Raw genomic sequence first — 54,094 nt, forward strand, 5'->3', positions numbered from 1 at the left:
ACCAGCAGGGAGTAGGCGATGGGAATGCCCAGGGCCATGGCGCCGAGCAGGGAGCCGAGGAAGATGAAGACGGTCATGGAATCGGTACCCGGAGACAGGGGAGGGCGAGATCAGTGGCGGGCCGCAGCGGCGTCCTTGTGGGCGGCCTCGAGCTGGGCGAGGTCCTCGGACTCCTGGACCAGGACAAGCTCGTCGTCGGAGAGGCGCCCGGAGAGGGTGCGCAGCAGCTGGCCGACGAGAATGAGGCCGGAGAGGACGGCGAAGACGACGCCGGAGAGGTAGAACCAGCCCACGGAGAGGCCGCTGACCGGGGCCTCGACCTCGCGGTTGATCTGGACCTGGGCCCAGGCGCCCGACAGCAGCAGCCAGGTGACGAAGAGCATGGCGAGCTGGGCGATGACCAGGCAGACGATCTTGCCGGAGCGCCCGAGCTGGCCCACGAGCATGTCGGTGCCGAGGTGGCCGTTGTCCTTGAGGGCGACCACGGCGCCCAGGAAGGTCATCCAGACGAAGAGCCAGCGCGAGAGCTCCTCGCTGATGGTGATGCCGGAGTTGAAGACATAGCGCAGCACCACGTTGCCGAACACCAGCACCACCATCGCCGCCAGCAGCAGCCCCATCACGGCTTCCAGCAGCCGGCAGAAATCGTCCAGAACCTTGGCCATCACCTGTCTCCTCGTGGGTCGTCTTCAGTTCATGCCGGAGCCGCTCATTGGCCGGCGCGCACCTTCTCGACAGACGCGTACACCTCCTTGACCAGCGGCTCGCCCAGCTCGCGGGTGAACTTGTCCAGCACCGGCTTGGAGCGCTCGCGCAGCTTGGCGATCTCGGCGGCGGGCAGCTCGTGCACGTTCATGCCGCGCTTCTTCAGCTCGGCCAGCACCTTGGCGGCCTCGTCGCGCGCGACCTTGCGCTGGTAGAGCGCCGTCTCCTGGGCCGCCTCGCGCAGGATCTTCTGCTCCACCGGCGAGAGCTTGTCCCAGAACTTCTTGCTGACGATGACCGCCTGCGGCGTGTACATGTGGTTGGTCAGCGTCAGGTGCTTGGACACCTCGTTGTACTTGCCGTCGAGGATGTTGAGCAGCGGGTTGGTCATGCCGTCGATGGCGCCCTGCTCCAGCGCCGAGTAGGTCTCGGTGAAGGGCATCGGCACCGGCGAGGCGCCCATGGCCTTCATGAACTCGGTGTAGATCGGCGTGGGGATCACGCGCATCTTCATGCCGTTGAAGTCGTCGGCCTTGGTGATCGGCTTCTTGACGGTGTGGATGTGGCGAAAGCCCAGGTCCCAGTAGGCCAGGCCGACCAGACCGCGCTCCTGCAGCTTGTCGAGCAGGCGGCGGCCGATCGGGCCGTCGGCCAGCGCGTCGGCCTCCTTCGTGTTGGCGAACAGGAAGGGGAAGTCGAAGATCGCCATCTCCTTGACGTTGCCCGCCAGCAGGCTGGCGTTCATCACCGTCATCTCGACGGTGCCGCCCTGCATGGCCGAGACGGTCTGCAGGTCCGGGCCGAGCGCGCCGCCGGGGAAGGGCCTGACGGTGATCTTGCCGCCGGTCTTGGCCGCGACGATCTCGGCGAACTTCTCGACGCCCATCACCTGCGGATGGCCCTTGTTGCTGGCCGACGGGAACTTGATGGTGCGGGTCTCGATGTCGTTGGCATGACCAAGGTTGCAGGCCAGCAGCGCAGCCGAGGCCAGCAGCGACAGCGAAAGACGGCGAAGGATGTTCATGGTTGTCTCCTGGGTGAATGGAACAGCGGGAAATGGAACGAGGGTGTGACGTGTGCGATCAGGCGGTGATCACCTGGCGCACGCCAGAGAGGTCCGCACGCATCGCGCGGGCCACTTCGGGCAGGCCGAAGAATTCGAGATAGGCCGGCACCTGCTGCACCAGCATCTCGAAGCCAGCATGGGCCTCGATGCCGCGCGCGGCGCAGGCGCGCATCAGCGGCGTCGTGGCCGACTTCATCAGGATGTCGAAGACCTGCGTGCCGGGCTCGATGCGCTCGACATCGAGCGGCAGCGGATCTGCGGGGTTCATGCCCAGCGGCGTGGCCTGGATGATCAGGTCGTGGCCGGCCGGATCGGCGCTGGCGGCGTGCAGGCGCGGGCCCGAGCCCTCGGACTGCAGGCGCTCGACCAGGCGCCGGGCACGGTCGCCCAGGTCGTGGATCGAGAGCTGGGCGATGGGCGTGTCCAGCAGCGCGGCGGCGATGGCCGCGCCGGCGCCGCCCGCGCCCAGCAGCAGCACGCGCCGGCCCGCCAGCGCGATGCCGTGGTGGGCCAGCGCGCCCACCAGGCCCAGGCCGTCGAACAGCGCGCCTTCGAGCGTGCCGTCAGCCGCACGCCGCACCGCATTGACCGAGCCGGCGCGCCGGCCGTGCACGTCGATGCCCGACAGCGCCGGCAGCAGCGCCGGCTTGTGTGGCACCGTCGCCCACAGCCCGGCGATGCTGCCCGAGCCGAGCACCTCGCGGGCGAAGCTGGCGGCGCGGCCCGCCGGCACATGGGCGGGCACCAGCACCGCATCGATGTCGTGCTGTTGGAAGATGCGGTTGAACAGGACCGGCGCGCGGACCTGGGCAACCGGGTCGCCGATCACCATGAAGACGCGGGTCTGGCCGGAAATGTGCATGAAGGAAACGGAGGCGGGTCGTGAAACAAGGGCGGGGCGTGGAGGCGCACTCTAGGGTGATGAACCGCGCCGGACCAGATGATGCACCCGCGTCATGACCGATAATCGGATCACTTTGTCCGTTGATCGGTCATTTTTATGGAAAACCCTGAACCGCTGCCGCCGTCCGAACCCCGCCGCCAGGCCATCGATCCGGCCGACCTGATCGTCGGCCTGGGCCGCGGGCTGGCGGTGATCGAGTCCTTCGACGACGAGCATGCGCGCATGACCTGCGCCGAGGTGGCCGAGCGCACCGGGCTGCCGCGCACCTCGGCGCGGCGCCACCTGCTGAGCCTGTGCCACTACGGCTACGCCGACACCGACGGCAAGCGCTTCTGGCTGTCGCCGCGGGTGCTGCGGCTGGGCCAGAGCTACCTGGAGAGCGCGCGGCTGCCGCGCCTGGTCCAGCCCTTCATCCAGCGCCTGTCGATGCAGTGCGGCGAGACCGCCAACGTCAGCGTGCTCGACGGCCACGAGATCGTCTACGTGGCACGCAGCAACAGCCCGCGGGTGGTGTCGATCGGCTTTCTGGCCGGCGCGCGGGTGCCCGCGCATGTGGTCGCCCCCGGCCCGGTGCTGCTGGCCGAATTGAGCGAGGAGGCGCAGACCGCCTGGCTGGACCGGCACGAGTTCGCCGCCTTCACCGCCAGCACGCCGGTCGACCGGGCGGGCTTCGCCGAGCAGGTGCAGCTGGCGCGCCGGCGCGGCTGCGGCATCTCGGTGGGCCAGCTCGACGGTGGCCTGAGCGGCGTGGCCGTGCCGCTCAAGGATCGCCGTGGCGAATGCCGCGCCGCGCTGGGCATGACGCTGCAGACCGCCGCCTGGAGCGAGGCCCGCATCGTCGAGACGCTGCTGCCGCCGCTGCTGGAGACGGCCGCGACGCTTCGCGTGCTGCTGTAGCCGTGCGGCCGGGCGTGCGGCGGCGGCGCGGCTCACGCCCGTGGCGGCAGCCCGGCCAGCAGCCGGCGCGTGGCCTCGACCGCCTGGCACGCCCAGGCGACGTGGCCCAGTTCGCGCGCGCGCGACTCGCTCGGGATCTCGATGCTGATCGGCAGATCGTCGGGCAGCGCGCCGAGCAGGCCGGCCAGGTCGATGCCGCCCTCGCCGGGCAGCAGCCGCTCGCAGCGGGCATCGAAGATCATCGCCTCGACCGTGTCCGGCCCCGGCACGCGGCCGTCGCAGACCTGCACATAGTTCAGGCGCGCGTGCGGCAGCGCCGCCACATCGGCCAGCGTGCTGGCCGAGCGGGCGAAGTGCAGCGCGTCCACCAGCACGCCGCCGTTGGGCTGATCGGCCGCGGCCACCACCCGCGCGGCGGTGCGCACGTCGGCCACCGCCGTCCAGGGCATGCACTCCAGGTCGGCGGTCAGCCCGTGCGCGGCGGCGGCCTCGCACAGCCGCGCGAACGCGTCGGTCAGGCGGGCCTCGTCGGGGTCGTCGCCGGCGACCAGCACATGGCGCCCGCCGAGCTGCTCTCCGATCTCGAGGAAGCGCCGCCAGGCCTCGAGCGAGAAGTCCGCCCCGAGGCGCACCACCTCCAGGTCGAGCACCCGCACGCCGGTGTCGCGCACCGCCGCGAGCGTCTCGCGCAGCAGCTCGGGCCGCTCGGCCAGCGCGTGGTGCACGCCCCCCGGCGCCGAGGGCAGCAGGCGCAGGCCCACGCCCTGGCAGCCGACTTCGGCGGCGATCTGCAGGAAGCGCGGCGGCTCGACGGGCAGCGCCACCAGCTGCGCCAGCGACAGCAGTCGTTGCGTCATGACGGCTCCTTCGGGCTCACTTCAGCGGCGACACCGCGGTCGGCAGGTAGATGCCGGACTTCATCTGCGGCATCAGCCAGGCCGGGCCGCCCACCGGCGGCCACACGCCCTGGCTGACCGCATCGGCGCGCGCCTTCGAGCGCTCGTTCAGCGAGGCCGCAGGCCAGATGTGGGTGATGCGCGGCGTGCCCTCCAGCGCGTACATCGCGATCGTGCACGGCGAGATGCGGGTGCGCTCGGGCAGCGCCTTCTCCCAGGCCGCCAGCGTGGGCTGCAGGCCGCCGGTCTTGAGCTCGTAGCTGCGGATCTCGTAGATCGGGCCGAAGCTGCCCGGCTCGACCGGCGCCATCCACGGGAAGGGCGCGTAGCCGGCCAGGTCCATGCGGGTGAGGAAGTCGGCGCAGCCGAAGGGGTTGGCGGCCATCAGCGTACGGCGGCGCTCGCGCGACATCTCGGCTTCGCTGGCGAAGCCGCGCAGCACCACCAGCTCGTTGAGCGCGCCGATGTCGGAGAACCAGCAGCCCAGCAGCGTGCCGGCGGCCTCCGGATCGCGGCTCCAGGCCTCGACCGCGGTGGCGGCCGTGGGCGTGGTGCCCAGGCGCAGGGTCAGCGTGGCGAGTTCATAGACGGCGTGGCTCATCGGGTCAGGTCCTTGGATCGTTCGGAAAGGGAAAGGGAGGCGGAGATCGGGCGGGGCGGGGTGCCCACGGGCAGGCCGGCGGCGTCATGGGCGGCGAGGAAGCCGAAGGTCATGCCGGGCCCGAGCGTGATGCCGCCGCTGGGGTAGCAGCCGCCCATCACGCTGGCCTGGTCGTTGCCGACCGCCCACAGGCCGGCAATCGGCGTGCGGTCGGCGCTCAGCACCCGCGCGCGGGCGTCGGTGCGCAGACCGGCGAAGGTGCCCAGGCTGCCGGGCAGGATCTCGACGGCGTAGAAGGGCGCCTGCTCGATCGGCGCGACGCAGGGGTTGGGGCCGGGATGGCTCGCATCGCCCTGCATGCGGTTGTAGGGCGTGCCGCCGCGGTCGAAGGCGGGGTCGAGGCCGTCGCGGGCGGCCGCGTTGTATTCGGCCAGCGTGCGCTCGAAGGCGGTCGGCTCGATGCCGCAGGCCGCCGCCAGCGCCGCCGGCGTGCGGCCCCGGCGCAGGTAGCCCGAGCGCAGCGCCGGCCCCAGCGGCAGCGGCGCCGGGCGCACATGACCCAGGCCGTAGCGGCGGATGAAGCGGTGGTCGCAGACCAGCCAGGCGCGCATCGGCTCGTCCGGGGGCGTGGCGGCCTGCAGCGCGCTCATCAGGTCGTGGTAGGAATCGGCCTCGTTGGCGAAGCGCCGGCCGTGGCGGGTGACCGCGATCAGGCCGGGCTTGCCGCGCTCGATCAGGTGCGGGAAATGCCCCACCGAGCCATCGGCGCGCACCACCCGCGACACCGGCGCCCAGGCCACCGGCGAGGCGCCGCAGGCGACCTGGCCGCCCGCCGCCTCGCCCAGACGCAGGCCATCGCCGGTGTTCTCGGGCGGCGCGGCCGACCAGTGGTGGTTGCCGTCCTGGCGCGCGATCAGCGCCGCCAGCCGCGCGGGGTCGTGCGGGAAGCCGCCGCAGGCCAGCACCACGCCGGCCAGCGCCTCGACCGTCCGCTCGGCGCCGGCGCTCGTGCCCAGCACCGCGCCGGTGACGCGGCCCTGCGCGTCCTGCAGCAGCCGGCGCACCGGCGCCGAGGTGCGGATCTCCACGCCGCGCTCCAGCGCCGAGGCCGCCAGCCGCGCCACCAGCGCATTGCCGTTGACCAGATGCCGGCCTCGGCCGTGCACCAGGCGCTGGGCCAGGTGGCGGCTCACCCGGCGCGCGGCGTGCGTCAGGCTCGCCGCGGAGCGGGTGACGTTCATGAAATGCTTCAGGTCCGCGCCGCTGGCGATGCCCATGCCCAGGAAGGAGATCAGGTCCAGCGGCGGGCGCATCCGGTGCAGATGGGCCCCGAGCCGGCGGCCGTCGAAGGGCGCGGCGCAGACCGAGCGCCCGCCGGTGCGCGCGCCGGGGCTGCGGCCGTGGAAGTCGGGGATGGCGTTGCCGTCGATGAAGTCCACCGCGGTGTGCTCGCGCAGGAAGGAGATCATGCGGTGGCCGTTCTCCAGGAAGGCCTGGATGCGCGCCTCGTCCATCTGCGCGCCCAGCTCGTGGCGCAGGTAGGTGAGCGGCTCCTCGGGCGGCTCGGCCAGGCCGGCCTCGCGCGCGAGCGGGTTGTGCGGGATCCACAGCCAGCCGCCCGACCAGGCGCTGGTGCCGCCGAACTGCGCGGCCTTCTCGGCCACCAGCACCTTCATGCCGAGCGCGGCGGCGGTCACCGCGGTGGCCAGCCCGGCCGCGCCGGAGCCGATCACCAGCAGATCGACCGTCTCGGCGTCACGTGGGTCGCGGGCCACCACGGCGGCGCCTCAACGGGGCTGGCGCGGCTGCGCCGCCAGCGCGCCGTCTTCCAGCAGGAAGTCGACCATGCGCTCGCACACCGCGGCGAACATGCCAGCGCCCACCTGCGTGCGGCAGCCCAGCGAGCGCGCCACCTCCAGCAGCGGCGTGACCGCCGGCGCGGTGATGACATCGCCCACGAACATCTCGCCCGTCAGGCGCGAGACATCGACCGGCAGCGCGTCGTCCGGGCGCATGCCCGCCGGCGTGGCGTTGAAGACCACGTCGAAGCCGCTCGGGTCGGTCGAGCCGGCGCGCACCCGCTCGCCGTGGCGCTCGCGCAGGCGCCGGATCAGGCCGTCGCGTTTCGCGCCGTCGCCGTCATGGATGGCCAGCTCGGCCGCGCCGGCGTCGAGCACCGCCTGCGCGATCGCGGTGCCGGCGCCGCCGGCGCCCACCAGCAGCACGCGCCGGCCCTCGATCACGCAGCCCTCGGCGCGCTGCGCCTCGACGAAGCCCAGGCCGTCGGCGTGGTCGCCGTGCCAGCGGCCGTCGGCGTTGCGGCGCATCACGTTGACGCCTTCGAGGAAATGCGCCCGCTCGGTGGCGGTGGCGCACAGCCGGTAGGTCTCCAGCTTGTGCGGCACGGTCAGGATCAGGCCGTCGACATTGCGTGCCAGGCTCAGGCCCGCGATGAAGCCGGCCAGATCGGCCGGGGCGACATGGATCGGGATGACCACCGCGTTGACGCCGCGGTCGATCAGCCGCTGCGTGACGCCCGAGGGCGACTTCACCTGGGCGATCGGGTCCCCGAGGATGGCAATGACGCGGGTGGCCCCGCTGAGGGTGTCGGCGATGTTCATGTGATTTCAGCGCTTGGCGCGCACCTTCTGGACCTCGGCGACCATCTCCTGCACCAGCGGCTCGCCGATCTGGCGGGCGTACTTGTCGAAGACAGGCCGGGCCTTCTCGCGCATCCGGGCGATCTCGGCCGGCGCGACCTCGTTGACCTGCAGCTCCTTGCGCAGCGTCTCCAGCGCCTCGGCGTTCTTCTGGCGCGAGACCTTGCGCTGGTAGTCGCGCGCCTCGGCGGCGGCCTCGAGCACCAGCTTCTTCTCGTCCTCGCTGAAGGTGTCCCAGACCTTGCGGCTGATCAGCAGCGCCTGCGGGTTGTACATGTGGCGCGTCACCGAGTAGTACTTCTGCACCTCGTGGAACTTCTGCACCTGCATGGTGATGGGCGGATTGGTCGCGCCATCGACCGCGCGCTGCTCCAGCGCGCTGTAGAGCTCGGGGAAGGGCAGCGGCACCGCGTTGGCGCTCAGCGTGTTGAGCAGGTCCAGGTAGATCGGCGTCTGGATCACGCGCATCTTCAGGCCAGCCAGATCCTCGAGCTTCGTGATCGGGCGCCGGCTGTTGTGCATGTTGCGAAAGCCCAGCTCCCAGTAGGCCAGGCCGACCAGGCCCTTGGCCGGCAGCAGGTCGAGCAGCTTGCGCCCGATCAGGCCATCGACCACCGCATCGGCCTCGCGCTCGCTCTCGAACAGGAAGGGCATGTCGAAGATCGCCATCTCCTTGACGTTGCCTTGCAGCAGGCTGGCGTTGAGCAGCGTGAAGTCGATCGTGCCGCCCTGCAGCGACGACAGCACCGGCAGGTCGCCGCCCAGCGTGCCGCCGCCGAAGATCTTCAGCTTCATGCGCCCGGCGCTGCGGGTGCGCAGCAGCTCGGCGAAGCGCTCGACGCCGTCGTACTGCGCGGTGCCGCGGTCCACCACCAGCGAGAGCTTCAGGTTGCGGTCCTTGAAGTCGGCGGCCTGCGCGGCCAGGCTGGCAGCGGCCAGCACGGTGGCGGCCAGCACGGTGTTCAGCGTCTTCTTCAGTATGTCGGTCTCCTCGTGGCTCAGATCACGGGAGCAGATGTTAATTCACCAATTGGTGAATAACAAGATGATTGATACGCCTTAAATTCTTCATTGAATGCGTGTTTTCCCGGAATGGTGAACTGCCGCACCGATCAAGCCCGTTTGTGCAGGGGCCATAATTCACCACAAAGAGAAACCGAGATGCCCCGCCCCGCCCCGTCCCCCGAGAACCGCACCCGCGACGCCGAGCGCTCGCGCCAGGCCATCCTGTCCGCCGCGCTGGCGGCCTTCGCCGAGCACGGGCTGGGGGGCACGCGCATCGACGACGTGGCCGCCCGCGCGGGCGTGGACAAGCGGCTGATCTACTACTACTTCCGCACCAAGGACGGCCTGTTCAGCGCCGTGCTGGAGGAGGTCTATGCCGGCATCCGCAACGCCGAGGCCGAGCTGCACCTGGCCGAGCTGCCGCCGGTGGAGGCGATCACCCGCCTGGTGGACTTCACCTGGGCCTATCACCTCGATCACCCGGAGTTCATCACGCTGATCAACAGCGAGAACCTGCACCGCGCAGCCCACATCGCGCAGTCCGAGCGCATCCGCACGCTGCACTCGCCGCTGATCGGCACGCTGGGCACGGTGCTCGAACGCGGCCGCGAGGAGGGCGTGTTCCGCGGCGGGGTCGATCCGCAGCAGCTCTACATCTCGATCGCCGGGCTGTGCTACTTTTATTTCTCGAACCGCCACACGCTGGGCGTGATCTTCGGCCGCCCGGTCGACAGCCCGAAGGCGCTGCACGAGCGCCTCTCGCATGTGCGCGAGATGGTGCTGGGCTATCTGCTGCGCTGAGGCCGCGCCTCAGCGCCGCGTCGCATCGTCCAGATGCAGCACCGCCATTGCGTTGGTGGCGGTGGTGGCCAGCGTGTCGATGGTGCCGGTGCGCAGCGCGCCCAGGATCGCGGTGGTCTTGCTCGACTCGCCGGCGATGGCGATGACGTTGGGAATGCGCGTCAGGTCCTGCGTGCTCAGGCCGACGACCCGGCCCTGGATCGGGCCCATCGCCGAGCGGCCGTGGATGTCGATGAAGTCGTAGCCCATGACATCGCCGACGATGCCCTGGCGCTTGGCCTCGGTGATCTCCTGCGCGCTGAACCAGCCCATGCGCACCATGTTGCTGTCCTCGCTCATGTCGCCGATGCCCACCAGCGCCACATCGGCGCGGCGCGCCTTGTCCAGCGTCTGGCGCACGGTGTCGTTCTCCAGCAGCGTGGCCCGCAGCGTGATGTCGTCGACCATCGCCGGCGCGTAGAGCGTCTCGCTCTCGCCGCCGAAGCGCGCGGCCAGCCGGCGGCAGATGTGGTCGGGGTTCATGGTCTCGCCGCCGCGGTAGCTGCCGCCGATGGCGCAGACGAAGGTCGCCGCGCGCCGGCTGGCCGGCATCGCGTGCTCGCTGACGGCGCTGACGTTGCGGCCCATGCCGACGGCCACGATGGCGCCGTCGCTCAGGTTGCGGTCCAGCCAGGTGGCCACCAGCGCGGCCAGCAGCGCGCGCTGCTTGTCGGCGTCGACGTGATCGACCGACAGCAGCGCCCGGCTGATGCCGAAGCGGCGCACCAGCTCGCGCTCCAGGTCCACCGTCAGCGAGGGATGGTGCTGCACCCGGATCTCGACGATGCCCAGGTCCTGCGCCTTCCTGAGCATGCGCCCGACGGTGGCGCGGCTGATGCCGAAGCGGCGCGAGAGCTCCTCCTGCGTCTGGCCGTCGACGTAGTAGAGCGTGGCGATGCGGGTCAGCTCCTCGGTGCTCATCGAGGTCGAGGAGGAGGAAGAAGGGCCGGGGGCCGGGGACGAACTGGGGGCGCGGGTGCTCATGGCCGTCATTGTGCGGCCGCGTCACCCTGCGTCTTGCTCACGACATGATCTTTTGATCATCAATAAAATTTTTGATCAATTCATGGAATGAACTTTATGGCAATTTTTATGCATATTTACGGAATTTTGTGTGGATATGGCGGATGTAAAAGCCTGAGTCGCAGGTCATCCAGGGTGATTTGGTGTTCATGATTTGATCTTTTGATCATTACGAATTACATTCGCTCAGACCTGTTCAAGTTCACACCTTCTGCCGGATTCCCGACGATGACCTCTCCCTCCCGCCGAACCCTGGCCGACGCGCTGCGCGCGCTGGCGATGGACGCCGTTCAGCAGGCCAGCTCCGGCCACCCCGGCATGCCGATGGGCATGGCCGACATCGCCGAGGCGCTCTGGCGCCATCACCTCAGGCACGACCCGGTCGCGCCCGACTGGGCCGACCGTGATCGCTTCGTGCTCTCCAACGGCCACGGCTCGATGCTGCTCTACGGTCTGCTGCACCTGAGCGGCTACGACCTGTCGATCGACGACCTGAAGGCCTTCCGCCAGCTGCACAGCCGCACGCCCGGCCACCCGGAGCTTGGCTATGCGCCCGGCGTCGAGACCACCACCGGCCCGCTGGGCCAGGGCATCGCCAACGCGGTCGGCATGGCGCTGGCGGAAAAGCTGCTGGCGGCCGAGTTCAACCGCCCCGGCCACGCGGTCGTCGATCACCGCACCTGGGCCTTCCTGGGCGACGGCTGCCTGATGGAGGGCGTCAGCCACGAGGCCTGCGCGCTGGCCGGCACCTGGGGCCTGGGCAAGCTGACCGCCTTCTGGGACGACAACGGCATCTCGATCGACGGCCATGTCGAGGGCTGGTTCAGCGAGGACATTCCCGGTCGCTTCGAGGCCTACGGCTGGCAAGTCATCCGCGGCGTGGACGGCCATGACAGCGCCGCGCTGGATGCCGCCATCGCGCAGGCCAAGGCCGAGACCGCGCGCCCGACACTGATCTGCTGCCGCACCACCATCGGCTTTGGCTCGCCCAACAAGGCCGGCACGCACGACAGCCACGGCGCGCCGCTGGGCGCGGCCGAGATCGCCGCGACCAAGGCCGCTCTCGGCTGGTCGCACGGCCCCTTCGAGATCCCCGAGGACGTGCGCACCGCCTGGGACGCGCGCGAGACGGGCCAGGCCGCCCGCCAGCAATGGCAGCGCCGCTTCGACGCCTACGCCGACGCCCACCCCGCGCTGGCCGCCGAGCTGGCGCGCCGCCTGGCCGGCGATCTGCCCGAAGGCTTCGCTGCGCTGGCCGAGCGCGCGGTGACCGAGGCCGCCGCGCGCGGCGCCACCCTGGCCAGCCGCAAGGCCAGCCAGGAGTCGATCGCCGCCTTCGCGCCGGCACTGCCCGAGCTGCTGGGCGGCTCGGCCGACCTGACCGGATCGAACCTGACGAACTGGCCCGGCTGCGTCTCCGTCACCCCTGAGCGGCTGCGCGCGGGCGAGGGCGGCAACTACCTGCACTACGGCGTGCGCGAGTTCGGCATGGCCGCGATCATGAACGGCGTGTCGCTGCACGGAGGCTTCCGGGCCTTCGGCGGCACCTTCCTGATGTTCAGCGAGTACGCCCGCAACGCGCTGCGCATGGCCGCGCTGATGAAGCAGCCGGTCATCCAGGTCTTCACGCACGACTCGATCGGCCTGGGCGAGGACGGCCCGACCCACCAGCCGGTCGAGCAGACCGCCACGCTGCGCCTGATCCCGAACATGGATGTCTGGCGCCCGTGCGACGCGGTCGAGACGCGCGCGGCCTGGGCCGCGGCGCTGCAGGCTACCGATCACCCGACCTGCCTGATCCTGAGCCGCCAGAACCTGGCGCACCAGCCGCGCGACGCCGCGCAGCTCGCGGCCATCGCCCGCGGCGGCTACGTGCTGCGGCCGGCCGAGGGCGAATCCCAGGGCCTGCGCCCGCAGCTCGTGCTGGTGGGCACCGGCAGCGAGGTGTCGCTCGCCGTGCAGGCCCGCGAGCAGCTCGCCGCCCGCGGCGTGCGCGCCCGCGTCGTCTCGCTGCCCTCGCTGTTCGCCTTCAAGGCGCAGGACGCGGCCTGGCGCGAGTCGGTGCTGCCCGCGGGCGTGCCGCGCGTGGCGGTCGAGGCTGGCGCCACCTCGGGCTGGCGCGAGATCGTCGACCTGGACGGCGCGGTCGTGGGCCTGGACACCTTCGGCGAATCGGCGCCGGCGCCGGCGCTGTTCCAGCATTTCGGCATCACCGCCGAGGCGGTCACGGCTGCCGGCCTGCGCGTGCTGGGGCTGGACAGTCCGCTCAAGGCGGTGGCGCGCCACGGCCAGCAGATCTGGCTGGATCAGCTCTCGCGCACGCTGGTGGCCAGCGGCGCGCTGCAGCGCTGGATCGACGACCACGGCATCGCCGGCGTGACCAGCAACCCGGCGATCTTCGCCCAGGCCTTCGCGTCGGATGCGGCCTACGCACCGGCGCTGGCGCAGCTGCGCGCCGAGGAGCCCGATCTCGAGCGCCGCTTCGAGCGCCTGGCCATCGCCGACGTGCAGGCCGCCTGCGAGGTGCTGCAACCGCTCCACCAGCGCAGCGCGGGCGACGCCGGCTTCGTCAGCTTCGAGGTCTCGCCGCGCCTGTCGCGCGACGGCGCCGGCACGCTGGCGGCCGCGCGCCGCCTGTGGGCCGAAATCGGCCGCCCCAACGCGATGATCAAGATCCCGGCCACGCCCGAGTGCCTGAGCGCGATCGCCGACGCGGTGGCCGACGGCATCAACATCAACGTCACGCTGATCTTCTCGCCGCGCCAGCTGCTGCAGGTCTTCGAGGCCTGCGAGCAGGGCCTGCGCCGCCGCCAGGAGCGCGGCCTGCCGGTGGACCGCGTGCGCTCGGTGGCCAGCCTGTTCGTCAGCCAAGTGGACACATTGGTCGACCGCCTGCTGCCGGCCGGCTCCGAGGCACTGCGCGGCGAGGTCGGCATCGCCAACGCCCGCCACGCCTACGCGCTGTGGCTGGACCGCTTCGGCGGCAGCGAGTTCGCCGGGCTGCGTGCGGCCGGCGCCCGCGCGCCGTCCTGCCTGTGGGCCAGCACCGGCGTGAAGAACCCGGCCTGGCGCGACACCCGCTATGTCGAGGCGCTGATCGGCCCCGACACGGTCGACACCGTGCCCGACGCGACGATGGCCGCCTTCGCCGACCACGGACAGGCCGCGCGCACGCTCGACACCGCACTGCCCGAGGCCCGTGCCACGCTGGCCGCGGCCGCGCGCTGCGGCATCGACCTGGACGTGCTGGCCGAGCAGCTGCAGGCCGAAGGGCTGGCGCAGTTCGAGCAGGCCTTCGAGCGGCTGATGGCGGCGGTGGCTTGAACCGGCCCGGCCACTGAAGGATCTTCAGATCCTCCTCCAGGACGGATCGTTCTGGAGATGATGGGCCGCCCGGTGCAGATGCGTCAGGAAATGGCGCACCACCGGCCTCAGCGCCGTCTCGACCCGGGTGATCGCGCCCAGCACCAGCCCGAGCGGCGCCTCCTGCAGCGGCGGTATCTCGATGAACGGCGCGGCGGCCGGATGCAGGGCCAGCGGCCGTGGCATCAGCCCGACGAAGTCGGCGCCGCCGATCAGCGACAGCAGCCCGAGCGTGGAGTTGACGGTGGCACCGCATGCGGGCGGCTCCAGCCCGTTCTGCTCGAACAGCCGCCGGCCGTAGCCGGTCACGCCTGACAGCCCGGTATAGACCCAGCGGGCCCCGCGCAATGCCTCCAGCGAGCGGGCCGTGGCGTGCACGCTGCCGCGCCGCGCCACCACCACCATCGACATCGGCATCAGCACCTCGACATGGAACTCGCCCGGCGGCAGCCGGTCGGGAATCGGTCCGAGCGCGATGTCGACATCGCCCCGGCGCAGGTTCATCAGCTGCTCGATGTAGAGCTCCTCGTTGATCTGCAGGTGCACGCCGTCGAACTCGCGGCTGAAGGTGCGCAGCGTCTCGGGCACCAGCAGCATCACCGCCAGCGGCACCGCGCCGATGCGCAGCTGTCCGCTCATGCGCCCGCCGAGCTGCCCGATCTCCTGGGCCGCGCCAGCCAGCTCGCGCAGCGCCAGGCCGGCGCGCTCGTAGAGCACCTTGCCCTGGGCGGTGGGCGTCACGCCGGTGGTCGAGCGCACCAGCAGCGGCGCGGCCAGCTCCTGCTCGAGCTCGCGGATCATCTTCGTCAGCGCCGGCTGCGACACGCCGATGCGTCGGGCCGCCGCACGCAGGCTGCCTTCGTCGATGGCGGAAATCAGGGCGCGCAATGCAGGGATCTTCATCACCGGAATGATATCTCCCTGGGGTAAACCCTGAAAACGTGATAACCAGACGTGATCGCAACGGCAGACACGACATCTTTTGCGCTCCGAGCGCTCTGCCTAGAGTTCGGCCGTTCGAGATTGACCCGGCGCAAGACCGGGTCGCTGCCCCCTCCCAACCTTCCAACGACCGCGCGCCCCGAAGCGGGCCGGCGTCGAGGAGACGACATGACGACTGGATCGGACACCGGCACCCGCCGGCCCGAGGACGGCGGCCGCCTGTTGCGGCGCCTGTGCGATTTCAACGCCGCCATCGGTGGCCTGGTGCTGGTGGCAATGGCCGGCATGACCACGGTGAGCGTGGTGGGCCGGGCCTTCTTCGCGCACCCGATCCTGGGTGACGTCGAGCTGGTGCAGCTCGGCAGCGCGGTGGTGGTGGCCTGCTTCCTGCCCTACACCCAGTTCCGGCGTGGCAACCTGATCGTGGACTTCTTCACCACGAACGCCTCGGCCGGTGCGCAGCGCCGCATGGACGCCTTCGGCACGCTGCTCTACACGCTGGTGATGGCGCTGGTGCTGTGGCGCGTGGGCGCTGGGGCGCTGGCGATGCATGCGTCGCAGGAAAGCTCGATGCTGATGAGCCTGCCGCTGTGGTGGCCGTATGCGCTGATGCTGCCTGGCCTGGCGCTGTGCGTGCTGATCGGCCTGCAGCAGACGCTGGGGCTGCTGCGCGCACCGGCCGGCGAGACGGCGCAGACGGCGGAGGTGACGCCATGAGCACGATGTCCATCGGACTGACGATGTTCGGCGCCATGCTGGTGCTGATGGCGGTGCGCGTGCCGATCGCGATCTCGATGTTCGTGCCCGGCGCGCTGGGCTACATCGTGCTGTCGGGCTGGGATCCGCTGCTGGCTCACCTGAAGGGCGCCGTCTACGGCCGGGTCTCGGTCTATGACCTCTCGGTGATTCCGCTGTTCATGCTGATGGGCGCGTTCGCGGTGCAGGGCGGGCTGTCGAAGGCGCTGTTCGACTTCGCCAACGCGCTGCTGGGGCGCTTTCGCGGCGGCATGGCGATGGCGGGCGTGCTGGCCTGCGCCGCCTTCGGCTCGATCTCGGGCTCGACGGTGGCCACCACCGCGACCATCGCCCAGGTGGCCTACCCGGAGATGCGCCGCATCGGCTTCTCGGGTCGGCTGGCCACCGCCGCGCTGGCCACCGGCGGCACGATGGGCGTGCTGCTGCCGCCCTCGGTCACGCTGATGGTCTACGCCATCCTGACCGAGCAGAACATCACCAAGATGTTCCTGGCCGCCTATGTGCCGGCGCTGCTGGCCGCGGCCGGCTACATCCTGGCCATCGCGCTGGTGGTGCGGCTGCAGCCGGGCCAGGCCCCGGCCGCGCAGGCCGCCTCCGGTCGCGAGATTGCCACCGCCGCGGCGCGGGTGTGGCCGATCATGACCATCTTCGTGGTCGTCTTCGGCGGCATCTACGGCGGCCTCTTCACCGCCACCGAAGGCGCTGCCATCGGCAACCTGCTGACTTTCGCGATCACGCTGATCAAGCGCGAGATGACACTCGACAAGCTGCTGGCGTGCATCCGCACCACCGCGCAGACCAGCGGCATGATCTTCCTGATCTTCATCGGCGCGGACATGATCAACGCCGCCCTGGCGCTGTCGCAGCTGCCCGCGCAACTGGCGGACATCGTCTCGCACCTGCAGATCTCGCCGATGGTGGTGATGGCCGGCATCATGGTCTTCTACATCCTGCTCGGCTGCGTGATGGACGAGATGAGCATGATCCTGCTGACCGTGCCGACGCTGTTCCCGGTCATCATGGGCATGGACTTCTTCGGCCTGGACGCCTCCGACAAGGCGCTGTGGTTCGGCATCCTGATCCTCACCGTCTGCGAGATCGGGATGATCTTCCCGCCGGTGGGCCTGAACGTCTACATCATGAACGGCCTGGCCAAGGACGTGCCCATGGTCGAGACCTACAAGGGCGTCGTGCCCTTCCTGCTGACCGACGCGGTGCGCCTGGCGCTGCTGATCGGCTTTCCCTCGATCGCGCTGTGGCTGGTGCACCGGCTCACCGGCTGACGACGCCCCCTCCCGTTCCTGCTCGCTTTCCACCCGATTTTCCGCCCGACCTGAGGCGGCTTCCCCGGCCTTTGCCCAAGGAAACTTCGATGACGACCCAGAATCTGCTGCGCCCGCTGGCCGCTGCCGCCACACTGCTGTCGGCCCTGATTGCCCCGATGGCCGCCCAGGCCCAGGAGGTGACGCTGAAGGTGCACTTCTTCCTGCCGGCCACCAGCTACGCCGCGACGCTGTTCATCCAGCCCTGGTGCGAGAAGATCGCCCGCGAGTCGGCCAACCGCATGAAGTGCCAGCTCTACCCCTCGATGCAGCTCGGCGGCACGCCGGCGCAGCTCTACGACCAGGCCCGCGACGGCGTGGCCGACGTGGTCTGGACGCTGCCGGGCTACACCGCCGGGCGCTTCCCCAGCCTGGAGGCCTTCGAGCTGCCCTTCATGATGCAGAACCCCGAGGCCACCTCCAAGGCCTTGTGGGACTACACCCAGAAGTACAGCCAGGACGAGTTCAAGGACGTCAAGCCCCTGGCCTTCCATGTGCACGGCGACGGCGTCTTCCACATGACGAACAAGCCGATCAAGACCCTGGCCGATCTCAAGGGCCTGAAGTTGCGCGCGCCCACCCGCATGACCAACAAGTACCTGGCGATGCTGGGGGCCACGCCGGTGGGCATGCCGGTGCCGCAGGTGGGCGACGCGCTGTCCAAGGGCGTGATCGACGGCGCGGTCGTGCCCTATGAGGTGGTGCCCTCGGTCAAGATCCAGGAACTGGTCAAGTACCACATCGAGACCGACCCGGCCGAGCCGGCCTTCTACACCTCGACCTTCGTGTTCGCGATGAACAAGGCCAAGTACGAGTCGCTGCCGGCCGACCTGAAGAAGGTGATCGACGCCAACGCCGGCCAGGCGCTGTCGGGGCAGATCGGCCGCGCCTTCCTGCAGGCCGATGCCGACGGCAAGAAGCTCACCGCAAAGAACACCACCCAGGTCATCCCGGCGGCAGAGCTGGCCGCCTGGAAGGCGGTCGGCACCAAGCTGGCCGACAGCTGGGTGTCCGACATGAACGGCAAGGGCAAGCCGGGCGCGAAGATGCTCGAGGACGCCCGCGCGCTGATCGCCCAGCACGCCGCCAAGCGCTGAAGCGCTGATTTCCCCTGTCCTGGAGCCTCATCGCATGGCACGCATCATCGGCGGCATCGCCGTCTCGCACACCCCCACCATCGGCTTCGCCTTCGACCAGAAAAAGCATGCCGACCCGGTCTGGGCCCCCATCTTCTCGGCCTTCGAGCCGGTCAAGCAGTGGCTGGCCGAGCAGAAGCCCGACGTGGCGATCGTGACCTACAACGACCACGTCACCTCCTTCTTCTTCGACCACTACTCGGCCTTCGCGCTGGGCATCGGTGAATCCTGGTCCGCGGCCGACGAGGGCGGCGGCGCGCGCGACCTGCCGCCGGTGGCCGGCCATCCGGGCCTGGCTGCGCACATCGGCCAGTCGCTGATGATGGAGGAGTTCGACCTGTCCTTCTTCCAGGGCAAGGGGCTGGACCACGGCGCCTTCTCGCCGATGTCGGTGCTGTGGGACCACCAGCAGGCGGGCGGCTGGCCGGTGAGCATCGTGCCGCTGCAGATGGGCGTGCTGCAGTTCCCGGTGCCGACGGCGCGGCGCTTCTATAAGCTCGGCCAGGCGCTGCGCCGCGCGGTCGAGAGCTACCCCGAGGACCTGCGCGTGGTGGTGGTGGCCACCGGCGGCCTGTCGCACCAGGTGCATGGCGAGCGCGCCGGCTTCAACAACACGCCCTGGGACCTGCAGTTCCTCGAGCTGTTCGAGCAGGACCCCGAGCGCCTGGCGCAGCTGACGCATGCCGAGCTGGCCGAGCTCGGCGGTGCCGAGGGCGCCGAGGTGATGATGTGGCTGACGATGCGCGGCGCGCTCTCCAGCCAGGTGAAGAAGCTGCATCAGGCCTACTACCTGCCGTCGATGACTGGCATCGCCGCGGCGATCTACGAGAACCAGGCCGGCCCGGTGATCGCCGGCGAGGTCGAGCGCCACCGCGCCGCCATGCAGGTGCAGCTCGCCGGCGCCGAGCGCCTGGCCGGCACCTACCCGTTCAACTTCGAGCGCAGCGTCAAGGCCTTCCGCCTGAACGGCTTCCTGCATGGCCTGATCGAGCCTGACCAGCGCGCCGCCTTCCGCGCCGACGAGCTGGCGGTGATGCAGGCTGCCGGCCTGACCGCAGAGGAAATCCGCCTGGTGCACCAGCGCGACTGGCGCGGCCTGATCCACTACGGCGTCATCTTCTTCATGCTGGAGAAGCTCGGCGCGGTGGTGGGGGTGTCGAACCTGCACATCTACGCCGCAATGCGCGGGCAGTCGCTGGAGGACTTCCAGAAGACGCGCAACGCGCCGGGGGCGCTGTACTCGGTGGCCGGCAAGGACGCCGGCGCGCTCGACTGGAATGCGCCCGAGCACGCACCGGCCGACACCCACCGCTGAATCCGTCCCACAGGAAGCCTTGGCCTGAATGATGAATTCAAGTTAACAATGGATTGAATACTGGCAGATCAATCCGTATCAGGTTCAACCTAGAGTCACGCTCCGACGCCACAGCGCCCAGGAGCGTGACCCTCATGACCCCCGACAAGATTGCCAGTCCGGCAGACCGCGATGCCGCCATCCACGACCTCACCGAGGTCATGTCCAAATTCACCTCGTGGATCGGCAAGCGCCTGCCGACCGACGTGACCCAGCGCCTGGGCCAGCTGCGCGAGCAGGAGGTCAACTTCCTGGCCAAGGAAGTCTACGAGTCGATGCGCCAGAACCAGCAGGCCGCCGACGAGCTCGACCGCCCGAGCTGCCAGGACACTGGCGTGATCCAGTATTTCCTGACCGCCGGCGCGAAGTTCCCGCTCCTGGGCGAGCTCGAGGACATCCTGCGCAACGCCACGCTGGGCGCCACTCGGGACGGCCCGCTGCGCCACAACGCCGTCGAGACCTTCGTCGAGAAGAACACCGGCACCAACACCGGCAGCAAGATTCCCTGGCTGGACTGGGAGATCGTCCCGGACAGCGACAGCGTCATCATCGACGTCTACATGGCCGGTGGCGGCTGCACGCTGCCGGGCGCGGCCACCGTGCTGATGCCGGGGCAGGGCTACGAGGGCGTGGCCGAGTTCGTCTTCGACGTCATCACCTCGCGCGGGGTCAATGCCTGCCCGCCGCTGCTGGTGGGCGTGGGCGTGTCCACCTCGGCCGAGACGGCCGCGCGCCTGTCGAAGAAGGCCATCCTGCGCCCGGTCGATTCGCGCCACCCCAACGACAACGCTGCGCTGATGGAGGAGCTGCTCGCCGAGGGCCTCAACGAGCTTGGCCTGGGCCCGCAGGGCCTGACCGGCAACAACAGCGTGATGGGCGTGAACATCGAGTCCTCCGCGCGCCACCCCTCCACCATCGGCGTGGCGGTGTCCACCGGCTGCTGGGCGCACCGCCGCGGCAAGATCCGCATCAACGCCGACCTCTCCCACGACGTGCTGTCCCACGAAGGATTCAAGCTGTGATCAAGACCCTCACCACCCCCATCAAGGACGAGGACCTGGAGTCGCTCCAGGTCGGCGACGTGGTCTACCTGACCGGCACGCTGGTGACCTGCCGCGACGTGGCCCACCGCCGCCTGATCGAGCTCGGCCGCGAGCTGCCGGTCAACCTGGAGGGCGGCGCGATCTTCCACGCCGGCCCGATCGTGCGCCAGAAGGCCGACGGCGAGTATGAGATGGTCTCGATCGGCCCGACCACCTCGATGCGCATGGAGAAGTTCGAGCGCGAGTTCATCCGCCAGACCGGCGTCAAGCTGATCGTCGGCAAGGGCGGCATGGGCCCGGAGACCCAGGCCGGCTGCGTCGAGAACAAGGCGGTGCACGCGATCTTCCCCGGCGGCTGCGCGGTGCTGGCCGCCACCCAGGTCGAGAAGATCGAGGCGGCCGAGTGGACCGACCTGGGCATGCCCGAGACGCTGTGGGTCAACCGGGTGCGCGAGTTCGGTCCGCTGATCATCTCGATCGACACCCAGGGCCGCAACCTGATCGAGGAGAACAAGGCCGTCTTCAACCAGAAGAAGAAGCCCATCCTCGAGCGCATCAATCAGAAAGTGCGCTTCATCAAGTGAGGTCGCCCCGCGAGGGGAAGCGCTGCGCGAAGTCCTGCGCGATGAAGTCGACGAAGGCGCGCACCCGCGCCGCGAGCTGGTGGCGAGGCGGATACACCGCGTGGATGTCGGCGTCCGGCGTGACGTGCTCGGGCAGCACCTGCACCAGCCGACCCGACTGCAGGTAGCGCTCCACATCCCACTCGGCGCGCATGACGATGCCGTGGCCGTCGAGCGCCCAGTTCACCGCGATCTCGCCGTCGTTGGTCGTGAGGCTGCCGCGCGTCTTGACCGATTCGGTCACGGCGCTGCGGCCGCGCCCGCTGGTGAGCCGCCACAGCCCGTAGGCTTCCTCGCCCTGGCGGATGCCGATGCAGTTGTGCTGCGCCAGCTCGTGGGGCGTGCGCGGCGTGCCGTGGCGCGCCAGATAGGCCGGCGAGGCGCACAGCAGCCGCCGGTTGGGCGCCAGCCGGCGCGCGATCACCCGCGCGTCGGGCGGCTCGCCGAAGCGGATGCAGACGTCGAAGGCGTCGTCGGTCAGCGGCGGCGGATTGACCGAGAGCTGCAGCTGCACCTCCACCTCCGGATGGCGCTCGGCGAAGCGCGAGATCAGCGGCGCCACATGGCTGCGCCCGAAGCCCAGCGTCGCGTTGACCCGCAGCAGCCCGCGCGGCGTCGAGCGCGACACCCCCAGCAGCTGCTCCAGATCGTGGATATCGCCCAGGATCCGCCGTGCATGCGCCAGGCAGAGCTCGCCCTCAGGCGTGAGGCTCATGCGCCGGGTGGTGCGGTTGACCAGCAGCACGCCCAGCCGCGCCTCCATCTGCGCCAGATGCTTGCTCACGGCCGGCGTGGTGATGCCCAGCTCGCGCGCGGCGGCGCTGAGGCTGCCGCAGGTGGCCAGCGTCGAGAAGAAGCCCAGGTCGGCGGGTTGCAGGGCGGTGCTCATCGTGAAGGGCAAAGGCGAGTCTTGATCTTTAACCTGGGGTGAATGATAGCTTCACTTTGCTGGCAATGGGTGGCCTGAACCGGCCTCTAAAGTCCGGCCCGTTCCTTCATCGTTTCTGGAGACATGTCCATGAGGACCTACAAGATCGCGACCATTGCCGGTGACGGCATCGGCAAGGAGGTCGTGCCGGCGGGCCGCGAGGTGCTGCAGACGCTGGCGCGTCAGGGCGGCGGCTTCGCGTTCGAGTTCGAGGACTTTGGCTGGGGCGGGGATTACCACCGTGCGCACGGCGTGATGATGCCCGCCGACGGACTGGAGGCGCTGCGCGGCAAGGACGCCATCCTGTTCGGCTCGGCCGGCGACCCGGACATCCCCGACCACATCACGTTGTGGGGCCTGCGCCTGAAGATCTGCCAGGGCTTCGACCAGTACGCCAACGTGCGCCCGACGCGCATCCTGCCGGGCATCGATGCGCCGCTCAAGCGCTGTCGCCCTGAAGACCTGAACTGGGTCATCGTGCGCGAGAACTCGGAGGGCGAATATTCCGGCGTCGGCGGCCGTGTGCACCAGGGCCATCCGATCGAGGCGGCCACCGATGTCTCGATGATGACCCGCGCCGGCGTCGAGCGTGTGATGCGCTTCGCCTTCAAGCTGGCGCAGAGCCGCCCGCGCCAGCGGCTGACCGTCATCACCAAGAGCAACGCCCAGCGCCACGCGATGGTGATGTGGGACGAGATCGCGCAGCAGGTGTCGGCCGAGTTCCCGGACGTGTGCTGGGACAAGGAGATCGTGGACGCGGCCACCGCGCGCATGGTCAACCGGCCGGCCTCGCTGGACACGATCGTGGCCACCAACCTGCATGCCGACATCCTCTCCGACCTGGCCGCCGCGCTGGCGGGCAGCCTGGGCATCGCGCCCACCGGCAACATCGATCCCGAGCGCCGCTACCCCAGCATGTTCGAGCCGATCCACGGCTCGGCCTTCGACATCATGGGCAAGGGGCTGGCCAATCCGATCGGCACCTTCTGGAGCTGCGTGATGCTGCTGGAGCACCTCGGCGAGCAGGAGGCCGCGGGCCGCCTGATGCAGGCCATCGAGGCGGTCACCGCCGACCCGTCGCTGCACACCGGCGACCTGGGCGGCCAGGCCACGACCGCCCAGGTCACGGCGGCCGTCTGCGCCCGCCTGGCGCAGTGAGGCCCAGGCCCGCGCTGCACTGCGCGGCCTGACGTTCCCTCCGCCGGCCTTGAGGCCGGCGCGATGCACAACAGAAAACCATGTTTCGCGGCCCGCCTGGCCGTTCCCCGGCTCTCGCCTGCGCGAGGCCGGGGGGCTCGGGCGCGTCCGCGCCTTTGCAGGAGACTTCCCATGCGCCGCTGGTTCGGCAAGCTCTATGTCCAGGTGCTGATCGGCGTGTTCGCCGGCGTGGCCCTGGGCGTGCTTCACCCCACGCTCGGCAGCGACCTCAAGCCGCTGGGCGACGCCTTCATCCGCCTCATCAAGATGGTGTTCGCCCCGGTGATCTTCGCCACCGTGGTGCTGGGCATCGCCCGCATGGAGAACATGAAGGAGCTCGGCCGTGTCGGCGTGCGGGCCCTGCTCTATTTCGAAGTGCTGTCGACCTTCGCGCTGGTGCTGGGTCTGATCGTGGTCAACCTGGTCGAGCCGGGGGCGGGCATGCATGTCGATGCCTCACAGCTCGACACCAAGGCGATCGCCAGCTACACCGCCAGCGCAGCCAAGCCCGCCACCCTCACCGATTTCCTGCTGAATCTGGTGCCGATCAGCGTGGTCGATGCGCTGGCCAAGAACGACATCCTGCAGATCCTGGTCTTTGCCACCTTCTTTGGCGTGGCGCTGTCGCAGGTCGGTCCGCGCGGCCGGCCGGTGGTGGAGTTCCTGGAGGCCTTCACCCACGGCATCTTCGCGGTGGTGAACATGGTGATGCGCCTGGCGCCGCTGGCGGCCTTCGGCGCGATGGCCTTCACCGTGGGCAAGTACGGGCTGGGCTCGATCGCGTCCCTGGGCAAGCTGATGGCCACGATGTACCTGACCTGCGCGCTGTTCGTGGTGCTGGTGCTGGGCCTGATCGCGCGGCTGTGCGACTTCAGCCTGTGGAAGTTCCTGAAATACATCCGCGACGAGCTGTTCACCGTGCTGGGCACCAGCTCGTCGGAGTCGGCCGTGCCGCAGCTGATGCGCAAGCTCGAGCACGCGGGCGTGTCCCGGCCGGTGGTCGGCCTGGTGGTCCCCTCGGGCCTGACCTTCAACCCGGACGGCCAGTGCATCTATTACACGATGGCGGCGATCTTCGTCGCGCAGGCCACCGACACCTCGCTCACGCTCACCGACCAGATCACGGTGCTGGGCGTGCTGCTGCTCACCTCCAAGGGGTCGGCGGGCGTGACCGGCTCGGGCTTCATCACGCTGGCGGCGACGCTGGCCTCGCTGGGCAAGATCCCGGTGGCCGGCATGGTGCTGCTGCTGGGTGTCGACCGCTTCATGTCCGAGGCCCGTGCGCTGACCAACACCATCGGCAACGCGGTGGGCACACTGGCCATCGCCCGCTGGGTGGGGGCGCTCGACCGCCAGCGCCTGGACGATGTGCTCGAGGGCCGGGTGTCGGCCGAGCTGCCGCAGGAGGCCGTGCGCACCGTCCCGTCCGAGCCGATGCCCGACAGCGCAGCCGTGCCTTCGGTCGCTCTGGAGGCCGCCCCTGTGCGGTCGCTGGCCTGAGGCGGTCGCGATGAACGCTTCCCTCAACCCGCGCACCCTGCTGCGCGAGATGTTCGACGCAGCCGTGGCCGCCGCCCAGCCGGCGCGGTGCGTGCCGCCCCATCTGGCCGACCTGCTCGCCGCCCCGCCGCGCGGCCGGCTGATCGTTCTGGGGGCCGGCAAGGCGTCGGCCGCGATGGCACAGGCGGTCGAGGCCCACTGGCCGGGGCCGCTCTCCGGCCTGGTCGTCACCCGGCATGGCCACGCGGTGCCGTGCCGGCACATCGAGATCGTCGAGGCTGCGCACCCGGTGCCCGATGCGGCCGGCGAGGTCGCCGCACGGCGCATGCTGGCGATGGTGCAGGGCCTGGGGCCCGAGGACCGGGTGCTGTGCCTGATCTCGGGCGGCGGCTCGGCGCTGCTGCCCTTGCCGCTGCACGGGCTCACGCTGGCCGACAAGCAGGCCATCCACCGCGCGCTGCTGGCCAGCGGCGCGACGATTGCCGAGATGAACTGCGTGCGCCGCCACCTCTCGGCGATCAAGGGCGGGCGGTTGGCCGCGGCCTGCGCGCCCGCCCAGGTGATCAACCTGGTGCTGTCGGACGTGCCGGGGGACGATCCCATCGACATCGCCTCCGGTCCGACCGTGGCCGATCCCAGCACCTGCGCCCAGGCGCTGGAGATCCTCGACCGCCATGCGATTGCGCTGCCCGCGCCGGTGCGCCGAATGCTGGAGTGCGGCGAGGCGGAGTCGCTCAAGCCCGGCGACCCGCGCCTGCCGCCGATCGAGACCCGCCTCGTGGCCACACCGCAGGCCGCGCTGGAGGCGGCCGCCGAGGTGGCCCGCCGCGCCGGCGTGGCGGTGCACCTGCTCGGCGACGCGATCGAGGGCGAGGCGCGCGAGCTCGGCCGGGTCCTGGCGGGCATCGCCCGCCAGGTGTCCCGGCGCGGCCAGCCCTTCGCTGCGCCCTGCGTGCTGCTGTCGGGCGGCGAGACCACGGTGACGCTGCGCGGCCCCGAAGCCCGCCAGGGCCGTGGCGGGCGCAATGTCGAGTTCCTGCTCGCCCTGGGCCTGGCGCTCGAAGGCGAGCCCGGCGTGCAGGCGCTGGCGGCCGACACCGACGGCATCGACGGCCGCGAGCCGGTCGCCGGAGCGTGGCTGACCCCCGACAGCCTGGCGCGTGCCCGCGCCCTGGGCCTGAATCCGCGGCGCTGCCTCGAGGCCCATGACGGCCACGGCTTCTTCGGCGCGCTGGGCGACGGCGTCGTCACCGGCCCGACGCTGACCAATGTCAACGACTTCCGCGCGATCCTGATCGACGCGGATCGCCCCCAGGAGGGCTGAACGATGATGACCCCGCCTTGCCATGCCAAGATCGTCGCCACGCTGGGTCCGTCCAGCGACGACCTGGCCACGATCACCGCGCTGGCCCAGGCCGGCGCCGATGTGTTCCGGCTGAATTTCAGCCACGGCAGTCACGAGGACCACCGCCTGCGGCTGCAGCGCATCCGCGCCGCCGAGGTTGCGCTGGGCCGCCCGCTGGGCGTGCTGCTCGACCTGCAGGGCCCGAAGCTGCGCGTGGGCCGCTTTGCCGAGGGCGGCGCGGAGCTGGCCGACGGGGCGGCCTTCCGCCTCGATCTGGACACCGAACGCCTCGGCGACCGCCACCGCGTGGCGCTGCCGCACCCGGAGATCTTCGCCGCGCTGCAGTCCGGCATGGCGCTGCTGCTCGACGACGGCCGGCTGCGCCTGCAGGTGGAGCGGTGCGGCGCGGACTTCGCCGAGACGCGGGTGGTCTGCGGTGGCCGGCTCGGCGACCGCAAGGGCGTCAATGTGCCCGATGGGGTGCTGCCGATCTCGGCGCTCACCCCCAAGGACCTGGCGGATCTGGACTTCGGCCTCGGGCTGGGCGTGGACTGGATTGCGCTGTCCTTCGTGCAGCGGGCCGCCGATATCGAGGCGCTGCGGGCGCGGGTGGGCGCGCGCGCGGGCATCGTCGCCAAGCTGGAGAAGCCTGCGGCCATCGACGCGCTCGACGAGATCCTGGCCGTGACCGACGCGGTGATGGTCGCCCGCGGCGACCTGGGCGTGGAGCTGCCCGCCGAGCAGGTGCCCGCGATCCAGAAGCGCATCGTGCGGGCCTGCCGGCACCTGGGCAAGCCGGTGATCGTGGCCACGCAGATGCTGGAATCGATGGTCGCCGCACCGGTGCCCACCCGCGCCGAGGCCTCCGACGTGGCCACCGCGATCTACGACGGCGCCGACGCGGTGATGCTCTCGGCCGAGACCGCCTCGGGCCGCCATCCGGTGGCGGCGGTGGCGATGATGGACCGCCTCATCGCCTGCACCGAGGCCGATCCGCTGCACCGCGCCGCGCTCGAGGCCAGCCACACCGCACCGCGCCCGCTGACCGCCGACGCCATCGGCTGGGCGGCGCGCTCGGTGGCCGGTCTGCTCGACGTGGGCGCGCTGGTGGCCTACACCCACTCCGGCGCCTCGGCGCTGCGCATGGCCCGCGAGCGCCCGCGTGCGCCCATCCTCGGCATGACGCCGTGTCAGGACACCGCGCGGCGGCTGACCCTGGCCTGGGGCGTGCAGCCGGTGTGGTGCCGCGACGTGCGCGATGTCGACGACATGACCGCCCTGGCGCTGGAGACCGCGGCGGCCCAGCCGGGCGCCCGCGGCGGCTGCAGCGTGGTCATCGCCGCCGGCATGCCCTTCGGCAGTCCTGGCTCCACCAACCTGCTGCGCATCGCGCAGCTGGGCGACCTCCCGGCCGATCCGGCCTGACATCCAGCGCCCCGACGAGGGCGCCCCTTCCTTTAAAGGAGACAAATCATGTCCACGAGCTCCCAAAACCGCCGCCCGCTGCTGCGCGCGCTCTCCCTGCTCACCCTGCCGGCGGTGCTGCTGGCCGCACTGCCTGCCCCGGCGCTCGCCCAGGCCTGGCCGAGCAAGCCGGTCACGCTGATCGTGCCGTTCCCCGCCGGGGGCACCACCGACGTGCTGGCGCGTGCGCTGGGCGAGCGGCTCTCGCAGAGTCTGGGCCAGGCGGTGATCGTCGAGAACAAGCCCGGCGCCGGCGCCACGCTGGGCGCCGATCTGGTGGCCAAGTCCAAGGCGGACGGACACACGCTGCTGATGGGCGCGGTGCACCACACCATCGCGCCGGCCGTCTACCGCCGCCTGCCCTACGACCTGCAGAAGGACTTCGCGCCGCTGAGCACCGTGGCGATGGTGCCCAACGTGCTGGTGGTCAATGCGGCGGCCACGCCGGCGCGTAGCGTCGCCGAGTTCGTCGCGCTGGCGAAGAAGGCCCAGCCCGGCTTCAGCTACGGCTCCAACGGCAACGGCACCGCGCAGCACCTGATCGGCACGCAGTTCGAGAACCTCACCGGCCTGGACCTGACGCATGTGCCCTACAAGGGCAGCGGCCCGCTGACCACCGACCTGCTCGGCGGCCAGATCCAGATGTCCTTCGACACCGTCACGCCGGTGCTGGCGCACATCCGCAGCGGCAAGCTGCGCGCGCTGGCGGTCACCACCGCACAGCGTTCGAGCGCGCTGCCGGACGTGCCGACGATGGAGGAGGCCGGACTGAAGGGCTTCGCGATCGGTACCTGGTTCGGCGTGCTGGCGCCGGTGGCCACGCCGAAGGAAATCACCACCCGGCTGTCGAGCGAGATCGTGAAGGTGATCCAGTCGGCCGATTTCCGCCGCCGCCTGGCCGAGATCGGCGCCGAACCGGTGGGCAACTCGCCCGAGCAGATGGCCGCGCAGATCCGTGCCGAGACTGACAAGTTTGCCGGCCTGGTCAAGGCCGCGAAGGTCACGATCGAGTGAAGCGGGATCGATGACGCCTCACCAGGTGCTCGGCGGCGGCTCTTGGGGGAAGGCAGGCCGCTGAGCCCCCTGCTTCAAGCGCTTCATGAAATCGCGGAAGTGCGGCGCCAGCTCGGCGAACAGCGGGTGGCCGCGGTTCTCGAGCATGACCTCGCCGAAGAGCTTCAGACCGACGGCCAGCGCGGTGGCGGTGTCGGCATCGAAGTCGCCGCGGCCGCGCATGCGCTCGGTGATGGCCAGGATGTCGTCGTGGTTGCCGGCCTCGAACTGCAGCGGCGCAGCGTGGGTCGACGGGTTGCCGTGGGCGTCGGCCAGATGCTCGACGGTGATGCGGTAGCGGTGCTGTTTCATGGGTGTCCTTCCGTGCGTGCCGGGTTCAGAAGCGGCCGATCTCGACGGCCGCGCGGTCGATCGCCTCGGCGATCTGGCGCACGGTGGCTGCGTCGGGCGGCGTCTCGCCGTCGAAGCGCAGCCGCAGCGCGGTCTTCAGGTTCTCCATCGCACGCTGGATGTCGGGCACGCGCCGGGCGCGGACCTGGTCGCGGGCGTGCGCCAGCCGAGCCTCGATGCGCGCCAGCGCCTCGGCCTGCTCGGCCAGGTGGCCGCGGCCGGCCTCGGTCAGCGCGTACTGGCGCCGGCTGCCCTCGGCGGCGGCAGCCTCGGCCAGACCGAGGTCTTCCAGCATCGTCAGCAGCGGGTAGATGGTGCCGGGGCTCGGGCTGTAGTCGCCGCCGACCTGCTCGCCGATGGCCTTGATGACCTCGTAGCCGTGGCTGGGCTGGCGCGCCAGGATCTGCAGCACCAGCAGCTTCAGGTCGCCACCGTCGAACATGCGGCCGCGCCGGCCGCCATGACCACCGCGGCCGCCGCCATGGCCACCGAACTCCAGGTCGGCGCGGATCTCGGCGCGGTGCCTGTCGCAGTGATGGCCCGGGTGGTGGCCATGGTGCGCATCACGGTGAGCGCCGCGGCGGCCGTCGCAGGCCGGCGACGCGAAGGGGGAAGGAAAGTGAGGGGGGAAATGTCGGGGATGCATGTCTTTCGGGAAGGATTCGAAGATCCAGAAGTCTGTTTCGATGGATCTAAGATATATCTTGAAAAAATCTAGATCAACTGTCGTGCTGAATGTCCTGGAAGGCGCAAGGGCTGAATCTCGCCACGGCGAGAAAGTGCATGCGGCGCTCTCTCACCGCTGCGGGCGTTTCAGCCCTTGCCCCAGACCTTCTTCATCGCCTGCAGCCGCTGCCGCTGCTCGGTGGTGACATAGACCGTGGTGGTGGCCAGCGAGGCGTGGCCGAGGTTCTGCTGCGCGATCTCGATGGGCAGGCCGCGCGCGATGGTGTGGCTGGCGTGGCTGTGGCGCAGCCAGTGGGTGCTGGCACGCTCCAGGCGCAGCGCGCTGCGCTCGTCGCCCTGTGCGCGCCAGGCCGCGGCGGTGCGGATGAAATGCGCCTTGAGCTGGTCATAGAGCGTCGAGCCGGCGATGCCGCCGCGCGGGTTGGTGCCGGTGCGCTCGGCCAGATGCGCGGCCAGCCCCGGCGCGCGCTCGGCCAGATCGGTCGCGCGGCCGAGCAGGAAGACCTCGCGCTGCGCCGGATCCTGCAGGTCACCCGACAGCCCGCGCGAGACCAGATAGCCTGAGAGCTGGCGCACCACGTCCTCGGGCACCGGCACCTGGCGCACGCGCCGGCCCTTGCCGACGACGCGCAGCATCCAGCCCTGCTCGGGCAGGCCGTCGTCGCCCTCGGGCGGGAACTCCACCCATTCCAGATCGCCCGCGCGCGCCGCGACGATCTCCGACAGCCGCAGCCCGGTGGCGTAGAGCAGCCGCAGCGCCACCCGCAGCCGGTGGTGGGCCGAGCCGGGCGGGAGCTGATCGAGCTCGGCGTCCAGCCGGCGCCACTGCGCTGACGACAGGCTGCGCGCGGTCTGGATGCGTGGCGCGATCGAGCGCGGCACGCTCACCGCGCTCCACGGGTTGCCCATCAGGTAGTTCTGGTCGACCAGGAAGCCGTAGAGGTTCTTCAGCACCGTCAGCGCATGGCGCTGCGCCGAGGGCGACAGCGGCCCCTCGAAGGGCCGCCAGGCCGGCGACCAGCGCTCGCGGCTGCGCGGCGCGCACCAGCGCGAGGCCGGCTGCGGATCGGCCAGGAAGTCGCGGTAGGCCACGCAGTCCTCCTGCGTCATCGACGACAGCGCCCGGCCGCGCTGCACGATCGCCCACAGCACGAAGCGCTCGGCCTCCTTGCGGTAGGCACGCTGGGTGTGCGAGCCCGGCGTCTTCGAGGCGATCCAGGCCTGCACCGCCGCCAGATCGTCCTCGGCGGCGAGCAGGCATTGCGCCTGCGGGCGGCGAAAGCGCCCGTCGCGGCCGTCCAGGCCGGCGGGCACGATCAGCCGCTCGATCGGCACGACCGCGGTGGCCGCGGCCACCAGCTCGCCGCGGGTCGACGGGTCCAGCGTGCGCCGAGGCAGGGCGGCTCGCTCGTCCAGGCGCAGGCCGGGGCTGTCGCCATGCTCATGCAGCCAGTCGACCAGGCGCGCGGCCTTGATCGGTCCGACGGCACGCACCCCGCGCCACCAGCTCGGACCGAGCGCATTGATGCGATCGACCAGCTGTCCCAGCAGCAGCAGACCGGCAGCCTCCAGATGCCCGGCCAGCGCCGGCGCGAACCAGGCGCGCACCGCGTCCGCCGCCTGCGGCACCTGTGCGCCCTGCAGCTCCAGCCAGCGCAGCGCGTCGAGCTGGCGCCGCACCAGGCGCTGGCGGCGCTGCAGCCGCCGGCTGGCACGGCCGTGCGCGGCCTCGAAGGCGGCAATCTGCACCGCCTCGGGCTCGTCGTCCAGACCCTGTTCCTCGGCGAATTGCGCCAGCGACGGCAGCACCGGGTCAGGCTGGCCCAGCGTCTGCACATCGAGCTGCAGCAGCCGCGCAAGCTGGAATCGGTCGGTCTGCAGCGCGATGCGCACCAGCGCCTCGCGGATCCAGCGCAGGGTCGCGCGCACCACCCGCGCGTCGCCCGCCTCGCCCTCGATGGCCAGGTAGCGGCGCCAGCAGTCGCCATGGTCCAGACCCTGCACCACCGCGCGCATGAAGGCGAAATGGCCCAGGTGCAGGCGACGGGGAGACAGCGACTGGGACAGGGGAGGCAAGAGGCTCATGCCCGAATTGTCGGCAAAACCCGGGAACGCGGGCGATTCAAGTCCTTGCAGGAGAGGTCGATACCCCTTGGGCCATCCACTCCAACGAAGACGCATCATGGCCATTCCCGTCCCTCCGCCGTCCCACCCCTGCTGGCAGCGCATGGCCAGCGGCGGCATGAGCCGCCTGAAGACCACCCACCTGGGAACGCAGATGCTGGCCAAGCGGCTGGAGCGCAGCAGTGATCCGGTGCCGTCCAAGGCCGCCGAGATCCATGCCTTCTTCGCCAAGTGGGAGCGGGTGCTGGCCGCCGAGCTGGCGCAGGTCACGACGATCTGACGCCACGTCAAGCCACGCCGCACCGAACCGCATCTCTCCGAGGAATTTCGCGATGAACGAACTGATTTCCGTTGCCGCCGCTGCCGAGCTGATCCGCAACGGCACCGCCCTGAGCATCGCCGGCACCGCCGGCGCGCTGCGCGCGCTGCCGGCCGGCGCCTGGATCGGCGGCACGATCCCCTATTTCATGGTCTCCGGCGGCGGCGTGGTCGTCGGCGACGACCGCGTCTTCGTCACCGACCTGTCCAAGGTGGGTGCCGAGGTCCGACTCGCCTGCTACGGCCCCGACGAGCTGGCCCGCATCACCGCCGAGGCCTTCGACAACGGCTTCTCGCTGACCATCATCCCGGCCGGCGGCCAGGCCCACGGCCGCTTCGCCCGCGAGGCCACCGACTCGGCCGACGCCTTCCTCAAGCCGACGGTGGGCTGGATCTCCGGCATCCACCTCGACGACATGGGCCGCGCGCGCGCGCTGGTCTTCGACGGCCGCAGCGGCCGCGAGGTCGAGGACGGCGCGGTCGTCGCCCACATCCGCCTGCCCGACGACAAGCTCGCCTCGGTCGAGATCGTCAACATCTTCGAGCAGGACGACGGCGACGTGCTGCGCTTCGACCAGGTCGGCTTCGAGGCGACCGAATGCACCGTCAACGGCGAGCGCGTCAACCTGGCCCAATACCTGGCCAAGCGCGGCGCCACCGACGGCCGCCTGCCGCTGGTGGGCGACTACGCGGGCGCCTGCATCAACGTCTCCTTCCAGTCGATCGACGTCGACAAGGGCCAGGTGGCGTTCTACGCCCCGGTCTTCACCGGCATCGACTACCGCCTGGCGCGCCCGGTCGGCGACTACACGGCCGAGTTCCGCCGCCGCCTGGCCGAGTACGACGCCACCGGCGCGGTGTTCTCGTGCAACTGCATCCTGAACTTCCTGTTCGGCGAGCTCGAGGGCAAGGCGATCGGCGGCGTCGAGGGGCCGGTGACCTTCGGCGAGATCGCCTACCAGCTGCTGAACCAGACCATGGTGGTGGTGCGGGTGCAGTGATGCCCCCCGGTCCGGACGCGTCCTCGCCTCCGGATCTACCCGCGGCCTGTCGCGCAGGTGACGGCCGCACCCGGCCGGCTCCGAACAATCGGCCCTCGTCGCACATGACCAGGGAGAAACGCCGATGTTCGCCGAGCCGCTGCCCGCCTTCGTGTTCCAGACGGTGCGCCGCATCGAAAGCGCGCCCGGTCTGGCCCGCCGCCTGGGCGAGCTGGTCAGCAGCCTCGATCCCCCGGGGCGCAGCGCGCTGATCGTCACCGATGCCTTTCTCGCGTCCAGCGGCCTGATCGCGCCGGCCCGCGCCTCGCTGGAGGCGGCCGGCTGGCAGGTGGCCGTCTTCGACGCGGTCACGCCGGACCCGTCCGAGGCGGTGGTCGAGGCGGCCCGCCAGGCCGCGCTGGTGCATGGTGCCGGGCTGGTCATCGGCTTCGGCGGCGGCAGCAGCATGGATGTGGCCAAGCTGGTAGCCTGCCTGGCGCGGCCCGAGGCGCCGGCGCTGTCCGAGCTCTACGGCATCGACACCCGCGTGGTCGCGCGCCTGCCGCTGGTGCAGGTGCCGACCACCGCCGGCACTGGCTCCGAAGTCACCCGCATCGCCATCGTCACCACCGGCGCCGACACCAAGGCCGGCGTGGTCAACCGCGCGCTGCTGGCCGATCTGGTGCTGCTCGACGCCGAGCTCACCGTCGGGCTGCCGCCGGCGGTCAGCGCCGCGACCGGCATCGACGCGATGGTGCACGCGATCGAGGCCTTCACCAGCCGGCTGCGCGCCAATCCGCTCTCCGACCTGCTGGCCGTCGACGCGCTGCGCCGGCTCGACCGGCACCTGCTGGCGACCCTCGCCGACGGCCACGACCTGGCCGCGCGCGAGCAGATGCTGCTCGGCGCGATGCTGGCCGGCATGGCCTTCGAGAACGCGCCGGTCGCGGCGGTGCATGCGCTGGCCTATCCGCTGGGCGGGCAGTTCCATCTGCCGCACGGGCTGAGCAACGCGCTGGTGCTGACTCCGGTGCTGCGCTTCAACCGGCCGGCGGCGCAGGCGCGCTATGCCGCGCTGGCCGCGCAGCTGCTGCCCAAGGCGAGCGCAGGCCTGGACGAGGCGCAGCGCTGCGAGGCCTTCATCGCGCATGTGGCGCAGCGGGTGGCCGACTGCGCGGCCTGCGGCCTGGCGCAGCGGCTGCGCGACTGCGGCATACCGCGCGATGCGCTGCCGGGGCTGGCGGCCGCCGCGATGCAGCAGCAGCGCCTGCTGCAGAACAACCCGCGTCCGCTGACCGAGGCCGACGCGCTGGCGATCTACGAGGAGGCCTGGTGAGCACCCATCCCCCGACGACCCGCGCCGACTATCCGCATGTCGGCAGCGTCAGCACCCGCTGGAACGACAACGACCGCTACGGCCATGTCAACAACGCCGTCTACTACCAGTACTTCGACAGCGTCATCAACGAGGTGCTGATCCACCAGGGCGGCCTGGACATTCAGCGCGGCGAGGTGGTCGGCTTCATCGTGCGCTCGGAGTGCGACTTTCTCGCGCCGGTCGCCTATCCCGGCCTGCTGGAGGTCGGGGTGGTGGTGCGCCGGCTCGGCCGCAGCTCGGTCACCTACGAGACCGCGCTGCTGCGCCCGGGCGAGGACCGGCCGGCCGCGATCGGTCGCATGGTCCATGTCTTCGTCGACACGGCCAGCGGCCGCCCGACCGACATTCCGGCTCCGATCCGCGCGGTGCTGGAGCGGCTGCTGCGGCCGCTGCCCGGCGGCTGAAGCCCGGGCCGCCGATCCACCGGCTCAGTGCAGCGCGGCGAGGAACTGGCGCAGCTCCGGCGTCTGCGGCGCACCGAAGATCTGCTCGGGCGGCCCCACTTCGTGGATGCGGCCGGCGTGCATGAACACCACCCGGTCGCTGACCTTGCGCGCGAAGCCCATCTCGTGCGTGACCATCATCAGCGTCATGCCCTCGGCGGCGAGCGACTCCACCACGCGGAGCACCTCGCCGACCAGCTCCGGGTCGAGCGCCGAGGTGATCTCGTCGCACAGCAGCACGCCCGGCTCCATCGCCAGCGCGCGGGCGATCGCCACCCGCTGCTGCTGACCGCCAGAGAGCTGGTCCGGCCAGGCGTCGAACTTCTCGGCCAGGCCGACCCGCTCGAGCAGCCGGCGCGCCACCGCCTCGCCGTCGCGGCCCGGGCGGCGGTGCACCAGCGCCGGCGCCAGCATCACGTTGCGCCCGACCGACAGGTGCGGGAACAGGTTGAAGCCCTGGAAGATCATGCCGACCCGCTGGCGCAGCGCGCGCATCGCCGCGGCGTCGCCGTGGCGCAGCGGCCGGCCGTCGACCGACAGCGCACCGCCTTCGAAGGTCTCCAGGCCGTTGACGCAGCGCAGCAAGGTGCTCTTGCCCGAGCCGCTGCGGCCGATGATGGTGACCACCTCGCCGCGGTCCACCTCCAGGTCGATGCCCTTGAGCACCTCGTTGGGGCCGAAGCGCTTGCGCAGGCCCTGCACGCGCACCACCGGATCGGCCGCCGGGCCGGACAGATTCTCAGACGCGTTCACGACGCAGTTTCCTCTCGAGGTGCAGGCTCCAGGCCGACACCGGCCAGCAGAGCAGGAAATACATCAGCGCGACACAGCCATAGACGGCCAGCGGCTGGAAGGTGGCATTGACGATCATCGTGCCGGCGCGGGTCAGCTCGACGAAACCGATCACCGAGGCCAGCGCGGTGCCCTTGATGACCTGCACCAGGAAGCCGACCGTCGGCGCCACCGCGATGCGCAGCGCCTGCGGGCCGACCACATGGCGCATCGTCTCGCCGAAGGACAGCGCCAGGCTGCCGGCGGCCTCCCACTGGCCGCGCGGCACCGCCTCGACGCTGCCTCGCCAGATCTCGCACAGGAAGGCCGAGGCGTAGAGCGTCAGCGCGAGAGCCGCCGCCGCCCAGGCCGGCACGTCCAGCCCCAGCAGCGCCAGGCCGAAGTAGGCGAGAAAGAGCTGCATCAGCAGCGGCGTGCCCTGGAACAGGCGCACATGCAGCGCCACCAGCGGCGCCAGGCGGGGGCGCGCCAGCCGCAGCAGCAGCAGACCCAGGCCCAGCAGCCCGCCGCCGACGAAGGCCGCCAGCGACAGCAGCACCGTCCAGCGCGCCGCCAGCATCAGGTTGCGCAGGATGTCCCACAAGGTGAAATCGACCATGGCTCACCTCCCCGTGGCCGCACGGCGGCCGAAGATCCAGCGCGGACCGATCTCGTCGAGCAGCCGGCGCAGCAGCAACGACAGCCCCAGGTAGATCGCCGCGCCGATCAGGAAGGCCTCGAAGGCGCGGAAGTTGCGGCTCTGGATCAGGTTGGCCTGATAGCTCAGCTCGGCCGCGGCGATCTGGCCGCAGACCGACGAGCCCAGCATCACGATGATGATCTGCCCGACCAGCGCCGGCCAGACCCGGCCCAGCGCCGGCGGCAGCACCACCCGCAGGAAGACCTGCCGCTCGTCGAGCGCCAGGCTGCGCGCGGCCTCGATCTGGCCGCGCGGCGTCGCCTCCAGGCCCGCGCGCACGATCTCCGCCGCATAGGCGCCCAGATTGACCGTCATCGCGATCAGCGCCGCCGTTTCCGGCGAGAGCTTCACGCCAGCGGCCGGCAGCCCGAAGAACACGAAGAAGAGCTGGACGATGAAGGGCGTGTTGCGCACCAGCTCCACATAGGCGATGACCGGCCAGCGCCAGGCCGCCGGCCCCCACACGCGCATCCAGGCGCAGGCCACGCCCACGGCAGTGCCCAGCACGGCCGAGAGTCCGGTCAGCGCCACCGTCAGCGCCGCGCCGCGCAGCAACAGCGGCCACTGCTCCAGCACCGCCGCAAAATCGAGCGAAATCATCGCGCCCGCCGTCACTGCGGCAGGTTGCCGGCCGGGCGGCCCAGCCAGCGCTTGGCCAGCCGGTCCAGCTCGCCCGAGCTGCGGGCCTCGGCGATGATCTCGTTGACGCGGCCGCGCAGCGCATCCTCGCCCTTGGCCACGCCGATGAAGTTGGGCGAATCCTTCAGCACGAACTTGAACTCGGTGCCGAGCTGCGGGTTGCGCGCCATCAGGTTGCCGGCCACCGAGGCGCCGGTGGCGATCGCCACGACCTGGCCCGAGACGAAGGCCGAGACAGTGGCGTTGTTGTCCTCGAAGCGGCGGATCTCGGCGTCGGCCGGCGCGATGCGGCTGAGCTCGATGTCCTCGATGGCGCCGCGGGTCACGCCCACCGCCTTGCCCGCCAGGTCGGCCGCGCCGCGGATCGTCACGCCCTTGGCGGCGAAGACCGCCTGGAAGAAGGGCGAGTAGGCCGCGGTGAAGTCGATCACCTTCTCGCGCTCCGGGTTCTTGCCCAGCGTCGAGATCACCAGATCGACCTTGCGGGTCTGCAGATAGGGAATGCGGTTGGCGCTGGTCACCGGCACCAGCTCGACCTTCACCCCCATCTTCGCCCCGATCAGCTGGGCCATGTCGATGTCCAGCCCCTGCGGCTTGAGGTCGGTGCCGACGAAGCCGTAGGGCGGAAAGTCGGTCGGGATGGCGATGGTGATCTGCTTGCGGCTGCTGATGTCGGCCAGCGCATCGGCCCGGGCCAGGCCGGCAACGCTGCTCAGGCCGGCGATCAGGGCGACGGCCACAAGGCCACGGCGGGAAACGGTCATGGATCGGATTCCTTGGTTCAGGCTGACAGAAACTGTATGCACTTTCGTATTCAGTGCAATGCGTGTGCCAGCCTTGACCCGACCTCCCGCGGGCCGGTCTGCCCTGTTGCGGTGCGCAGCGCACAAGAACCGACCTCGTTTCCGGTGCATTGCGTCCTTTTCAGGGCAAGTTCTCCGCAATGAACAGCTCCACCGGCACGGTGAGCTGCGCCGCGCGGGCACGGGCCTCGGGCGGCTGGTCGAGCGCGGCGTGCATCGCCTCGACCACCGTCTGCGCCAGCCGCGCGATCGGCGAGACCAGCACCAGATCGACCACGCCGTCGATCAGCGCGCGGCGGTGCTCGGCGGTCAGGCCGTTGCAGACGGTGACCACATGGCGCGCGTGTCCGGGCGGACGCTCGGCGCGCAGCGCGCGGATGATGCCCGGCGTGCCGCCGCCGCCGGCGTCGTACAGACCGGCCAGGTCGGGGTGGCGGTGCAGCAGGTCGAGCGTGGCCTCGTGCGCGAGCTGCTCGTCCTCCAGATTGACCTGGGTGTCGAGCACCCGCAGCTGCGGCGCGTGCTCGCGCAGGTAGGCGCGAAAGCTCATCTCGCTGGCCTCGTGGCCCAGGTAGCGGTGGCTGCCGACGAAGACCGCCACCGGCCCCGGCGCACGCGCCAGGCGGCTGACCGCCCAGGCCGCGCTGCGGCCGCAGCGCCGCGGATCGACGCCGACATAGCCGGCGCGCAGCGGCGAGCCCAGATCGCTCAGCAGCGCGAACACCGGCCGGCCGAGCCGGTGCAGCTCCTCGACGACCGCATCCACATGCGGATGGTCCACCGCGACCACCGCCAGCGCGTCCACCTCGCGGCCGAGCTCCAGCATCTGCCGCGCCACCGCCGCCGGATCGGTCGCGTCCAGGTGGTCGATCACCGCGACGCCCGGCCGCGCATGGCGTGAGGCCGCCGCGCTGATCTCGCGCCCGAGCTCGCGGTAGAAGGCCTCGTGGCGGCGCAGCAGGCAGAAGCCCAGCGTGCGGGTGCGGCGCTCGCCGCGCTCCATCAGCCGCGCGCGCATCAGCGCCGCGCCGTGGTAGCCGATGCGCTCGGCCGCCTCGATCACCCGCAGCGCGGTGGCCTCGCGCACCGGCAGCCGGTTGTTGATGACACGGTCCACCGTCGCGGTGCTCACGCCGGCGGCCTGCGCGACCGCCTCCAGCGTCGGCCGCGCGCTCACGCACCGCTCCCGGCGGGGGGCGTTTCCGGGTTATCCCGCGGCGCTGATGATGGAAATGACATGCTGCATGGCGTCATGGCTGATCGCTTCTGATGGGAAATGATGGATGTCGATTGTCGCGCCGCAAGCGCCTGCCTACGATGCGCCCCAGCCTGGATCGAAATGAATTTCCAGACGCAGCGAAAACGCAAAACAACCCATCCTGGACGGAGACGATGAGCACGCATGACGACTATCGGATGATCGGCGGCGCGGGCGAGCGGGCGCAGGCCGCCGGCCTCGTGGGCGCCGAGTGGTACAAGAGCCCGGTGCCGCGCGCGACGATGAAGGCGCTGATGAAGCGCGAGGACGCGCCGGCCGTGCGCGACACGCTGCTGTGGTTCGCGCTGATCGCCGCCGCCGGCGTCTGGATGGCGCTGAGCTGGGGGACAGCCTGGTTCGCGCTGGCCTTCTTCGTCTACGCCACGCTCTACACCGGCGCGGCGGATGCGCGCTGGCACGAGTCCAGCCACGGCACGGCCTTTCGCACCCGCTGGATGAACGACGCGCTCTACCAGCTCTCGAGCTTCATGGCGCTGCGCCGCCCGACGCGCTGGCGGTGGAGCCACACCCGCCACCACAGCGACACGCTGGTGACCGGGCGCGACCCGGAGATCAACGTGATGCTGCCGGCGCGCCCGGGCAAGATCGTGCTCAACCTCTTTGCGCTGCACTACGGCCCGCACGAGATCGCGCGGGTGCTGGCCCACGCCTGCGGCCGCATCGACGCCGAGGAGCGCAGCTACGTGCCCGAGACCGAGTGGCCGCGCCTGATCCGCGAAGCCCGCGTGTGGGTGCTGATCTGGGCGGCGGTGTTCGCGCTGGCCTGGGGCATCGGCAGCGTGCTGCCGCTGTTCTATGTCGTGTTCCCGTGCTTTGCCGGCGCCTGGCTGCACACCTTCTTCGGTCTGACGCAGCACGCCGGCCTGCCCGAGAACGTGCTCGACCACCGGCTCAACTGCCGCACGGTGACGATGAACCCGGTGTTCCGCTTCCTCTACTGGAACATGAACTACCACATCGAGCACCACATGTACCCGATGGTACCCTACCACGCGCTGCCCCGGCTGCACGAGGCGATGCGCGACGACTGCCCCGCGCCGTACCCCGGCGTGCTGGCGGCCTACCGCGAGATCCTGCCGGCGATCCTGCGCCAAGCGCGCGAGCCCGACTGGTCGGTGCAGCGGCCGATGCCGCGCTGATGCCGCGCTGATGCCTGCTCTCTCTCGTTCCTCTTCCATTCTTGTTGCTTTCCCAGGAGACACGCCATGAGCGACTGGATCGATGTGTGCGCGCTGGACGACCTCGACGACGAGGACGTGACGCGCTTCGACCACGGCGGCCGCACCTATGCCGTCTACCGCTGCGGCGATCGGGTCCATGCCACCGACGGCCACTGCACCCACGAGCGGGTGCACCTGTGCGACGGCCTGGTCATGGACCATGTGATCGAGTGCCCCAAGCACAACGGCCGCTTCGACATCCGCGACGGCCGCGCGCTGGGGGCGCCGGCCTGCGTCGACCTGAAGACTTGGCCGGCGCGCGTGGCCGGCGGCGTCATCCAGATCCAGGTCTGATCATGCCCAGCCCCTTGCCCCGTCCCATGGTGATCGTCGGTGCCGGCCATGCCGGCGGTCGCGCGGCGCAGGCGCTGCGCGAGTTCGGCTGGACCGGCCCGGTGATGATGATCGGCGCCGAGCCGCACCTTCCCTACGAGCGCCCGCCGGTGTCCAAGGGCCTGCTCACCGGCGAGCAGACGCCCGAGCGCTGCCAGCTGATGTCGGCCGTCGATCTCGACCGGCTGCAGGTCAGCCAGGTCGTGGCCTGGGTCGAGCGCATCGATCCGGTGCGGCGCGAGCTCTGGCTGACGGGCGGGCCGCAGCAGGCGCGCCGCCGCATCGACTACGAGGCGCTGCTGCTGGCCACCGGCGGCCACCTGCGCCGGCTGCGGGTGCCGGGGGCGGAGGCGGTCGGCATCATCGGGCTGCGCACGCTCGACGACGCCGCGCGGCTGGCGCCGCGGCTGCAGCCCGGGGCGCGGGTGCTGGTCGTGGGCGGCGGCTTCATCGGGCTGGAGGTGGCGGCCTCGGCGCGCCAGCGCGGCTGCGAGGTGCTGCTGCTGGAGGCCGGCGAGCGGCTGCTCGGCCGCGCGGTGCCGGCGGCGCTGGCCGCCGACGTGCTCGCGCTGCACCGCGCGCAGGGCGTCGAGGTGCGGCTGGGCTGCGCGCCGACGGCCTTCGCGCTGGCCGGCGACGGGCGCCGGCGCGTGCAGCTCGACGACGGCAGCGAATGGCGCGCCGACGTGATCGTCGCCGGCATCGGCATCGAGCCGGCGGTGGAGCTGGCGCGCGAGGCGGGTCTGGCGGTCGGGCGCGGCATCAGCGTGGACGCCACGCTGGCGACCTCGGCGCCGGGCATCTTCGCCGCGGGCGATGTCGCCGAATTCCCCGGCGTGCAGGACGGCCGGCCCATGCGCCACGAGAGCTGGCACAACGCCGAGACGCAGGCCCGCGTGGCCGCGGCCAACCTGCTCGGCCGCGGCGAGCGGCTGCAGGCGCTGCCCTGGTTCTGGTCCGACCAGTACGACCACCAGATCCAGGTCGCGGGCGATCCGGCGCTGGGCGTGCGCGGCGTGGCCCGGGCGCTGGAAGGCGGCGCGCGCATCGACTTCCACCTCGACGACGCCGGCCGGCTGGTGGCCGCCAGCGGCTTCGGCCCGACCTCGGCGCTGGCACGCGAGTTCAAGCTGGCGCGCTGGCTGCTCGAACGCGGCGCGCAGCCAGGCGCCAAGGCGCTGGCCGATCCGGGCGTGCGCCTGCGCACGCTGGGCTGAGCCCGGCGCCGAACCACCCAGTCGATCCGACCCACCCGATCGACCTCACCGAGCCTTTCGCCTTCCCATGACATTCCCGACCCTGCCGCCGCCCGGCGACCTGCCGGCCATCGGCATCAACATCGACGGCGTGCTCGAGCACGACGGCCTGCCCACGCCCGACGCCGCCACCCGCTTCGCCTGGATCCGCGCCTGCGGCGCCTTCGACTACATCGAGAAGAACATCGACCCGAGCGAGGACTTCGCGCCCTGGTTCGATCTGGTCGAGCGCCATGGCGTGCCGATCGGCGTCTTCGGCGGCATCTTCCGCGCCGGTGCCGACGAGGCGCTAATGCGCCAGGGCCTGGCCACCGGCGGGCGGCTGGGCGCGCGGCTGTTCAACATCCAGCTCCACGACCGCCATGCCGACGGCCACCGCCTGTCCGACGAGGAGGTGGTGCGCTTCTACGCCGACGCCTTCGAGCACGGCCAGCGCAGCGGCTGCCTGCCCAGCCTGGAGGTGCATGTGGACATGTGGAACGAGCGCTTCCACCGGGTCGAGGCGGTGGCCGAGCGGCTCGCCCGGCAGGGTCTGCCGCTGCGGCTGACGCTGGACCACTCGCACCTGATCTTCAAGATCGACGATCCGGCCGAGCTGGCCCTGTCGGAGATCGACGGCGGGCGCGATGGCGGGCGCACCTGGCTGGCGCCCGACGGCGCGCAGTGCCTGTGGCGCCGCTGGCTGGCCGAGGGCTGGGTGGTGCATGCGCACGCCCGCAGCGTCGCCACCGGGCGCGGCCCCAACCCGCTGACGCGGCGCCGCGACGGCCGCCCGGGCCGCTCGATCCAGTACCCCTTTGTCCGCCCCGAGGCCGGCACCTTTCCCGGCGTCTGGCAGGAGGAGCGGCTCGCCGTCTGGAAGCAGGCGGTGCTCGACCTGCTGGCCTGGATGCGCGCCCACCCCGAGCGCGCGCCGCGCCAGATCAGCTGCGAGTTCATTCCCTTTCCGGACTACGGCGGCGGCCTGCGCTGCTCGATCATGGACAGCAACCTGGCCTGCGCGGACTGGCTGCGCGCGCAGTGGGCCGCCACGGCCGGTGGCGCGGGCCCTCAGCCCGCGTAGCGACGGTACAGCATCAGCAGCATCTCCACCTCCTCGGGCGCCGGCACGTCCCAGCCGTTCATGCCGAGGTCCTGCAGCGCCTGGCGGCCCTTGTCGTGGCCGCCCAGCCCGGTCAGCGCCTCGCGCAGCGGCTGCGCCAGCGCCTGGCAGGACGGGTGCAGCAGCAGCAGGTGCGAGGCCACCCGCGTCTCGCTGCGCTCGAGCACCCGGGTGCCGGCGCGCGCCAGCGCCGACAGCCGCTCGTGGCCGCGGCTCGACATGAACAGCAGCTCGGCCTGGCCCGAGAGCAGCATCTTCAGCGCGGCGATCTCGCTGCCGGCGAAGCGGCGCGGCAGGCCGGTGGAGTCCAGCCCGCACTCGTCGCAGAAGAAGCGCCCGAGCACGAAGACGAAGCTGCGCTCCAGCGCCGTCACCACCTGCGCACCGGCGAAGTCGGCCAGCGCGGCTCGGGGGTCGTCATGGCGCACGATCAGGCTGACCTCGTCGCAGTCGTCCTGAGGCCGTGCCACCGGCAGATAGCCATGCTGCTGCATCAGCGCGCAGGCATCGAAAGGCCGGGCGAAGACCAGTGCCGGCGCCTGGGCGCGCGCACGGCCTGACGCGGCGCCATCCTCGAAGTCCTCGACCGACAGCGACACCGTGCGCCCGAGCGTGCGCTGAAGCAACGTGTTGAGGTAGTACCAGCCGGTGAGCTGCTGGCTGTTCTGCTGGCTGACGATGAAGTCGAGCCGGTCGCCTGGCGGCGGCGCGGCGGCGGCGAACATCGCCGGCAGAGCAGGCGCGCCTGCGTCCGCAGGTGCCGCGCAGGCCGCTGCAGGGGCGGGGGGCACGGCCTCCGGCGTCGGTGCAGCTACGCCCGGACGCACGATGCGGCGCATCTGCGGCGGGCCGGCGGGCCGAGCGGCGGCGACCACCGGGCGCACGCCCGGCGGCATTGCCCGGGCCGGGCCGCCCGGTGCCGTGCTGCCCGCCGCGGCGACGATCGCCGCAGCGCCATCCGGCTCGGCGAAATAGCGCATCAGCCCGGTCATCTTGAACAGCATGCTCAGCGTGCGGTTCAGGCTGCGTGCCTCCAGCCGCAGGCCCTGGCCACGCCAGTGCTCGAGCAGCCGCAGCAACTGCGCCAGGCCCATCGAGTTGACGCGCGACACCGCGGCGAAGTCCATCACCACCTGGCGGTCGGCGGGCGGCTGGCGGTGCAGCGGCTCGAAGGCGGCCGCCGCGCTCACGTCGATCTCGCCGCTCAGGCGCAGCAGCGTGGTGCGGGTGGCCTCGTCGCGGGTCGCGTCGATGTGCAGCGTCGTCGGGAAATCGGTCATGCGGTGCTGGAGCCCGGCAGCTCGCCGAGCTCGTGGTGGTACAGGAACTGGAAGCCGGCGTCGCGATCGGGGTCGGGCGGCTGCCGCAGCGACCACAGCAGCGTGATCTGCGTCAGGCGCTGCGGCTGCACCCGCACCTGCATGTAGTCGCTCATGCGCCACATCAGGTAGAGGCCGGCCCCGCCGACACCGGCCTCCAGCCCCTGCTGGCCGGCGTTCAGGGCCAGCCGGCGCAGGAAGATCGACGGCGTGAAGGTGCCCCAGCGGTCGCTCATCGACAGGCCCAGGCGGTCGCCATCGCGGCGCAGCTGCAGCCGCAGACCCTCCTGCGGCTGCACCTCGCGCACCTCGCCCTTGTGGTGCAGCTTGCCGCCGGTGGCATCGACCGGCGCGCCGTACAGGCCGTTCTCGATCAGCTCGTCGCTCATCAGCACGACGATGTCGCGCAAGCCCTCGGGCAGGTCCGGCTGGGCATCGAGCCAGTCGGCCAGACCGGCCATCGCGCGGGCCTTGTCGCTGCTGTGGGCGAAGGTCCAGACCGCCTCGTCGCTGGGCGCGGCGATCCAGCGCGCCAGGTCGTCGATGCCGTCGAGATGGTGCTGGTCGAGCAGCGCCTGCCAGCCCAGCTCGCGCAGGAAGGACTGGTCGTCGGGCAGGACGCGGCGGATGCCGGCCTCGCACAGCGCTGGCAGCATCGGCAGCAGCGCGCCCGAGGCATGGGTGGCGACGACGCGCTGGCGCGCCACCGGCGCCGGCAGGCCGCCGGCCTCCACCACCGCCGCCGCCTCGACCTGCAGCAGGTCACGCGCCGCGGCCAGCCGTCCGGGCAGCGCCGGCGCGCCCTCGACGCGGGCCATGTGGGTCACGCACATCGCGGTGGCATCGTCGTCGAAGCCCTCGCGGCCGGCATGCGCGGCCAGCGCGGCGAAGACCCGCTCGAGCAGCGTGTCGGCGGCCTCGGCGGCATGGTCGTAGAGCAGGTTCTCCAGCCCCTCGTGGCCGAAGGCCTGGCGCTGGCCGTTCTCCTGCTCGACCAGACCGTCGGTGTAGAGGAAGAGGCGGTCGCCGGGCTGGATGTCGAAGGTGATCGCGGCGTAGGCCGGCTCGCGCACCCGGCCCAGCGGCACCCCTTCGACCTCGATCATGCCCCAGCCCTGCTCGGCGTCGAGCCAGTAGTAGGGGAAGGCATGGCCGGCGTTGGCGATGCGCAGCCGCCCGGTGCGGGCATCGAGGCTGCAGCACAGCATCGTCATGAACATGCTGTCATGGCTGGACGCCAGCAGCGCCTCGTTCAGGTGCTCGAGCATCGCCGCCGGGTCGGTCTCGCCCTGGCTGGCGAGCTGGTGCACCGCCATCTTCGCGGCACTCACCAGCGTGCCGGAGGCCACGCCGTGGCCGCTGACGTCGCCGATCAGGAAGATCGCGTGGCGGCCGTCGACCGCGTAGTGGTCGTAGTAGTCGCCGCCGACCTCGGTCGAGGTGGTCAGCCGCGCCAGGCCCTGCAGGCCCGGCAGCGCGATCTCCGGCGCCGGCAGCATCGCGCGCTGCAGCACCGCCGCATGCGCGACCTCCTGGCGCAGCCGGCTGCCCAGCGCCTCGGTGCGCTCGAGCGCCTGCTGCAGTTCCTGCTCGGCCTGCTTGCGCTGGGTGATGTCGACGCCGGTGGCCAGGTGCAGCAGCGTCCGGCCGCTGACCGGGTCGCGCAGCTCGGCGTTCGACCACTCGACCGTCAGCAGGCGGCCGTCGCGGGTGCGCAGCGGCGTCTCGGTGCGCCCCGTGCCGGCGCCGCCCAGGAAGAGCTTCTCCATCGCCGGATCGGCCGCCGCCTCCGGGGGCAGGAAGGTCGACAGGAAGTCGCGGCCGTGCACCTCGGCCTCGGCGTGTCCGGTGACCTTCTGGCTGTGCTGGTTGAACAGCGCGATGCGCCCGGCGCTGTCCAGCCCGATGATCAGCGCCTGCGAGGTGTCGACCACCCGGTCGCTGAACTGCTGCTGGCGCACCAGCCGCTCGGTGGCCCGGCGCACCCGGTTGACCAGCGGGCGGTAGATCAGCGCGGCCTCCAGCAGCAGGGCCAGCAGCGTCACGCCGTAGACGATGCGCTCATAGAGAATGGCCCGGGCCACCTCGGCCTCGCTCTCCTTCTCGTACTGCTGCACCGCCTGGTTGAGCGTGACCAGCAGCGGGCCGGAAGCCGCCGCGGTGATCGCGCGCAGCTCGGGCGGCACCGCGCCGGGTTGCTCGTCGACGCGGCGCATCAGCGCGCGCAGCTGCTCGACATAGTCGCGCACCTGGCGGTCGAGGTGCTGCGGCTCGCCGAAATAGAGCGTGTTCATCGTCGCCGACATCGTCGCGGGCAGGCCCAGCGCGGTGCTGCCGCGGGTCAGGCCCTCGTGCGAGCTCAGCAGCAGGCCGGTGACCCGGTCCAGCTCGGTGCGCAAGGTGCGCCGCTCGGCCTCGTCGCGGCTGGCCACCAGCCGGGTGGCGAACAGCGCAGCGCGCTGCGACAGCATGCGCTGGCGGCCGCTGATGTTGACGATGGTCGCCGCGCTGCTGTTGATGCTCAGCACATCGTGCAGGATCAGGAAGTTGGCGGTGGCCAGGATCGCGATCAGCAGCAGGCCGGTGATCGAGCGCAGCCAGATGCCGCGGGTGAGCTGAGCGACATTGCGGTCGGCGATCGCGGTGGCCGCGGCATCGGGGGCAGTGGCGCCGCGATCGGGCAGAGCGGAGGCGGCGTCGGAGGGTAGGGCGGCCATGGGCAGGTCGTTGCGGCGGGAATCGGACCGGCAGCACAGCCGGTGAAGCGTCGAGCCGCGGGTCGCGTGCTCGATCCCTGTGCAGCAACGGCCATGCCAGCGGTTTTCCTTCGTGCACGCCGCCCCGAGTTCGTGATTGATTTCACAAATCAAAAGCGCAATTCTGGTGCCATGCCTCAAAGAGCTTCACAGGCACCGCCCTGGTGCGTGGCGGACGCCGGTCCGGTACCGCTCGGGTGCGCGATGATCGGCGCATGAACGACCCGACGACCGATGCCCTGCCGATGCCGATGCCCCTGCCGGTGCTCTGGCAGGACGAGCACCTGATCGCCATCCGCAAGCCCGCGGGCTGGCTGGTGCACCGCACCGGCCTGGACGCCGGCGAGACCCGCTTCGTGGTGCAGACGCTGCGCGACCAGCTCGGCGGCACGCATGTGCATCCGGTGCACCGCCTCGACAAGGGCACCTGCGGCGTGCTGCTGCTGGCCCTGCACCCGGAGGCCGCGCGCCGCCTGGGCCAGGCCTTCATGGCCGCCGGCGAGGTGCGCAAGCGCTATCTGGCGCTGGTGCGCGGCTGGGCGCCGGCCGAGGCCTGGGTCGATCACGCGCTGCGCCTGGATGACGCGCCCGCCGACGCCCCGGCGCAGCCCGCGCAGACCCGGCTGCGCCGGCTGGCCGCCTTCGAGCGGCAGGAGTCCAGCGACGGGCGCTTTCCCTCGACGCGCGTGTCGCTGGTCGAGGCCGAGCCGCTGACCGGGCGGCGCCACCAGATCCGCCGCCATCTCAAGCACCTGGCGCACCCCATCCTCGGTGACGCCACCCACGGCAAGGGCCCGCTGAACCGCTGGTGGGCCGAGCGGCTCGGGCGGCAGCGGCTGTGGCTGCATGCGCAGACGCTGGAGCTGGTGCACCCCTTCACGCAGGAGCTGCTGCGGCTGCACAGCGGGCTGACCTGGCAGGCGCCGGCGGGCGTTCTTGCGGTCGAGGCGCACGCGCCGGCGGACGCCCACGGCGACCTGGCCGGCTGGTGCGGGCTGATCGGCCCGCTGGGCCTGTGTCGTCAGGCCGGCGAGCGGGCCTCGGCGAGCGACACGGCCGCGCGCAGCCCCGCCAGGTAGCTGTCGAGGCCCAGCCCGCTGATCTGGCCCTGCACGATCTCGGCGAAGACCGAGTGGTGGCGGAAGGGCTCGCGGGCGTGGATGTTGGACATGTGCAGCTCGACGATGGGGCAGGTCAGGATGGCCAGTGCGTCGCGCAGGCCGTAGCTGTAGTGCGTCCAGGCGCCGGCGTTGATCAGCACGGCGTCCACGCCGTCGAAGTAGGCCTGGTGGATGCGCTCCACCATGGCGCCCTCGTGGTTGGTCTGAAAAGTCTCGACGGTGACCCCCAGGGTCTGGGCCAGGGCCTGGAGCTGGGCGTTGATGTCGTCCAGGGTGAGGGTGCCGTACTGCCGCGGGTCGCGGCGGCCGAACATGTTGTGGTTGATGCCATGCAGCATCAGGATGCGTTTCATCGTCGATTCCTTCCGGGAGAGGCGAGGGCGGTGCGGGTCAGTCCAGCGGCACGGTCAGGCGGTCGATCACGGCGGTGGTGGCCGGGCGCACGCCGCGCCACCAGGCAAAGGCCTCGGCCGCCTGCTCCACCAGCATGCCCACGCCATCGGCCACGCCGCGCACGCCGGCCTGGCGGGCCAGCGCCAGGAAGGGCGTCAGGCCCTTGCCATAGGCCAGTTCGTAGGCGGTGCCCATGGGGCTGAACACGCTGGCGGGCACCGGCGGCAGCTGGCCGGTGAGGCTGGCGGAGGTGGCGTTGACCACCAGGTCAAAGCGGCCCTGCGCGGCCAGCTCGCCGTAGCCGCAGGCCTGCAGCGTGGCGGCGCCGGGCTGGCCTTGGCGACCTGCGGCCACTGCCGCCACCTCAGCCACCAGGGCGTGGGCCTTGGCTTCGTCGCGGTTGGCCAGCACCAGGGTGGCCGGGCCGGCGGCCAGGAAGGGCAGCAGCGCGCCCCGGGCCGCGCCACCGGCGCCCAGCAGCAGCACGCGGCGGCCGGCCAGGGGGCATTGCAGGTTGACCTCGATGTCGCGGCGCAGGCCGATGCCGTCAAAGTTCTCGGCCAGGATGCGCCCGCCCTCGAACTTCAGCGCATTGGCGGCGCCGGCCAGCGCGGCACGCTCGCTGCGCTCGTCGGCCAGGGCGCAGGCGCGCAGCTTGAACGGGGCGGTGATGTTCAGGCCCAGGCCGCCCGCGGCGCGGAAGTCCAGCACCTGGCGCTCGAAGCCGTCGGCTGGCGTGAGCGGGCCCTCCAGCGCCTCGTAGCGCAGGCTGTGGCCGCAGGCCTGGGCGAAAAGGCCGTGGATCAGCGGGGACTTGCTGTGCTGGATGGGGTGGCCGATGACGGCGTAGCGGTCGCTCATGGCTGGTCTCCGGTGGGGCGGGGGCGGTGGCTGGCCAGCACGCCGGCGGCCTGCAGCGCGGCGATCTCGGCCTCGCTGTAGCCCAGGGCGCGGGCCACGTCGGCGTTGTGCTCGCCCAGGTCAGGTGCCACGGCGGGCACGGGGGTGTGGCAGTCGCTGAAGCGGAAGGGCAGGTTGGGCAGGCGCAGCGCGCCGTAGCGCGGGTGCTGCTGTTCCAGCACCATGCCGCGGGCCTGGATCTGCGGGTCAGCCAGCACCTCGTCGATGCGCTGCACCTTGGCCGCGGGCACGTCGATGCCGTCCAGCAGCGCCAGGATGTCGGCCACGCGGCGCGCCGCCACCCAGGGCTTGACGACGGCCAGGATGGCCTCGCGCCCGGCGTTGCGGCCCACCGCGTGGTGGAAGCGGGTGTCCTGGCCAAAGCCGGCCGGGCCGCCGTGGGCCTCGACCAGCGCGGCAAAGCGCTTCCAGGCGTCATCGACCTGGGCGGCGATCACCAGGTCGCCATCGGCGGCGCGGAACACGCCGTAGAGGGTGGAGGTGGGCATGTCGTGCCCGGTCTGCTCGGGCAGCACGCCCTGGAGCGTGTAGCACTGCACCGCGTACTCGTGCATGGAGACCAGGGTGTCGTAGAGCGCCATGTCGATGTGCTGCCCCTGGCCACTGCGGACCCGGCCCAGCAGCGCGGCATTGATGGCCGCCACCGCGTGGATGCCGGTGTACATGTCGCCCAGCGAGATGCGCAGCAGCGGCGGCGCCTCGCCCGGCGTGCCCACCATCTGCATGATGCCGCTCTTGGCCTCGGCGATCAGGCCGAAGCCGGCGCGGTGCGCGTCGGGCCCGGTGTGGCCATAGGCCGAGATGCTGCAATACACCAGCCGCGGGTTGCGCGCCCGCAGCTCGGCCTGGCCCAGGCCCAGCTTGTCGAGGGCGCCGGGGCGGTAGTTCTCGATGAACACGTCGGCGCTGTCGCACAGGCGGTGCATGAAGTCGCGGCCGCGTGGGTCCTTGAGGTTCACGCTCACGCCCTGCTTGCCCATGTTGAGCTGCAGGAAGTAGCCGCTGCTCTGGTCGTCCAGAACGGTGGCGTGCTGGCGGCCGGCGTCGCCGCTGCCCGGCCGCTCCACCTTGATGACCTCGGCGCCCAGCGCGGCCAGGCAGCGCCCGACGTAGGGGCCCGCCAGGAAGTGCGAGTAGTCGATGACGCGGATGCCGCGCAGCGGCAGCGCTTGCGGGGTGGCGGCGCTCATGCGGTGGCTCCGGGGGTGTTGTCGGTGCTGTGGGCGCTTTGTTCACCATGGGCGCTGGCCTCCACCGCCCCCGGCCGGCGCGGCACCATCAGCCGGTGCTCGCCCTTTTGCACCACCTGGCCGTGCTGGTTGATCAGCTCGCTGGGCAGCACCACGATGCCCCAGCCGGGCCTGCTGCGGCTGGCACGCATCGTGCCGACCCGAAAACGCACATGCAGCACGTCGTTGACCTTGATGGGCAGCAGGAAGTCCCAGGTCCAGCCCAGGGACATGCCGGGCAGGAAGCGGTAGTCGCTCTGCGTCTTGAGCCCATCGGCGATGGACTGGCCGAACAGGCCGTGCGCCACCAGGCAGCCAAAGTGGCTGGCCTGGGCGTAGGCCTCGTCCACATGCACGGGGGTGTGGTCGCCGGTGAGGTCGGCGTAGGCCTGGATGCGTTCCTTAGTGACGACGTAGCTGGGGCTGATGCAGGTGTCGCCCTCGCGGGCGTCGTCCCAGTATTTCTCGGGGCTCATGGCGGTTCTTTCCGAAGGGGTGGGGGCAGCGTGCGGAGCGGCGGCCCCGTCAGGCGCGGGGGTTGACGGCCAGGGCCTGGGCCACGCTGCCTGGGCTGGCCTGGATCAGTTCGACGGCCAGGCCATCGGGCAGGCGCAGCCAGTTGCGGCCCTGCGGCATCTCGGTCACGCCGAAGGCCTGGGCGGCGGCGAGCGCGGCTTCCAGGTCGTCGCACATCACGCCCAGGTGGGCGAGGCGGCCCTCGGGGCCCTCAAAGTGCGGGCTGGCGATGAACTGCAGCCCGCCCAGGGTCCAGACCTGCTGCGGCTGTTCCACCGTGCCTTGCACCTCGCGCAGGGGCATGCCCAGCACGTCGTGGAAGAAGCGGATGTGCCAGTGGATGTCTTTCACCCACAGGGCGACGTGTTCCAGATAGGCCTTCGTGGTCATTGGACGGTCTCCTCGCGTTGTCGGTCGGTCATGGCGCGTTCGATGCCCTTGATGCAGGCCACCAGCGTGCGGTTGACGGGGGTGGGCACGCCCAGGCGTTCGCCCTGGCGCACCACGGCGCCGTTGATGAAGTCGATCTCGGTGAGCGCGCCCTTTTCCAGGCTCTGCAGCATCGAGGTCTTGAAGCCCGGCCCCAGGCCGGCGCTGGCGAGCTGCCAGGCCTGCGCCGGCTCGCTCAGGCTGAGGGCGATGCCGGCGGCGCGGGCCACGGCCATGGCCTCGGCCACGGCGGCCTGGGCGGTGGCGGCCAGCAGCGGCTCGTCATAGAGCGGGCCGTAGCTCAGGCGGGTGATGCCGGTGAGCGCGCCGGTGGCCACATTGACCAGCAGCTTGTCCCAGACCGTGCCCAGGATGTTGAGGCTGACGGTGGTCTGCAGCCCGGCCTGGTTGAAGACCTCGGCGAGGGCCTGCACCCGCGGCGACAGGCGGCCGTCGAGCTCGCCGATCACCGTGGCCTTGCCGGTCAGGCCGGCCTGGATGTGGCCGGGGCCGCGCATCACCCCGCCGACATAGGTGCGGCCCACCAGCACACGCTCGATGCCGACCAGATCGGCCAGCACCTCCTCGTGCCCCAGGCCGTTCTGCAGCGGCATCACCATGGTGTCGGGGCCGATCAGCGCGAGTGCCCCGCGCATCGCCGCCTCGGTGTGCGCGGACTTGACCAGCACGATGACCAGCTCGGAGACGCCCGCCTCCTCCGGCCGCTGGGTGGCCCGCACCGCGATGTGGCGGCTGCCGCGCTCGTCGTCGACGCGCAGGCCCTCACGGCGCATGGCCTCGACATGCGCGGCCGAGCGGTTCAGCAGCCAGACCTCGTGGCCGGCCTCGGTCAATGCGGCGCCGATGGCGCTGCCCAGCGCTCCCGCGCCCAGGATGGTGATCTTCAAGCGAACTCCTTCGTGTGCTCGGCACGATAGGCAGCGGCGCTTATTCGATCAATTCAATGCGGGCAATATCATCATTGCCTGGAGCAATGAACCATGACGATGCCCGACCTGCCCGAGCCCCGCCTGCTGCAGCTCTTCGACCGGCTCTACGACACGCGCAGCGTCACCCGCACGGCCGAGCAGCTCGGCCAGAGCCAGCCCACCGTCAGCCTGGGGCTGGGGCGGCTGCGCGCGCAGCTGGGCGATCCGCTGTTCGTGCGGGTGCCCGGCGGCATGGCCCCGACGCCGCGCGCGGACGCGCTGATCCAGCCCTGCCGGGAGATCCTGGAGGCGCTGCGCCGGCTGCCGACCTGGCAGCCGGGCTTCGATCCGGCCACGACACGGCGGCGCCTGCGCATCGGCATGACCGACGCCAGCCATGTGACGCTGCTGCCGCGGCTCCTGGCCGACCTGCACGACGCCGCGCCCGGCCTGCGGCTGGAGATCGCCGGCATCGACGGCCACACTGGCCGGGCGCTCGAAAGCGGCGAGCTCGATCTGGCCATCGGGCATGTGCCCTGGCTGGGCGACGGGCTCTATCAGCAGCAGCTCTTCGAGCAGGACTGGGTCTGCCTGAGCCGGCGCGCGCATCCCCGGCTGGACGGCGCGGTGCTGGATGCGGCCGCCTACCGCGCCGAGGGCCATGTGCTGATCGCCGCCGGCACCGGCGCGCACCTGCTGGACCAGGCGCTGGTGCGCGCGCGCATCGAGCGGCGTGTCGTGCTGGAGCTGCCGGGCTTTCTCGGGCTGGGCGCGCTCGTCGGCAGCACCGACCTGATCGTCACGCTGCCGCGCCACATCGGCACGACGCTGGCCGACACCCACGCGCTGCAGCTGCACGCCTGCCCGGTCGAGGTCGAGGGCTTCGCGGTGCGCCAGCACTGGCACGCCCGCCACCACCACGACGAAGGCAGCCGCTGGCTGCGCGGGCGGGTGGTGGCGCTGTTCAGCGCGCGCTGAAGTGCCGCGCCACCAGCTGGTCGATGCCCTGGCGCATCAGCCGGCTCGATTCGGCCGCGCGTTCCTCCCAAGCGAACACACAGGCCGAGACCAGCCCGTCGAAGCCGATGTCGGCCATCGCCTTGAACAGGCCGTCGAAGTCCACCTCGCCCTGGCCGATGTCCAGGTGCTGATGCACCCGCACCTGGCTGGAGCCCGGCGGGTTGACGATGTAGCGCAGCTGGCTGCTCTTGGTGTGGTCGAAGGTGTCGGCCACGCGCACATGCGCCAGCAGATCGCCCGCCTCGCGCACCATCGCGCCGATGTCGCGGCCGTAATAGAAGGTGTGCGGCGCGATGAAGCTGAGCTTCAAGGCCTTGGAGCCGATGTTGCGCACGATGTCGCAGGCCGGCTGGTACTGCTCGATCCAGTCCTCCGGGTGCGGCTCGACCGAGAGCGTCACGCCCTCGCGCTCAAGGATCGGCAGCAGCTCGTCCATCGAGCGGAACCAGGCGGC

Annotated in this window: 52 protein-coding genes and 1 pseudogene; 25 read left to right on the forward strand and 28 right to left on the reverse strand. The window is 71.2% G+C overall.

Annotation, left to right across the window (positions count from 1 at the left end; all coding sequences use genetic code 11):
• Positions 1 to 110: 110 nt before the first annotated feature.
• The 3 genes from BW996_RS18820 to BW996_RS18830 are packed head-to-tail and all read right to left on the reverse strand — an operon-like array spanning position 111 to position 2,633.
• On the reverse strand, positions 111 to 665 hold the full coding sequence (locus BW996_RS18820) for a TRAP transporter small permease (RefSeq protein ID WP_076459052.1): 555 nt from the start codon (positions 663 to 665) through the stop codon (positions 111 to 113).
• Between the two features lie 44 nt (positions 666 to 709).
• Positions 710 to 1,729, reverse strand: a complete 1,020-nt coding sequence (locus BW996_RS18825) for a TRAP transporter substrate-binding protein (RefSeq protein ID WP_037477032.1) — start codon at positions 1,727 to 1,729, stop codon at positions 710 to 712.
• Positions 1,730 to 1,787: 58 nt separating this feature from the next.
• Positions 1,788 to 2,633: a shikimate dehydrogenase family protein gene (locus BW996_RS18830; protein ID WP_037477034.1), complete on the reverse strand. Its 846-nt coding sequence runs from the start codon at positions 2,631 to 2,633 to the stop codon at positions 1,788 to 1,790.
• Between the two features lie 138 nt (positions 2,634 to 2,771).
• Between BW996_RS18830 and BW996_RS18835 the strand changes: the two genes are divergently transcribed.
• Complete coding sequence (locus BW996_RS18835) at positions 2,772 to 3,572, forward strand: IclR family transcriptional regulator domain-containing protein (protein ID WP_051631394.1); 801 nt, start codon at positions 2,772 to 2,774, stop codon at positions 3,570 to 3,572.
• 32 nt (positions 3,573 to 3,604) lie between these two features.
• Here BW996_RS18835 and BW996_RS18840 read toward each other — a convergent pair whose 3' ends face one another.
• The 5 genes from BW996_RS18840 to BW996_RS18860 are packed head-to-tail and all read right to left on the reverse strand — an operon-like array spanning position 3,605 to position 8,686.
• A complete protein-coding gene (locus BW996_RS18840; protein ID WP_037477036.1) occupies positions 3,605 to 4,429 on the reverse strand; it encodes a sugar phosphate isomerase/epimerase family protein in 825 nt (274 codons plus the stop codon).
• A 16-nt stretch (positions 4,430 to 4,445) separates the two neighbouring features.
• Positions 4,446 to 5,069, reverse strand: a complete 624-nt coding sequence (locus BW996_RS18845) for an NIPSNAP family protein (RefSeq protein ID WP_037477039.1) — start codon at positions 5,067 to 5,069, stop codon at positions 4,446 to 4,448.
• Positions 5,066 to 6,847 (reverse strand): FAD-dependent oxidoreductase, encoded by a 1,782-nt coding sequence (locus BW996_RS18850; RefSeq protein WP_241461789.1) that lies wholly within the window; start codon positions 6,845 to 6,847, stop codon positions 5,066 to 5,068. Before BW996_RS18850 ends, BW996_RS18845 begins: the two co-directional genes overlap by 4 nt.
• A 9-nt stretch (positions 6,848 to 6,856) precedes the next feature.
• Entirely contained in the window at positions 6,857 to 7,690 is an 834-nt protein-coding gene (locus BW996_RS18855) for a shikimate dehydrogenase family protein (protein ID WP_037477041.1), read from the reverse strand.
• A 6-nt stretch (positions 7,691 to 7,696) separates the two neighbouring features.
• Entirely contained in the window at positions 7,697 to 8,686 is a 990-nt protein-coding gene (locus tag BW996_RS18860) for a TRAP transporter substrate-binding protein (RefSeq protein ID WP_241461790.1), read from the reverse strand.
• Positions 8,687 to 8,890: 204 nt separating this feature from the next.
• On the opposite strand from BW996_RS18860, the gene BW996_RS18865 reads away from it, so the two are divergent.
• Complete coding sequence (locus BW996_RS18865; RefSeq protein WP_037477046.1) at positions 8,891 to 9,535, forward strand: TetR/AcrR family transcriptional regulator; 645 nt, start codon at positions 8,891 to 8,893, stop codon at positions 9,533 to 9,535.
• Positions 9,536 to 9,544: 9 nt separating this feature from the next.
• On the opposite strand, the gene BW996_RS18870 is transcribed toward BW996_RS18865, so the two are convergent.
• Positions 9,545 to 10,567, reverse strand: a complete 1,023-nt coding sequence (locus tag BW996_RS18870; protein WP_445683264.1) for a sugar-binding transcriptional regulator — start codon at positions 10,565 to 10,567, stop codon at positions 9,545 to 9,547.
• A 258-nt stretch (positions 10,568 to 10,825) separates the two neighbouring features.
• Between BW996_RS18870 and tkt the strand changes: the two genes are divergently transcribed.
• Complete coding sequence (gene tkt, locus BW996_RS22545) at positions 10,826 to 13,921, forward strand: transketolase (RefSeq protein WP_217694727.1); 3,096 nt, start codon at positions 10,826 to 10,828, stop codon at positions 13,919 to 13,921.
• A 24-nt stretch (positions 13,922 to 13,945) separates the two neighbouring features.
• Here tkt and BW996_RS18885 read toward each other — a convergent pair whose 3' ends face one another.
• Positions 13,946 to 14,863 carry a LysR family transcriptional regulator gene (locus BW996_RS18885; RefSeq protein ID WP_037484311.1) on the reverse strand — a complete coding sequence of 306 codons (918 nt, stop codon included), beginning with the start codon at positions 14,861 to 14,863 and terminating at the stop codon, positions 13,946 to 13,948.
• A 207-nt stretch (positions 14,864 to 15,070) separates the two neighbouring features.
• Between BW996_RS18885 and BW996_RS18890 the strand changes: the two genes are divergently transcribed.
• From BW996_RS18890 to ttdB, 6 genes are all read left to right on the forward strand, one after another.
• Positions 15,071 to 15,619 (forward strand): TRAP transporter small permease, encoded by a 549-nt coding sequence (locus tag BW996_RS18890; protein WP_051632163.1) that lies wholly within the window; start codon positions 15,071 to 15,073, stop codon positions 15,617 to 15,619.
• Positions 15,616 to 16,941, forward strand: a complete 1,326-nt coding sequence (locus BW996_RS18895; protein WP_037484312.1) for a TRAP transporter large permease — start codon at positions 15,616 to 15,618, stop codon at positions 16,939 to 16,941. The genes BW996_RS18890 and BW996_RS18895 overlap by 4 nt, the downstream gene beginning before the upstream one ends.
• A gap of 89 nt (positions 16,942 to 17,030) precedes the next feature.
• A complete protein-coding gene (locus tag BW996_RS18900; protein WP_037484313.1) occupies positions 17,031 to 18,077 on the forward strand; it encodes a TRAP transporter substrate-binding protein in 1,047 nt (348 codons plus the stop codon).
• A 34-nt stretch (positions 18,078 to 18,111) separates the two neighbouring features.
• Entirely contained in the window at positions 18,112 to 19,431 is a 1,320-nt protein-coding gene (locus BW996_RS18905) for a gallate dioxygenase (RefSeq protein ID WP_037484314.1), read from the forward strand.
• Positions 19,432 to 19,565: 134 nt separating this feature from the next.
• On the forward strand, positions 19,566 to 20,492 hold the full coding sequence (gene ttdA, locus BW996_RS18910; protein WP_076459053.1) for a L(+)-tartrate dehydratase subunit alpha: 927 nt from the start codon (positions 19,566 to 19,568) through the stop codon (positions 20,490 to 20,492).
• Positions 20,489 to 21,097 (forward strand): L(+)-tartrate dehydratase subunit beta, encoded by a 609-nt coding sequence (ttdB, locus tag BW996_RS18915; protein ID WP_037484315.1) that lies wholly within the window; start codon positions 20,489 to 20,491, stop codon positions 21,095 to 21,097. The genes ttdA and ttdB overlap by 4 nt, the downstream gene beginning before the upstream one ends.
• On the opposite strand, the gene BW996_RS18920 is transcribed toward ttdB, so the two are convergent.
• Positions 21,090 to 22,025: a LysR family transcriptional regulator gene (locus tag BW996_RS18920; RefSeq protein ID WP_037484316.1), complete on the reverse strand. Its 936-nt coding sequence runs from the start codon at positions 22,023 to 22,025 to the stop codon at positions 21,090 to 21,092. The two genes, ttdB and BW996_RS18920, sit on opposite strands and share 8 nt — an antisense overlap.
• 129 nt (positions 22,026 to 22,154) lie before the next feature.
• Here BW996_RS18920 and BW996_RS18925 point away from each other — a divergent pair, with 129 nt between their 5' ends.
• The 5 genes from BW996_RS18925 to BW996_RS18945 all read left to right on the forward strand — a co-directional run bounded on the left by BW996_RS18925 (position 22,155) and on the right by BW996_RS18945 (position 28,584).
• On the forward strand, positions 22,155 to 23,222 hold the full coding sequence (locus tag BW996_RS18925; RefSeq protein ID WP_037484318.1) for a tartrate dehydrogenase: 1,068 nt from the start codon (positions 22,155 to 22,157) through the stop codon (positions 23,220 to 23,222).
• 171 nt (positions 23,223 to 23,393) lie between these two features.
• Positions 23,394 to 24,761: a dicarboxylate/amino acid:cation symporter gene (locus BW996_RS18930; RefSeq protein WP_037484320.1), complete on the forward strand. Its 1,368-nt coding sequence runs from the start codon at positions 23,394 to 23,396 to the stop codon at positions 24,759 to 24,761.
• 10 nt (positions 24,762 to 24,771) lie between these two features.
• The gene (locus BW996_RS18935; RefSeq protein WP_037484321.1) at positions 24,772 to 26,085 is read left to right on the forward strand and encodes a glycerate kinase type-2 family protein; all 1,314 of its coding nucleotides are present in this window, start codon (positions 24,772 to 24,774) and stop codon (positions 26,083 to 26,085) included.
• A gap of 6 nt (positions 26,086 to 26,091) precedes the next feature.
• Positions 26,092 to 27,531, forward strand: a complete 1,440-nt coding sequence (gene pyk / locus BW996_RS18940; RefSeq protein ID WP_037484362.1) for a pyruvate kinase — start codon at positions 26,092 to 26,094, stop codon at positions 27,529 to 27,531.
• Between the two features lie 48 nt (positions 27,532 to 27,579).
• On the forward strand, positions 27,580 to 28,584 hold the full coding sequence (locus tag BW996_RS18945) for a tripartite tricarboxylate transporter substrate binding protein (RefSeq protein WP_037484323.1): 1,005 nt from the start codon (positions 27,580 to 27,582) through the stop codon (positions 28,582 to 28,584).
• A gap of 18 nt (positions 28,585 to 28,602) precedes the next feature.
• Here the strand turns inward: BW996_RS18945 and BW996_RS18950 are convergent, their stop codons facing one another.
• Positions 28,603 to 28,935, reverse strand: coding sequence for a DUF3861 domain-containing protein (locus tag BW996_RS18950; RefSeq protein ID WP_051632164.1), 333 nt, complete (start codon positions 28,933 to 28,935; stop codon positions 28,603 to 28,605).
• 25 nt (positions 28,936 to 28,960) lie between these two features.
• Positions 28,961 to 29,416: a PadR family transcriptional regulator gene (locus BW996_RS18955; protein WP_162177997.1), complete on the reverse strand. Its 456-nt coding sequence runs from the start codon at positions 29,414 to 29,416 to the stop codon at positions 28,961 to 28,963.
• 39 nt (positions 29,417 to 29,455) lie between these two features.
• Here BW996_RS18955 and BW996_RS21825 point away from each other — a divergent pair, with 39 nt between their 5' ends.
• Positions 29,456 to 29,692 carry a hypothetical protein gene (locus tag BW996_RS21825; RefSeq protein ID WP_162177998.1) on the forward strand — a complete coding sequence of 79 codons (237 nt, stop codon included), beginning with the start codon at positions 29,456 to 29,458 and terminating at the stop codon, positions 29,690 to 29,692.
• A 95-nt stretch (positions 29,693 to 29,787) separates the two neighbouring features.
• Here the strand turns inward: BW996_RS21825 and BW996_RS18960 are convergent, their stop codons facing one another.
• Entirely contained in the window at positions 29,788 to 31,746 is a 1,959-nt protein-coding gene (locus BW996_RS18960; protein WP_037484324.1) for a site-specific integrase, read from the reverse strand.
• A gap of 97 nt (positions 31,747 to 31,843) precedes the next feature.
• Between BW996_RS18960 and BW996_RS18965 the strand changes: the two genes are divergently transcribed.
• From BW996_RS18965 to BW996_RS18980, 4 genes are all read left to right on the forward strand, one after another.
• Complete coding sequence (locus tag BW996_RS18965; RefSeq protein ID WP_241462034.1) at positions 31,844 to 32,065, forward strand: hypothetical protein; 222 nt, start codon at positions 31,844 to 31,846, stop codon at positions 32,063 to 32,065.
• A gap of 52 nt (positions 32,066 to 32,117) precedes the next feature.
• Positions 32,118 to 33,104, forward strand: a complete 987-nt coding sequence (locus BW996_RS18970) for a DUF6976 family protein (RefSeq protein ID WP_037484327.1) — start codon at positions 32,118 to 32,120, stop codon at positions 33,102 to 33,104.
• Between the two features lie 139 nt (positions 33,105 to 33,243).
• Entirely contained in the window at positions 33,244 to 34,419 is a 1,176-nt protein-coding gene (locus BW996_RS18975) for an iron-containing alcohol dehydrogenase (RefSeq protein ID WP_375131982.1), read from the forward strand.
• Entirely contained in the window at positions 34,416 to 34,865 is a 450-nt protein-coding gene (locus BW996_RS18980) for an acyl-CoA thioesterase (protein ID WP_037484329.1), read from the forward strand. Before BW996_RS18975 ends, BW996_RS18980 begins: the two co-directional genes overlap by 4 nt.
• A gap of 24 nt (positions 34,866 to 34,889) precedes the next feature.
• Here BW996_RS18980 and BW996_RS18985 read toward each other — a convergent pair whose 3' ends face one another.
• The 5 genes from BW996_RS18985 to BW996_RS19005 form a co-directional block, all read right to left on the reverse strand.
• Positions 34,890 to 35,657 (reverse strand): amino acid ABC transporter ATP-binding protein, encoded by a 768-nt coding sequence (locus BW996_RS18985; protein WP_051632166.1) that lies wholly within the window; start codon positions 35,655 to 35,657, stop codon positions 34,890 to 34,892.
• Complete coding sequence (locus tag BW996_RS18990) at positions 35,644 to 36,294, reverse strand: amino acid ABC transporter permease (RefSeq protein WP_037484331.1); 651 nt, start codon at positions 36,292 to 36,294, stop codon at positions 35,644 to 35,646. The genes BW996_RS18985 and BW996_RS18990 overlap by 14 nt, the downstream gene beginning before the upstream one ends.
• A 3-nt stretch (positions 36,295 to 36,297) precedes the next feature.
• Positions 36,298 to 36,975 carry an amino acid ABC transporter permease gene (locus tag BW996_RS18995; RefSeq protein WP_037484376.1) on the reverse strand — a complete coding sequence of 226 codons (678 nt, stop codon included), beginning with the start codon at positions 36,973 to 36,975 and terminating at the stop codon, positions 36,298 to 36,300.
• A gap of 11 nt (positions 36,976 to 36,986) precedes the next feature.
• On the reverse strand, positions 36,987 to 37,778 hold the full coding sequence (locus tag BW996_RS19000) for a transporter substrate-binding domain-containing protein (RefSeq protein WP_037484332.1): 792 nt from the start codon (positions 37,776 to 37,778) through the stop codon (positions 36,987 to 36,989).
• A gap of 160 nt (positions 37,779 to 37,938) precedes the next feature.
• Positions 37,939 to 38,994 (reverse strand): LacI family DNA-binding transcriptional regulator, encoded by a 1,056-nt coding sequence (locus tag BW996_RS19005; RefSeq protein WP_037484335.1) that lies wholly within the window; start codon positions 38,992 to 38,994, stop codon positions 37,939 to 37,941.
• Positions 38,995 to 39,209: 215 nt separating this feature from the next.
• Here BW996_RS19005 and BW996_RS19010 point away from each other — a divergent pair, with 215 nt between their 5' ends.
• The 4 genes from BW996_RS19010 to BW996_RS19025 all read left to right on the forward strand — a co-directional run bounded on the left by BW996_RS19010 (position 39,210) and on the right by BW996_RS19025 (position 42,968).
• Entirely contained in the window at positions 39,210 to 40,235 is a 1,026-nt protein-coding gene (locus tag BW996_RS19010) for a fatty acid desaturase family protein (RefSeq protein ID WP_037484336.1), read from the forward strand.
• 66 nt (positions 40,236 to 40,301) lie between these two features.
• On the forward strand, positions 40,302 to 40,610 hold the full coding sequence (locus BW996_RS19015; protein WP_037484337.1) for a MocE family 2Fe-2S type ferredoxin: 309 nt from the start codon (positions 40,302 to 40,304) through the stop codon (positions 40,608 to 40,610).
• Positions 40,611 to 40,636: 26 nt separating this feature from the next.
• Complete coding sequence (locus BW996_RS19020) at positions 40,637 to 41,866, forward strand: NAD(P)/FAD-dependent oxidoreductase (RefSeq protein WP_245801928.1); 1,230 nt, start codon at positions 40,637 to 40,639, stop codon at positions 41,864 to 41,866.
• Between the two features lie 67 nt (positions 41,867 to 41,933).
• On the forward strand, positions 41,934 to 42,968 hold the full coding sequence (locus BW996_RS19025) for a hypothetical protein (RefSeq protein ID WP_037484340.1): 1,035 nt from the start codon (positions 41,934 to 41,936) through the stop codon (positions 42,966 to 42,968).
• Here BW996_RS19025 and BW996_RS19030 read toward each other — a convergent pair.
• Positions 42,956 to 44,287: a PhnD/SsuA/transferrin family substrate-binding protein gene (locus BW996_RS19030; protein WP_051632167.1), complete on the reverse strand. Its 1,332-nt coding sequence runs from the start codon at positions 44,285 to 44,287 to the stop codon at positions 42,956 to 42,958. The genes BW996_RS19025 and BW996_RS19030 overlap by 13 nt on opposite strands.
• A complete protein-coding gene (locus tag BW996_RS19035) occupies positions 44,284 to 47,043 on the reverse strand; it encodes a SpoIIE family protein phosphatase (RefSeq protein WP_051632168.1) in 2,760 nt (919 codons plus the stop codon). The genes BW996_RS19030 and BW996_RS19035 overlap by 4 nt, the downstream gene beginning before the upstream one ends.
• Positions 47,044 to 47,297: 254 nt before the next feature.
• Between BW996_RS19035 and BW996_RS19040 the strand changes: the two genes are divergently transcribed.
• Entirely contained in the window at positions 47,298 to 48,161 is an 864-nt protein-coding gene (locus BW996_RS19040) for a pseudouridine synthase (RefSeq protein WP_081838247.1), read from the forward strand.
• On the opposite strand, the gene aroQ is transcribed toward BW996_RS19040, so the two are convergent.
• From aroQ to BW996_RS19070, 6 genes and pseudogenes are all read right to left on the reverse strand, one after another.
• The gene (gene aroQ / locus BW996_RS19045; RefSeq protein ID WP_037484341.1) at positions 48,104 to 48,556 is read right to left on the reverse strand and encodes a type II 3-dehydroquinate dehydratase; all 453 of its coding nucleotides are present in this window, start codon (positions 48,554 to 48,556) and stop codon (positions 48,104 to 48,106) included. The genes BW996_RS19040 and aroQ overlap by 58 nt on opposite strands.
• 37 nt (positions 48,557 to 48,593) lie before the next feature.
• Positions 48,594 to 49,457, reverse strand: a complete 864-nt coding sequence (gene aroE, locus BW996_RS19050; RefSeq protein WP_037484343.1) for a shikimate dehydrogenase — start codon at positions 49,455 to 49,457, stop codon at positions 48,594 to 48,596.
• Entirely contained in the window at positions 49,454 to 50,707 is a 1,254-nt protein-coding gene (locus tag BW996_RS19055; protein ID WP_037484345.1) for a CaiB/BaiF CoA transferase family protein, read from the reverse strand. The genes aroE and BW996_RS19055 overlap by 4 nt, the downstream gene beginning before the upstream one ends.
• A 65-nt stretch (positions 50,708 to 50,772) precedes the next feature.
• Positions 50,773 to 51,222 (reverse strand): annotated as a pseudogene (locus tag BW996_RS19060) (MaoC family dehydratase); the annotation flags it as partial.
• 49 nt (positions 51,223 to 51,271) lie between these two features.
• Positions 51,272 to 51,652 carry a VOC family protein gene (locus BW996_RS19065; protein WP_037484347.1) on the reverse strand — a complete coding sequence of 127 codons (381 nt, stop codon included), beginning with the start codon at positions 51,650 to 51,652 and terminating at the stop codon, positions 51,272 to 51,274.
• On the reverse strand, positions 51,649 to 52,599 hold the full coding sequence (locus tag BW996_RS19070) for a ketopantoate reductase family protein (protein ID WP_037484349.1): 951 nt from the start codon (positions 52,597 to 52,599) through the stop codon (positions 51,649 to 51,651). Before BW996_RS19070 ends, BW996_RS19065 begins: the two co-directional genes overlap by 4 nt.
• Positions 52,600 to 52,692: 93 nt before the next feature.
• On the opposite strand from BW996_RS19070, the gene BW996_RS19075 reads away from it, so the two are divergent.
• Positions 52,693 to 53,598 carry a LysR family transcriptional regulator gene (locus tag BW996_RS19075; protein ID WP_037484351.1) on the forward strand — a complete coding sequence of 302 codons (906 nt, stop codon included), beginning with the start codon at positions 52,693 to 52,695 and terminating at the stop codon, positions 53,596 to 53,598.
• On the opposite strand, the gene BW996_RS19080 is transcribed toward BW996_RS19075, so the two are convergent.
• On the reverse strand, positions 53,585 to 54,094 hold a 510-nt coding region (locus BW996_RS19080), incomplete at its 5' end, for a sugar phosphate isomerase/epimerase family protein (protein WP_139330952.1). The genes BW996_RS19075 and BW996_RS19080 overlap by 14 nt on opposite strands.

It is taken from the genome of Sphaerotilus natans, assembly GCF_900156335.1.
Lineage (GTDB): Bacteria > Pseudomonadota > Gammaproteobacteria > Burkholderiales > Burkholderiaceae_C > Sphaerotilus > Sphaerotilus natans.

Excerpts from the sequence above, each read along its gene's own strand:
- BW996_RS18820 (WP_076459052.1), bottom strand. The coding sequence starts at position 665 with ATGGCCAAGGTTCTGGACGATTTCTGCCGGCTGCTGGAAGCCGTGATG.
- BW996_RS18825 (WP_037477032.1), bottom strand. The coding sequence starts at position 1,729 with ATGAACATCCTTCGCCGTCTTTCGCTGTCGCTGCTGGCCTCGGCTGCG.
- BW996_RS18830 (WP_037477034.1), bottom strand. The coding sequence starts at position 2,633 with ATGCACATTTCCGGCCAGACCCGCGTCTTCATGGTGATCGGCGACCCG.
- BW996_RS18835 (WP_051631394.1), top strand. The coding sequence starts at position 2,772 with ATGGAAAACCCTGAACCGCTGCCGCCGTCCGAACCCCGCCGCCAGGCC.
- BW996_RS18840 (WP_037477036.1), bottom strand. The coding sequence starts at position 4,429 with ATGACGCAACGACTGCTGTCGCTGGCGCAGCTGGTGGCGCTGCCCGTC.
- BW996_RS18845 (WP_037477039.1), bottom strand. The coding sequence starts at position 5,069 with ATGAGCCACGCCGTCTATGAACTCGCCACGCTGACCCTGCGCCTGGGC.
- BW996_RS18855 (WP_037477041.1), bottom strand. The coding sequence starts at position 7,690 with ATGAACATCGCCGACACCCTCAGCGGGGCCACCCGCGTCATTGCCATC.
- BW996_RS18865 (WP_037477046.1), top strand. The coding sequence starts at position 8,891 with ATGCCCCGCCCCGCCCCGTCCCCCGAGAACCGCACCCGCGACGCCGAG.
- BW996_RS18870 (WP_445683264.1), bottom strand. The coding sequence starts at position 10,567 with ATGACGGCCATGAGCACCCGCGCCCCCAGTTCGTCCCCGGCCCCCGGC.
- tkt (WP_217694727.1), top strand. The coding sequence starts at position 10,826 with ATGACCTCTCCCTCCCGCCGAACCCTGGCCGACGCGCTGCGCGCGCTG.
- BW996_RS18885 (WP_037484311.1), bottom strand. The coding sequence starts at position 14,863 with ATGAAGATCCCTGCATTGCGCGCCCTGATTTCCGCCATCGACGAAGGC.
- BW996_RS18890 (WP_051632163.1), top strand. The coding sequence starts at position 15,071 with ATGACGACTGGATCGGACACCGGCACCCGCCGGCCCGAGGACGGCGGC.
- BW996_RS18895 (WP_037484312.1), top strand. The coding sequence starts at position 15,616 with ATGAGCACGATGTCCATCGGACTGACGATGTTCGGCGCCATGCTGGTG.
- BW996_RS18900 (WP_037484313.1), top strand. The coding sequence starts at position 17,031 with ATGACGACCCAGAATCTGCTGCGCCCGCTGGCCGCTGCCGCCACACTG.
- BW996_RS18905 (WP_037484314.1), top strand. The coding sequence starts at position 18,112 with ATGGCACGCATCATCGGCGGCATCGCCGTCTCGCACACCCCCACCATC.
- ttdA (WP_076459053.1), top strand. The coding sequence starts at position 19,566 with ATGACCCCCGACAAGATTGCCAGTCCGGCAGACCGCGATGCCGCCATC.
- BW996_RS18920 (WP_037484316.1), bottom strand. The coding sequence starts at position 22,025 with ATGAGCACCGCCCTGCAACCCGCCGACCTGGGCTTCTTCTCGACGCTG.
- BW996_RS18925 (WP_037484318.1), top strand. The coding sequence starts at position 22,155 with ATGAGGACCTACAAGATCGCGACCATTGCCGGTGACGGCATCGGCAAG.
- BW996_RS18930 (WP_037484320.1), top strand. The coding sequence starts at position 23,394 with ATGCGCCGCTGGTTCGGCAAGCTCTATGTCCAGGTGCTGATCGGCGTG.
- BW996_RS18935 (WP_037484321.1), top strand. The coding sequence starts at position 24,772 with ATGAACGCTTCCCTCAACCCGCGCACCCTGCTGCGCGAGATGTTCGAC.
- pyk (WP_037484362.1), top strand. The coding sequence starts at position 26,092 with ATGACCCCGCCTTGCCATGCCAAGATCGTCGCCACGCTGGGTCCGTCC.
- BW996_RS18945 (WP_037484323.1), top strand. The coding sequence starts at position 27,580 with ATGTCCACGAGCTCCCAAAACCGCCGCCCGCTGCTGCGCGCGCTCTCC.
- BW996_RS18950 (WP_051632164.1), bottom strand. The coding sequence starts at position 28,935 with ATGAAACAGCACCGCTACCGCATCACCGTCGAGCATCTGGCCGACGCC.
- BW996_RS18955 (WP_162177997.1), bottom strand. The coding sequence starts at position 29,416 with ATGTTCGACGGTGGCGACCTGAAGCTGCTGGTGCTGCAGATCCTGGCG.
- BW996_RS21825 (WP_162177998.1), top strand. The coding sequence starts at position 29,456 with ATGGCCACCGAACTCCAGGTCGGCGCGGATCTCGGCGCGGTGCCTGTC.
- BW996_RS18960 (WP_037484324.1), bottom strand. The coding sequence starts at position 31,746 with ATGAGCCTCTTGCCTCCCCTGTCCCAGTCGCTGTCTCCCCGTCGCCTG.
- BW996_RS18965 (WP_241462034.1), top strand. The coding sequence starts at position 31,844 with ATGGCCATTCCCGTCCCTCCGCCGTCCCACCCCTGCTGGCAGCGCATG.
- BW996_RS18970 (WP_037484327.1), top strand. The coding sequence starts at position 32,118 with ATGAACGAACTGATTTCCGTTGCCGCCGCTGCCGAGCTGATCCGCAAC.
- BW996_RS18990 (WP_037484331.1), bottom strand. The coding sequence starts at position 36,294 with ATGGTCGATTTCACCTTGTGGGACATCCTGCGCAACCTGATGCTGGCG.
- BW996_RS18995 (WP_037484376.1), bottom strand. The coding sequence starts at position 36,975 with ATGATTTCGCTCGATTTTGCGGCGGTGCTGGAGCAGTGGCCGCTGTTG.
- BW996_RS19000 (WP_037484332.1), bottom strand. The coding sequence starts at position 37,778 with ATGACCGTTTCCCGCCGTGGCCTTGTGGCCGTCGCCCTGATCGCCGGC.
- BW996_RS19010 (WP_037484336.1), top strand. The coding sequence starts at position 39,210 with ATGAGCACGCATGACGACTATCGGATGATCGGCGGCGCGGGCGAGCGG.
- BW996_RS19015 (WP_037484337.1), top strand. The coding sequence starts at position 40,302 with ATGAGCGACTGGATCGATGTGTGCGCGCTGGACGACCTCGACGACGAG.
- BW996_RS19020 (WP_245801928.1), top strand. The coding sequence starts at position 40,637 with ATGGTGATCGTCGGTGCCGGCCATGCCGGCGGTCGCGCGGCGCAGGCG.
- BW996_RS19025 (WP_037484340.1), top strand. The coding sequence starts at position 41,934 with ATGACATTCCCGACCCTGCCGCCGCCCGGCGACCTGCCGGCCATCGGC.
- BW996_RS19030 (WP_051632167.1), bottom strand. The coding sequence starts at position 44,287 with ATGACCGATTTCCCGACGACGCTGCACATCGACGCGACCCGCGACGAG.
- BW996_RS19035 (WP_051632168.1), bottom strand. The coding sequence starts at position 47,043 with ATGGCCGCCCTACCCTCCGACGCCGCCTCCGCTCTGCCCGATCGCGGC.
- BW996_RS19040 (WP_081838247.1), top strand. The coding sequence starts at position 47,298 with ATGAACGACCCGACGACCGATGCCCTGCCGATGCCGATGCCCCTGCCG.
- aroQ (WP_037484341.1), bottom strand. The coding sequence starts at position 48,556 with ATGAAACGCATCCTGATGCTGCATGGCATCAACCACAACATGTTCGGC.
- aroE (WP_037484343.1), bottom strand. The coding sequence starts at position 49,457 with ATGAGCGACCGCTACGCCGTCATCGGCCACCCCATCCAGCACAGCAAG.
- BW996_RS19055 (WP_037484345.1), bottom strand. The coding sequence starts at position 50,707 with ATGAGCGCCGCCACCCCGCAAGCGCTGCCGCTGCGCGGCATCCGCGTC.
- BW996_RS19065 (WP_037484347.1), bottom strand. The coding sequence starts at position 51,652 with ATGACCACGAAGGCCTATCTGGAACACGTCGCCCTGTGGGTGAAAGAC.
- BW996_RS19075 (WP_037484351.1), top strand. The coding sequence starts at position 52,693 with ATGACGATGCCCGACCTGCCCGAGCCCCGCCTGCTGCAGCTCTTCGAC.